The sequence below is a fragment of the Steroidobacter sp. genome (assembly GCF_036406195.1).
Classification (GTDB): domain Bacteria; phylum Pseudomonadota; class Gammaproteobacteria; order Steroidobacterales; family Steroidobacteraceae; genus Steroidobacter.
The window spans coordinates 1-57671 of the sequence record NZ_DASWVW010000052.1; the positions used below are offsets into that span (position 1 = coordinate 1).

Annotated in this window: 47 protein-coding genes (1 of these 47 running past the window's edge); 24 read left to right on the forward strand and 23 right to left on the reverse strand. The window is 63.0% G+C overall.

The features are described from left to right. Together VGE08_RS19850 and VGE08_RS19855 are read left to right on the forward strand one after the other, a co-directional pair. Positions 1-688: DUF4351 domain-containing protein (locus VGE08_RS19850; RefSeq protein ID WP_331069657.1), on the forward strand; the 688-nt coding region annotated here is incomplete at its 5' end. Positions 689-902: 214 nt separating this feature from the next. After that, positions 903-5285, forward strand: coding sequence for a DEAD/DEAH box helicase (locus VGE08_RS19855; RefSeq protein ID WP_331069658.1), 4383 nt, complete (start codon positions 903-905; stop codon positions 5283-5285). Positions 5286-5300: 15 nt separating this feature from the next. On the opposite strand, the gene VGE08_RS19860 is transcribed toward VGE08_RS19855, so the two are convergent. Then, the gene (locus VGE08_RS19860; RefSeq protein ID WP_331069659.1) at positions 5301-6098 is read right to left on the reverse strand and encodes a GIN domain-containing protein; all 798 of its coding nucleotides are present in this window, start codon (positions 6096-6098) and stop codon (positions 5301-5303) included. 356 nt (positions 6099-6454) lie between these two features. Between VGE08_RS19860 and VGE08_RS19865 the strand changes: the two genes are divergently transcribed. The 4 genes from VGE08_RS19865 (at position 6455) to VGE08_RS19880 (ending at position 12394) form a co-directional block, all read left to right on the forward strand. Next, on the forward strand, positions 6455-7711 hold the full coding sequence (locus tag VGE08_RS19865; protein WP_331069660.1) for a diguanylate cyclase: 1257 nt from the start codon (positions 6455-6457) through the stop codon (positions 7709-7711). A 190-nt stretch (positions 7712-7901) separates the two neighbouring features. Beyond that, positions 7902-8927, forward strand: a complete 1026-nt coding sequence (fbp, locus tag VGE08_RS19870) for a class 1 fructose-bisphosphatase (RefSeq protein ID WP_331069661.1) — start codon at positions 7902-7904, stop codon at positions 8925-8927. 172 nt (positions 8928-9099) lie between these two features. Next, a complete protein-coding gene (locus VGE08_RS19875) occupies positions 9100-10947 on the forward strand; it encodes a hypothetical protein (protein WP_331069662.1) in 1848 nt (615 codons plus the stop codon). A 184-nt stretch (positions 10948-11131) separates the two neighbouring features. Next, positions 11132-12394: a GGDEF domain-containing protein gene (locus VGE08_RS19880; RefSeq protein WP_331069663.1), complete on the forward strand. Its 1263-nt coding sequence runs from the start codon at positions 11132-11134 to the stop codon at positions 12392-12394. A gap of 25 nt (positions 12395-12419) precedes the next feature. Here VGE08_RS19880 and VGE08_RS19885 read toward each other — a convergent pair whose 3' ends face one another. After that, on the reverse strand, positions 12420-13571 hold the full coding sequence (locus VGE08_RS19885) for a response regulator (protein WP_331069664.1): 1152 nt from the start codon (positions 13569-13571) through the stop codon (positions 12420-12422). 180 nt (positions 13572-13751) lie between these two features. Then, positions 13752-14633 (reverse strand): LysR family transcriptional regulator, encoded by an 882-nt coding sequence (locus tag VGE08_RS19890; protein ID WP_331069665.1) that lies wholly within the window; start codon positions 14631-14633, stop codon positions 13752-13754. A 557-nt stretch (positions 14634-15190) separates the two neighbouring features. Here VGE08_RS19890 and ilvB point away from each other — a divergent pair. Further along, positions 15191-16951 (forward strand): biosynthetic-type acetolactate synthase large subunit, encoded by a 1761-nt coding sequence (gene ilvB / locus VGE08_RS19895; protein ID WP_331069666.1) that lies wholly within the window; start codon positions 15191-15193, stop codon positions 16949-16951. Then, a complete protein-coding gene (locus tag VGE08_RS19900; RefSeq protein ID WP_331069667.1) occupies positions 16951-17088 on the forward strand; it encodes a hypothetical protein in 138 nt (45 codons plus the stop codon). Before ilvB ends, VGE08_RS19900 begins: the two co-directional genes overlap by 1 nt. 3 nt (positions 17089-17091) lie before the next feature. Here VGE08_RS19900 and VGE08_RS19905 read toward each other — a convergent pair whose 3' ends face one another. Both VGE08_RS19905 and VGE08_RS19910 read right to left on the reverse strand, forming a co-directional pair. Then, positions 17092-17751 (reverse strand): MarC family NAAT transporter, encoded by a 660-nt coding sequence (locus VGE08_RS19905; RefSeq protein ID WP_331069668.1) that lies wholly within the window; start codon positions 17749-17751, stop codon positions 17092-17094. A gap of 50 nt (positions 17752-17801) precedes the next feature. Beyond that, positions 17802-18521, reverse strand: coding sequence for a TetR/AcrR family transcriptional regulator (locus VGE08_RS19910; protein WP_331069669.1), 720 nt, complete (start codon positions 18519-18521; stop codon positions 17802-17804). A gap of 221 nt (positions 18522-18742) precedes the next feature. Between VGE08_RS19910 and VGE08_RS19915 the strand changes: the two genes are divergently transcribed. From VGE08_RS19915 to VGE08_RS19925, 3 genes are all read left to right on the forward strand, one after another. Continuing rightward, on the forward strand, positions 18743-21058 hold the full coding sequence (locus VGE08_RS19915; protein WP_331069670.1) for a TonB-dependent receptor: 2316 nt from the start codon (positions 18743-18745) through the stop codon (positions 21056-21058). A 22-nt stretch (positions 21059-21080) separates the two neighbouring features. Beyond that, complete coding sequence (locus VGE08_RS19920) at positions 21081-21821, forward strand: 3-hydroxybutyrate dehydrogenase (RefSeq protein ID WP_349258752.1); 741 nt, start codon at positions 21081-21083, stop codon at positions 21819-21821. Between the two features lie 184 nt (positions 21822-22005). Continuing rightward, on the forward strand, positions 22006-23238 hold the full coding sequence (locus VGE08_RS19925; protein ID WP_331069672.1) for an MFS transporter: 1233 nt from the start codon (positions 22006-22008) through the stop codon (positions 23236-23238). An 81-nt stretch (positions 23239-23319) separates the two neighbouring features. Here the strand turns inward: VGE08_RS19925 and VGE08_RS19930 are convergent, their stop codons facing one another. The 10 genes from VGE08_RS19930 to VGE08_RS19975 are packed head-to-tail and all read right to left on the reverse strand — an operon-like array spanning position 23320 to position 39409. Next, positions 23320-25131: a sensor histidine kinase gene (locus VGE08_RS19930; protein ID WP_331069673.1), complete on the reverse strand. Its 1812-nt coding sequence runs from the start codon at positions 25129-25131 to the stop codon at positions 23320-23322. A 50-nt stretch (positions 25132-25181) separates the two neighbouring features. Further along, a complete protein-coding gene (locus VGE08_RS19935) occupies positions 25182-25364 on the reverse strand; it encodes a hypothetical protein (protein ID WP_331069674.1) in 183 nt (60 codons plus the stop codon). Positions 25365-25394: 30 nt separating this feature from the next. Then, positions 25395-26231, reverse strand: a complete 837-nt coding sequence (locus tag VGE08_RS19940) for a DUF4159 domain-containing protein (RefSeq protein WP_331069675.1) — start codon at positions 26229-26231, stop codon at positions 25395-25397. Between the two features lie 25 nt (positions 26232-26256). Further along, positions 26257-29973, reverse strand: a complete 3717-nt coding sequence (locus tag VGE08_RS19945) for a hypothetical protein (RefSeq protein ID WP_331069676.1) — start codon at positions 29971-29973, stop codon at positions 26257-26259. After that, entirely contained in the window at positions 29970-32048 is a 2079-nt protein-coding gene (locus tag VGE08_RS19950) for a BatA and WFA domain-containing protein (protein WP_331069677.1), read from the reverse strand. The genes VGE08_RS19945 and VGE08_RS19950 overlap by 4 nt, the downstream gene beginning before the upstream one ends. A 3-nt stretch (positions 32049-32051) precedes the next feature. Further along, the gene (locus VGE08_RS19955) at positions 32052-32951 is read right to left on the reverse strand and encodes a DUF58 domain-containing protein (protein WP_331069678.1); all 900 of its coding nucleotides are present in this window, start codon (positions 32949-32951) and stop codon (positions 32052-32054) included. Then, the gene (locus VGE08_RS19960; protein ID WP_331069679.1) at positions 32948-33952 is read right to left on the reverse strand and encodes an AAA family ATPase; all 1005 of its coding nucleotides are present in this window, start codon (positions 33950-33952) and stop codon (positions 32948-32950) included. Before VGE08_RS19960 ends, VGE08_RS19955 begins: the two co-directional genes overlap by 4 nt. Continuing rightward, complete coding sequence (locus VGE08_RS19965) at positions 33952-36207, reverse strand: tetratricopeptide repeat protein (protein WP_331069680.1); 2256 nt, start codon at positions 36205-36207, stop codon at positions 33952-33954. The genes VGE08_RS19960 and VGE08_RS19965 overlap by 1 nt, the downstream gene beginning before the upstream one ends. Further along, positions 36204-37136, reverse strand: coding sequence for a hypothetical protein (locus tag VGE08_RS19970; RefSeq protein ID WP_331069681.1), 933 nt, complete (start codon positions 37134-37136; stop codon positions 36204-36206). Before VGE08_RS19970 ends, VGE08_RS19965 begins: the two co-directional genes overlap by 4 nt. Further along, positions 37133-39409: a glutamine amidotransferase gene (locus VGE08_RS19975; protein ID WP_331069682.1), complete on the reverse strand. Its 2277-nt coding sequence runs from the start codon at positions 39407-39409 to the stop codon at positions 37133-37135. The genes VGE08_RS19970 and VGE08_RS19975 overlap by 4 nt, the downstream gene beginning before the upstream one ends. Before the next feature lie 153 nt (positions 39410-39562). Between VGE08_RS19975 and VGE08_RS19980 the strand changes: the two genes are divergently transcribed. From VGE08_RS19980 to VGE08_RS20005, 6 genes are all read left to right on the forward strand, one after another. After that, a complete protein-coding gene (locus tag VGE08_RS19980) occupies positions 39563-39976 on the forward strand; it encodes a ferritin-like domain-containing protein (protein ID WP_331069683.1) in 414 nt (137 codons plus the stop codon). Continuing rightward, a complete protein-coding gene (locus tag VGE08_RS19985; protein WP_331069684.1) occupies positions 39973-40800 on the forward strand; it encodes a family 1 encapsulin nanocompartment shell protein in 828 nt (275 codons plus the stop codon). Before VGE08_RS19980 ends, VGE08_RS19985 begins: the two co-directional genes overlap by 4 nt. Before the next feature lie 225 nt (positions 40801-41025). Further along, entirely contained in the window at positions 41026-41760 is a 735-nt protein-coding gene (locus VGE08_RS19990) for a LysR family transcriptional regulator (protein WP_331069685.1), read from the forward strand. After that, positions 41690-41914: a LysR substrate-binding domain-containing protein gene (locus tag VGE08_RS19995; RefSeq protein ID WP_331069686.1), complete on the forward strand. Its 225-nt coding sequence runs from the start codon at positions 41690-41692 to the stop codon at positions 41912-41914. The genes VGE08_RS19990 and VGE08_RS19995 overlap by 71 nt, the downstream gene beginning before the upstream one ends. Before the next feature lie 262 nt (positions 41915-42176). After that, positions 42177-42530: a hypothetical protein gene (locus VGE08_RS20000; protein WP_331069687.1), complete on the forward strand. Its 354-nt coding sequence runs from the start codon at positions 42177-42179 to the stop codon at positions 42528-42530. A 218-nt stretch (positions 42531-42748) separates the two neighbouring features. Next, positions 42749-43222: a DUF5658 family protein gene (locus tag VGE08_RS20005; protein ID WP_331069688.1), complete on the forward strand. Its 474-nt coding sequence runs from the start codon at positions 42749-42751 to the stop codon at positions 43220-43222. A 13-nt stretch (positions 43223-43235) separates the two neighbouring features. Here VGE08_RS20005 and VGE08_RS20010 read toward each other — a convergent pair whose 3' ends face one another. Further along, a complete protein-coding gene (locus VGE08_RS20010; protein ID WP_331069689.1) occupies positions 43236-43652 on the reverse strand; it encodes a hypothetical protein in 417 nt (138 codons plus the stop codon). Between the two features lie 512 nt (positions 43653-44164). On the opposite strand from VGE08_RS20010, the gene VGE08_RS20015 reads away from it, so the two are divergent. Next, positions 44165-44863, forward strand: a complete 699-nt coding sequence (locus VGE08_RS20015; RefSeq protein WP_331069690.1) for an alpha/beta hydrolase — start codon at positions 44165-44167, stop codon at positions 44861-44863. Further along, complete coding sequence (locus VGE08_RS20020) at positions 44860-45774, forward strand: DMT family transporter (RefSeq protein WP_331069691.1); 915 nt, start codon at positions 44860-44862, stop codon at positions 45772-45774. Before VGE08_RS20015 ends, VGE08_RS20020 begins: the two co-directional genes overlap by 4 nt. A 10-nt stretch (positions 45775-45784) precedes the next feature. On the opposite strand, the gene VGE08_RS20025 is transcribed toward VGE08_RS20020, so the two are convergent. Beyond that, on the reverse strand, positions 45785-46177 hold the full coding sequence (locus VGE08_RS20025; RefSeq protein ID WP_331069692.1) for a UrcA family protein: 393 nt from the start codon (positions 46175-46177) through the stop codon (positions 45785-45787). Between the two features lie 344 nt (positions 46178-46521). On the opposite strand from VGE08_RS20025, the gene VGE08_RS20030 reads away from it, so the two are divergent. Continuing rightward, positions 46522-47586 carry a sensor histidine kinase gene (locus VGE08_RS20030; RefSeq protein ID WP_331069693.1) on the forward strand — a complete coding sequence of 355 codons (1065 nt, stop codon included), beginning with the start codon at positions 46522-46524 and terminating at the stop codon, positions 47584-47586. A 44-nt stretch (positions 47587-47630) separates the two neighbouring features. Beyond that, the gene (locus VGE08_RS20035) at positions 47631-48461 is read left to right on the forward strand and encodes a LytTR family DNA-binding domain-containing protein (protein WP_331069694.1); all 831 of its coding nucleotides are present in this window, start codon (positions 47631-47633) and stop codon (positions 48459-48461) included. Here the strand turns inward: VGE08_RS20035 and VGE08_RS20040 are convergent. Beyond that, a complete protein-coding gene (locus tag VGE08_RS20040) occupies positions 48406-49347 on the reverse strand; it encodes a DMT family transporter (RefSeq protein ID WP_331069695.1) in 942 nt (313 codons plus the stop codon). The two genes, VGE08_RS20035 and VGE08_RS20040, sit on opposite strands and share 56 nt — an antisense overlap. 108 nt (positions 49348-49455) lie before the next feature. Then, a complete protein-coding gene (gene proS / locus VGE08_RS20045; RefSeq protein WP_331069696.1) occupies positions 49456-51027 on the reverse strand; it encodes a proline--tRNA ligase in 1572 nt (523 codons plus the stop codon). Between the two features lie 238 nt (positions 51028-51265). Here proS and VGE08_RS20050 point away from each other — a divergent pair, with 238 nt between their 5' ends. After that, entirely contained in the window at positions 51266-51523 is a 258-nt protein-coding gene (locus VGE08_RS20050) for a helix-turn-helix transcriptional regulator (protein ID WP_331069697.1), read from the forward strand. 1 nt (position 51524) lies between these two features. Here the strand turns inward: VGE08_RS20050 and VGE08_RS20055 are convergent, their stop codons facing one another. From VGE08_RS20055 to tagH, 3 genes are read right to left on the reverse strand one after another with little or no spacing between them, the layout of a single operon-like run. After that, complete coding sequence (locus VGE08_RS20055) at positions 51525-53147, reverse strand: serine/threonine-protein kinase (protein WP_331069698.1); 1623 nt, start codon at positions 53145-53147, stop codon at positions 51525-51527. Between the two features lie 21 nt (positions 53148-53168). Further along, positions 53169-53894, reverse strand: coding sequence for a PP2C family protein-serine/threonine phosphatase (locus tag VGE08_RS20060; RefSeq protein ID WP_331069699.1), 726 nt, complete (start codon positions 53892-53894; stop codon positions 53169-53171). Between the two features lie 3 nt (positions 53895-53897). Then, the gene (gene tagH, locus VGE08_RS20065; protein ID WP_331069700.1) at positions 53898-55283 is read right to left on the reverse strand and encodes a type VI secretion system-associated FHA domain protein TagH; all 1386 of its coding nucleotides are present in this window, start codon (positions 55281-55283) and stop codon (positions 53898-53900) included. Between the two features lie 133 nt (positions 55284-55416). On the opposite strand from tagH, the gene VGE08_RS20070 reads away from it, so the two are divergent. Continuing rightward, positions 55417-56046 carry an SRPBCC domain-containing protein gene (locus VGE08_RS20070; protein WP_331069701.1) on the forward strand — a complete coding sequence of 210 codons (630 nt, stop codon included), beginning with the start codon at positions 55417-55419 and terminating at the stop codon, positions 56044-56046. Positions 56047-56207: 161 nt separating this feature from the next. Further along, positions 56208-56990 carry a hypothetical protein gene (locus VGE08_RS20075; RefSeq protein ID WP_331069702.1) on the forward strand — a complete coding sequence of 261 codons (783 nt, stop codon included), beginning with the start codon at positions 56208-56210 and terminating at the stop codon, positions 56988-56990. A gap of 12 nt (positions 56991-57002) precedes the next feature. Here VGE08_RS20075 and VGE08_RS20080 read toward each other — a convergent pair whose 3' ends face one another. Continuing rightward, positions 57003-57671: the 3' portion of an ABC transporter permease gene (locus VGE08_RS20080; RefSeq protein ID WP_331069703.1), read on the reverse strand. 1821 nt of this gene lie beyond the right edge of the window; the window shows 669 of its 2490 coding nt (coding positions 1822-2490); its start codon lies beyond the right edge, outside the window — the gene reads right to left on this strand; its stop codon occupies positions 57003-57005.

Consider the following 57671-nt stretch of genomic DNA (forward strand, 5'->3'; position numbering starts at 1 on the left):
GGTGCGCATCCTCACGTATGTGGGATTGCTGTATCAGGACCTGATCCACACGAAACAGATCGAGCGTGGACGGCTGCCTCCGGTGCTGCCGATTGTGTTGTACAACGGCGAGTCCCGCTGGGGCGCGGCGCAGGAACTGGCGGCACTGGTCGAGCCCGGACCGGCAGGGTTGGAGATCTACCAACCGCAGGCGCGCTATCTGCTCATTGACGAAGGATGCTATCGGGCCAGCGATCTGCCGCTGTGCAACCTCGTGGCAGCGCTGTTCCGGTTGGAGAACAGCCGCAGTCGCGAGGAGATCGATACTGTTCTGGGGGCGCTGGTGGAGTGGTTGCGGAGCCCGGAGCAGAGAAGCCTCAGCCGTGCATTCGCCCTGTGGATCGGCAGGATTATACTCCCCAAGCTGTCCGCCGAACCGGTGACGGGCATAGATGACTTACAGGAGATGCGCACAATGCTGGCGGACCGGATCCAAGAATGGGGCGAGGAGTTCAAGCGGGAAGGTATGCAAGAAGGCATGCAGGCCGGCGAAGCGCAGCTGCTGTTACGGCAGTTGCGCAGGCGATTTGGCGAACTGCCCGATTGGGTTCAACCCCGGCTGCGGCAGGCGCCCTCCGAACAGCTGGAGTGCTGGGGTGAGCGGCTGCTGGAAGTCGATACGCTCGACGCGCTGTTCGAGGGGGAGTAAAGACAAAAGGGGCACATTTATTTATAGCCAGCACGCCAGCACGTACGACCTACGTCGAGATTCCGCGAATCTGTCACTTCACTTAAACAAGACGGCTACTGGCAGGGATGGGCGGCAGCATACGACCCATCCCCCAGTCCAGCGCTTGAACCAGTCCGGCTCTTGAAGTCGTGCCGTAGCTCACAACGTCTGGGGTATGCTCGATGCCGCTCCCATGACGCACACACCCTATTTCCATCCGGCGGTCGACGCCTGGTTCGGCCAGACGTTCGCCGCCCCCACGCCGGCGCAGGCGGATGCGTGGCCGGCCATTCAGTCGGGAAAACATGTACTGATCGCCGCCCCCACAGGCTCGGGTAAGACCCTGGCGGCTTTTCTGGCCGCCATCGACGAGCTGGTCCGCGAAGGGGAGCAGTTCGGCCTGCCTGACGAGACGCGCATTGTCTATGTGTCGCCGCTGAAGGCGCTGTCGAACGACATCAATCGCAATCTCGAGGCGCCGCTCGCCGGCATCCGCGACAAGCTGCTCGAATTGGGCATGCGCGATGTGGACATTCGCACCTGGGTTCGGACCGGCGACACGCCGCAGTCTGAGCGCAATCAGATGCGGAAGAAGCCGCCGCACGTCGTCGTAACGACGCCGGAGTCGCTCTACATCCTGTTGGGCTCGGAATCGGGTCGCGAGATGCTGAGCACCACGCGCACTGTCATCGTCGATGAAATTCACGCCGTCGCGGGTAGCAAGCGCGGCTCGCATCTGTCCCTGTCACTGGAGCGGCTGGAAGCGCTGGTCGGCCGCAGACTCACTCGTGTCGGCCTGTCCGCCACTCAACAGCCGATCGAGGAAGTCGCTCGCTTTCTCGTTGGCAGGCGGTACCAGTTGCCGAGCGGCGCGGCCGACTGCGCCATCATTGACAGCGGCCACATCCGCCAGCGCGACCTGGCGATCGAAATGCCCGAAGCGCCGCTCGAAGCGGTGATGTCCAACGAAACCTGGGGGCAGGTCTACGACCGGCTGGTGCAGCTCATCAACGAGCATCGCACCACGCTCATCTTCGTGAACACGCGGCGCACGGCCGAAAGAATCTGCCGCCAGCTGAGCGAGCGGCTGGATAAGGATGCGCCCAAGGGCGCGCCACCATCAGTGACGGCGCATCACGGCAGTCTCGCGAAAGAATTGCGCTTCGACGCCGAGCAACGTCTCAAGCACGGCCAGCTCAAGGCACTCGTAGCCACTTCGTCGCTGGAGCTGGGCATCGACATCGGTGACGTGGACCTGGTGTGCCAGATCGGCTCGCCGCGATCGATCAATGCATTTCTGCAGCGAGTGGGACGCTCGGGCCATGCGGTGGGCGCCACACCCAAGGGACGTTTGTTTCCTCAGTCCCGGGATGATCTGGTCGAATGCGCGGCTCTGCTCGACAGCGTGCGCCGTGGCGAGCTGGATCGACTGAGAATTCCAGTCGCGCCGATCGATGTGTTGTCCCAGCAGATCGTCGCCGAAGCGGCGGCTCGGGATTGCACGGAACAGGAATTGTTCGAGCTGGTGCGCTATGCGCATCCGTTCCAGTCCGTGACGCGCGAGTCGTTCGACGAAATCGTGCACATGCTCGCCAAAGGTTTCACGACCCGACGTGGCCGGCATGGCGCGCTGCTGTATCACGATGCGGTCAATCACATCATCAAAGGCCGCAAAGGCGCGCGCCTCACGGCGATCACGTCGGGGGGTGCGATTCCGGACACGGCCGATTATCAGGTGATGCTGGAGCCCGAGGGCTATCTGATCGGCACGCTCAACGAAGACTTCGCCGTCGAAAGCATGGCCGGCGACATCTTCCAGCTCGGCAACTCGTCCTATCGCATTCTGCGCGTCGAACGCAGCACGGTTCGGGTGGAAGACGCCAAAGGCGAACCACCGTCGATTCCATTCTGGTTTGGCGAGGCGCCGGGCCGCGCCGACGAGCTGTCCGTTTCGGTTTCGCGGCTGCGCGAGGAAATCGCGAAGCGCTTCGATGAGCACTCGCACAGCGGCGATATCACTGCCTCCAGTGCCTATCGATGGCTGACGGAAGAGTTGGGCATCGGTGCCATCGCGGCAGCCCAGATCGTTGCCTATCTGGCGGCGGCCCAAGCCGCGCTCGGTTCGCTGCCCACCCAGCAGAAGGTCATTTTCGAACGTTTCTTCGACGAATCCGGCGGCATGCAGCTGGTGATTCATTCGCCATTTGGCAGCCGCATCAATCGCGCGTGGGGCCTGGCGTTGCGCAAGCGCTTCTGCCGCACCTTCAACTTCGAGCTGCAGGCGGCGGCCACCGAGGACACCATCATTCTGTCGCTCACCGGCTCGCACAGTTTCGAGCTGCTGGACGTAGCGAAGTACCTGCATCCCAACACGGCCAAGGACATTCTCATCCAGGCCATGCTGGCGGCGCCGATGTTCAACACTCGCTGGCGTTGGGGTGCATCTATTGCGCTAGCGCTGCCGCGCTGCCGCGGCGGCAAGAAAGTGCCGCCCCAGATTGCTCGCATGAATGCCGAGGACTTGCTCGCTTCGGTGTTCCCAGATCAAGTCGCGTGCGGCGAGAACATCGTCGGCGACATCGTCGTGCCCGATCATCCCCTGGTACAACAGACTGTGCGCGATTGTCTGGAAGAGGCCATGGACTTCAGCGGCTTCGAGCGTCTGCTGCTGGGCCTGATCGAAGACCGGATTCAGGTGGAGGCGCGCGATCTCACCGAGCCGTCGCCGCTGGCGTTGGAAGTGTTGAGCGCACGGCCCTACGCCTATCTCGACGACGCACCGCTGGAAGAGCGTCGCACGCAGGCAGTGATGAGCCGCCGCTGGATGGACCCGCAATCCGCCTCCGACATCGGCAAGCTGGACCCGGCGGCCATCGTTCGCGTTCGTGATGAAGCGTGGCCCGACGCGGGAACGGCGGATCAGCTGCACGATGCCTTGCTGTGGCTCACCTTCATGACGAGCGAAGAAGTCGAACGTCAGCCGTTGTGGCCAGGACTGTGCCAGGAGCTGATCACTCAGCGACGCTTGACCCGGCTCGACGTGGGCGCCACCGGGATTTTTGTCACCGCCGAGCGCGTGCCTTATTTCCAGGCGATATTCCCAGACGTGACATTGGACGCGTCAATCACAGTCCCCGCGGCCTATGCAGGCAAGCGCGAGCCCGATGAGGCGGCCCGCGAAATCGTGCGTGGCCGCTTGGAAGGACTGGGGCCCGAAACGGCATCGAGCCTCGCGGCCTCCTTTGGTGCAAGCGTCGAAATCGTGGATGGTGCGTTGCTCGCACTGGAAGCCGAAGGCACAGCCATGCGCGGTACCTTCGATCCCGAGCTCGATGGCACGCAGTGGTGCGATCGGCGCTTGCTCGCTCGCATCCATCGCTACACGGTCAAGAAGCTGCGCGCCGAGATCGAGCCGGTCCAGGCCCGCGATTTTCTGCGCTTCCTGTTCGATTGGCAGCGCGTTACTCCGAGCGCCCGCATGCAGGGCCCGGATGCAGTGCCGGCCATCCTCGCGCAGCTGGAGGGTTTCGATGCGCCCGCTGGCGCATGGGAAACAGAAATACTGCCGACACGCATTGCCGAATACGACCCTGCCTGGCTCGACGAGCAATGTCTGGCGGGCCGCATCATTTGGACTCGCCTCGCCACCCGCAATGGTGATTCGGAACGCGGCGCTGCCCCGGTGCGCTCGACGCCCATTGCTCTGCTGGCACGACGCAATGTGAAACATTGGTCGCAGTTCTCCAGCGGCACCGAGCGCTCGCAGCTCACCGACAAAGCTCGGCAGGTGGCGGAATACATCGATGACAACGGCGCGTCGTTCTACGACGAGATCGTCGACCATGTTGGCCTGCTGCCTGTGCAGGTCGAAGAAGCATTGGGCGAGTTGGTGGCACTTGGCCTGGTGAATTCGGACAGCTTCGGGGGCTTGCGCGCATTGCTGATGCCCGCGGATCGTCGCCGCCCGAGCGGACGCGACCGCCGTCGCCGGCAACGCCTTGCCGTCTTCGCCATGCAGGACGCTGGCCGATGGGCGCTGGTCAGAAGAAAAGAAATCAAGTCCGAAGACAGCAAGCTGGTGCCCGCGCGTAACAACGAAGCAATCGAGCACATCTGTCGCACGCTGCTGAAGCGTTGGGGCGTCGTGTTCTGGAAACTGCTGGAACGCGAAGCGGATTGGTTGCCGCCCTGGCGCGACCTGGTGATGTGTTTGCGTCGTTTGGAAGCGCGCGGAGAAATTCGCGGCGGTCGATTCGTTACTGGTTTCTCCGGCGAGCAGTTCGCCTTGCCCGAGGCGATCGGTCAGCTGCGAGAAGTCCGGCGCCGAGAGGACAGCATGCAGCTGGTGTCGCTCTCCGCAGCCGATCCGCTGAACCTCGTCGGCATCCTCACACCGGGCGGCCGCTTGCCTGCGCTGACTGGCAACCGAGTGTTGTATCGAGACGGCGTACCGGTAGCGTTGTACGCCGGGAGTGAAGTGAAGTTCATCGAGCAGTTGGCTCCAGCTGAGCAATGGCAGGTTCGCGGCGCGTTGTTGCGCAGGCAGGTGCCGGCGCCGCTCGCCGATCTGGCGTAGGCCGCCAGATGACTCTCAAATAATGACGGTCTGACCGTACTTGCGGCTCACCGACTCCGTCTTCGGGTCCTCACGCTCCAGTTGCAACGAATCCGGATCGACGGGTTCCGGCTTTTCGGGCTCGGCATTCGAGTCTCCACGGGACTTGTGCTGAGCAATCGTGCCGAGCCCGTTCATGCGGGCGTTCACCTTGCTCGGCGAGCCTGTGTAGAAGATCGCCCCGACGCCGTTCATCGTCGCATCGAGCGACCCGCGTGCGTTGACGATCACGCTGCCTACGCCGTCCACCGTCACGGTCGCATCGACAGCCGCGAGCCTGGCGAGATCGGCGTGGCCGGCGCCTGTCATTCGTACCGTGAGCTCATCGAGCTCGCCATCGCCGTTGATGTTTGCCGCGCCGGCCGCTCTGATCCTCGTATGTCCGCCGCGTAAGCCGGCCAATCTCACATCGTTACCGCCCTCCAGCTCCAGCGACTCGAGCCGCGGCAAGGTGATCTGAACGGTGAGACGCGACTTGTTGTCCCGGATCACCCAATCCCGTGAACGCCCTTTGATATACAGCGTGTTGTCGCGCACCTCGGTCTGCATGCGGCGGACTGCCTTCTCGTGTCCGTTGACCTGAACCGAGGCCGGCTCGCCCACCGTGATTTCCAGCTTGGCTGCACCATCCATCTGGATGGAGTCGAACGAAGCGACTTCGCGTCGCTCGCTTACCAGCGGCCCTTTGTCGCCCCAGCCGGTGGCGCGGTCTCCGCAGCCGCTCAAGAGCATTGCGCCAGCAGCTAGAGCGGCAAGCGTCGAATAAGGGTTCATGGCGACCTCGGATGAGTCGGCTTCATTTCACATAGTACGGGTGCGGCCATGCTGAGCCGACGGCGCGCGCAACGGAAGAGAGTGCCGGCGAATCGCGGCCCGGCGCCGGTGAGCCCTCGATCACAAATCGTTACCGGGCCCTCCGAACGTGCGTGCAAAGCTCGACTGGGTCTGCACTGGCGCCTTCGGAGCCGTGCCAGAGTCCGCGCTGCGCCCGCCTGGGGGATACAAATTTGTGATGTACGTCACAAATTTACGATTCCGACTTAAGAATTCGCCAATTTGCGACACCCTCTGTGAGGGCAGCGTGACTTTGATCCGTGCCCTTAGGTCGTCTGCAGGGTTAACCTCCTTCTGTGCAGACGAAGCCCCAGTCCCCGACTCAGCGCCGACCCAATCCCCTCCGCGACCGCCTCGCCAGGCTGTTGCCGCCGCTGACTTTTGCCGAACCGCTGGAAAGCCAGTATCGCAACTGGCACACCGACCATGCGCGCGAGCGGCTGAAGTACACGATGCTGCCGGCCATGGGCTTGTTGCTGATCGCATCGCTGGCGGGCGGGCCCTTCCACTCTCTGCGCCAATCGCTGTTCGCGCCCGACCAGATGGCGACGGTGGACATACTCCGCTTCGCCGTGCTGCTGCCGACGTGCACGGCCATGCTGCTGGTCACTTACACCAGGCTCTATTCGAGTTGGATCAGATTCGCCGCGCCCGCCGTGTCGCTGCTGCAGAGCTTGTGCATCGTCGCGTTCGACCTGCTGATGCACCGGCAGGGCTACTCGTTGAGCTCGGTGGTGCCCATGCTGGTGCTGTCGGCGTACATGCTGTTCGGCATGATGCAGACGCAAGCCACCATCACGGCGACGACCATCGTGGTGGCATACGGGCTCACCGGCTGGGTCGCGGGCTTGAACAGCGGGCAGCGTCTCTTCGATGTGATCATGGCCTGCTGTGCGCTGCTGCTCGGCTTCTTCTTTCATTACAGCTTCTCGCGCACGCAGCGGTTGAACTGGTTCAGGAACATGATGCTGACCGACTCGGTGCATCGTGACGCGCTGACCAACATCGGCAACCGGCGCATGTTCGACGTGCACATCGAGCGTTTGTGGAATCAAGCGATTCGCACGCGCGCTTCGGTGGCGTTGCTGCTGGTCGATCTGGATCAGTTCAAGTCGTTCAACGATCACGCCGGTCATCAGGCCGGCGATCACTGCCTGGCGCGCGTGGCGGGCGTCATCGAGCAGTCGGCGCGCCGTCCCTTGGATATCGCCGCTCGCTATGGCGGCGAAGAATTCGTGGTGCTGTTGTTCGATGTGAAACGCGATCGCGTCGAAGAGCTGTGCCGGGAAATGCACGCCAATCTCGAAGCTCTGCGTATTCCGCATCCGGCCTCGTCGGTCGGACCGTATGTCACGGTCAGCATCGGCGCCGCTTGCGTCGAACCGCAGGCAGGCCGTCACCACGACGGCTTGATTCAGCTCGCCGACGAAGCGCTGTACGCCGCGAAGGAAGGCGGCCGCAATTGCACGGTGGTGATGGATCGCGAGTACGCGACGCTCAGCACAGGCGCTTTCCGCGTGCCGCGCAAACGCGCTCGTACCGAAGCGGCCTGATCCCTCGACACACGCTTGCTAAATCATCGATGAGCTGCGTCGACGCGGGTTAGTCGAACAGGACAGCGTTATCAACCAACGACAACCATTGGAGCGCTGCGCGCGGGTGATACATTTCTCGCTCGCGCCGAACTCGCAGGGGTCGGCGATCGTTATCCAAGTTAGTAGCAAGGGGAGTCTCACAGCCGCAATGTCCGCCATCGACACGCCCGCCGTCATGCCCGCTCGTCCCAGCGAAATCGTCACGCTCCAGTCGCACATCCTGCAGCAGCAGACGCGCTATCCGGAATCCAGCGGCCAGTTCTCGTGGATACTTTCGGCGCTGGCGATCTCCGCCAAGATGATTGCGTCGCATGTCCGGCGCGCACGGCTGGACGATGTGCTCGGCACGGTCGGCAATCAGAACGTGCAGGGCGAACAGCAGCAGAAGCTGGATGTGATCGCCAACGACATCCTGTTGCGCACGCTCGGCGGCCGGGAAGGCGTGGCCATCGTCGCTTCGGAAGAAAACGAAGAGCCGGTGATCCTGCGCACCGACGACTCGGCGGAACGCAAATACTGCGTGTTGTTCGATCCGCTGGATGGCTCGTCGAACCTGGACGTGTGCGGTTCGGTCGGCACCATCTTCAGCATCCTGCGCAAGGAGCGTCGCTCGTCGCAGCCGCAGGCTTCCTTGCTCCAGCCCGGCGCCGAACAGGTCGCGGCCGGTTATGTTTTGTACGGTTCGTCGACCGTGTTCGTGCTGACCATCGGCTTGGGCGTGGATATGTTCGTGCTCGATCCCGCGTATGGCGCCTTCATGCGCGTGGCGCAGGGAGTGACCATTCCGAAAGCCCACAAGTGCTACTCGGTCAACGAAGGCAATCGCCTGAGCTTTCCCGAGGGTTATCAGAAGTATCTGAGCTGGGCGCAGGAGCACGGTTATTCCAGCCGGTATGCTGGCGCCATGGTGGCCGATGTCCACCGCATTCTGCTGCAGGGCGGCGTATTCATGTATCCGCCGACTCGCAAGGCGCCCAAGGGCAAGCTGCGTCTGATGTATGAAGCCAATCCGATGGCCATGATCGTGGAGCAGGCCGGCGGCAAGGCGCTGTGCGCGCCCGGCGAGCGCATTCTCGACATCAAGCCGACTGACATTCACCAGCGCGTACCGGTGATTATCGGCAGCAGCGAAGAGGTCGATCACGTCGCCGAGCATTTGTCACCGAGTCCGTGACCCGAGCCGATGACTTGGACCGGGTCTGGCTGAATCGCCGCCAAACCGCCACGAAATCTTTCCGGGGGCCATCCGCGGACCCCGTAAATGACTGTGGAAGTCCGCGCGTTGCAGCAACCTGCGGCGCGTGAGTGTATTCTTCCATCCCAGTAGTCAGCTCTCTGGGAAGCTTGTGCTCACGGCCGATAAAGTCCTTGTCACGGTAGGAACGCCCTGCTCGATCTCCGCGGTAGGCAGCACGGAAACCTATCTAGCGCGTGTCGCTGGCGCGACGGAGTTCATCGGCCTGGCGGCGTTCGACGCCGGCCTGGTGGACATCGACCCGCAAGCCGACGGCTCGTTGAAGTTTCGCTGGACCGGCGGTGAAAGCACCACGCCGGCCGAAATCGAACGGCTGCATGGCGCCAAGCTGCGCGCTTCGCTCGGCATCCGTCACATCGACGAGCTCACCGCGCTCGGCAACTCGGTGGTTACCGATGTCGCCGCTTCCCTGCCGCACGACTTCGATCGCGGTGGTTTGCGCCGGCTCGGCGGACTCACCTATCGCGATGTGCGCGATTCGGCGCTCAAGGACATGTATGGCTTGTTCGACGACGATCCGCGCCTGGGTCCGTCGCTGCAGGCCCAGTTGTTTGCCTACAGCGGCTTGGGCGCGCTGGCGGCGCTGCCGGTGTCGTTGTCGGAGCTGATCGTCAACCCATACGAGTTTCGCGTGGCGGGGGCAACTGCCTTCCCAGGCCTCGACGCATACGGTCAGCTGCGCCCGGCCGGCAGTGTCACGCCGGAGAACGACAAGCTGCGCGACAAGTTCGCGATGCGGCTGGCCAACTCGTTGTCGTCGCATGGTCCGGCGTTGCTGTCGACCATGCTGGCGCCATCGTATTCGCTCAGCAAGTCGTTGAAACATCCAGAGCTGCTGGATTCGTTGCGTTCGGCCAGCGGCTACATGCGTGTGCCGCAAGCGCCGCTGAACGCGGTCGGCGCCTGCGCCTCGAGCTCCATCGTGTTTTGCGAGTTCGCGCCGCAGATGTTGCTGGACTACCCCGGCTATCAGCGGCCGCAATTGACGCTGTGGACGGCGGCGGACGCGGCCACCCGTCCGAACTGGCAGATTCTCGATGCGTTTGGCCCGGGCGCATTGATGACCCGCGCCAAGCTGGAAACACTTAACGCCAGCCGGGCTCCAACCGAGCAGCGCTCGGTGGCCGACAGCCTGGCGCCATTCGACATCGACGCCAATGGCACGGTCGTGGGCGAGGGCGGCTCGGGCCTGCTGGTCACGACACTGGATTTCGCTCTGCGTAACTTCCTCGACATCACCTCCATCATCGTCGGCTGGGGTCAAAGCGGCGAGGCGGGCGGCAAGGCGCATTTCGCCGGTGTGGGTTTCGGTGGCGAGAACGCATTGATCCATGCGCTCGAGCTGGCTTATCGCGGCCACGGTTACCGCGCCTCCGAGTTCCAGTATCTGGTCGCGCACGCGACCGGTACGCGCACCAATTCGAAGACGGATCTCACTACCGCGGCCAGCGCTCGTGCGACGGCGGCGGAACGCCAGGGCATCAAAGGCACCTTACCGACCATGGCAGTGGGCACACCGAAGGCGGTCGGCGATGGCCACACCATGGGCGAGACCGGTTTGAAGGCCGTGTCACAGGCACTGCAATTCCTGCTGGGCCATCAGGCGGTCGGCGTGCCGACGTTGCGCCAGCTGGATCCGGACCTCGGCGCGGTGGCCGAGTCGTTCAAGCTGCAATCGGCGCCGGTGACCGGCAATACCGACGGTGGCGCCTTGTGCGCGACTCAGGGCTTCGGCGGTTACAACGGCGCGCTCGCGTTGCGCGCAGCCCACGCTGAAGCGTTCGCCCGTTATTCGCCGGACAAAAAGGTGCTCTCCGCATACCTCGAACGCTGGCCGGAGTTGCGTCGTGAACGCGAGCAGCGCGAGCGCCATTGGCGCCTGCGTCGTCGTAGCGCCATCGAGCTGGCGCAGATGCATTGCTGGAAGGGGCTGGATTAGCCTTCATCCCGCCCGTTCGGCAGGGCCGGCACACCGGCCCTGAACAAGTCAACGAGCTTGCCGCCGCTGAACCCGCCCTAGCTCGGGGCTTCCACCATCCACGCCGCTCGCGTGCGCGATACTCCCGTTCCGCGTATTGGGACGTGTTTCGTCTTGCCGTCCCGGACTGTATGCAACAATACCAATGGACGAGGACAACGATGGTGGGAGTGTTCTAAAAGAGCCGATGTTCCGCGACTTCCGTAAAATCTCGCCACGCATGTTCTGGCTGGTGACGCTCGCGTCACTGGTCGTGCTGCTTGTCGTTGTCGCGGTTCCACAGTTGCTGTCGAAGAACGCGCGAATGCAGGTTCTACGCTCGCACGTGGCCGAGATCGCGCAGATCGCGGCGAGCGTCGTGGACGGCGACCTGCACCGGCAGCTGCTCGACCCCGCCAACTACACACCCGAGCTGTACGAGCGCACAGTCGCGCCGCTGGTGCGCTTCCACTCGGCGGCCCCGGAGATCTTTTACGTCTACACCATGATGGAGCGTGGCGGTAAAAGCGTCTTCGTGGTCGACACCGCAGCGTCCAGCGATCTGAAAACCTCGCGCAAGCTGCGGCCGTCGGCATACATGGAGCCGTTCGAGACCATCGACGTCGACCCCGACCCCGATTATCTGCAGCGGATCGCGGCCGGCGAGACCTATGTCTACCCGAAGTTTCAGCGCGATGTTTACGGCACCTTCCTTTCCGGCCATACCCCCATCTACGACAGCCAGGGACGCTACAGCGGTTTCGTCGGCGTCGATTTCGACATCAAGTACTACCTGGATCAGGAATCCAGCTTTCACGCGATCTTCTACGGCTCGATGGTCGGTGCGGTGCTGATCGCGCTGCTGATCGGATATCTGGTGGCGCGCTATCACTATCACGTCCAGGACCGCATCGAAGAGCAGTACCGCATTTCCATCCGGGACGAGCTGACACAACTGCTCAATCGCCGCGGCGCGCTGAGATTCTCGCGCGAGGCGCTGGAGGCACGGGCCTCGTCCTATGCGGTGATCCTGGTCGATATCGATGACTTGAAAGGCATCAACGACATCTACGGGCATGCGGCTGGCGATGAGTTCATCGTCAAGGTCGCGGATACGATTCGCCACAGCGTGCGCGAGAAAGATATTTGTGCGCGCATGGGCGGCGATGAGTTCCTGATCTTCGCCACCGGCTGCGACCTGGACGCGGCGACCGAGATCGCACGACGCATTCTCGGCAAGGTGTTCGCGCAGGATGACCACGCCGGGCGCTCGCATTTCGGCGTGTCGATCGGGATTTGCGTCGCGCCGGGCGCGGAGGCGAATTTCGAAATGCTTTACCGCCAGGCGGACGAGGCGCTCTACAAGGCCAAATCCGCCGGCAGGAATCGCTTCGTGATTTTCGACCCGGTCATCGCGGCCACCGGCTGACGCCGCAAACAAAGAAATATCGCGTTCAGGAGTCGCGCTGCGTCCGGGCTTGCAGCATCAACCGGTGCAGCACATCGCCCAGCTCTTCCACGGTGTTGGGCTTCAGCAGCAGATCGCGCACGCCGCTCTTCATCACCGATTCCCGGTCCTTGGGGTGCACGTAACCTGACGTCATCACCACCGGCACCTCCGGCCGCAAACGCAGCACATGCTCCGCGAACTCGATGCCGGACATGCCTGGCATCGACAAATCCGTGACCACCGCTTCATACGCCGTCGGATCGGAACGAAACGCGGCCAAGGCTTCGTGAGCATCGGTGAAGCCGGCCACTCGATAGCCCAGACGCTGCAGCACGCGGGTTATGAGATATACGAGCGATTCCTCGTCATCCACATAGAGAACGCTTTGCCCTTCGCCCCGCGGCACGTGCGACGGCGACGCGAGCTTGGGTGTGGACACCTCCTGGAACAGCACGACGTCTTTTTGGGCTTCTTCATTGCCGCTGAACGCCAGGATCTGATTGATGATGCCGGCCGCGCGGTTGCTGGCCCGCTGCACTTCGTTCAGCGACAGTTGCGCCGGATGATCGGGCGGCAGGTCTTCGGAGGCGAGTCGCGCGTTGCCGCAGATCGCCAGCAGAATGTTGTTGAAGTCGTGCGCGATGCCGCCGGCCATGGCGGCCAGGGCGCGACTCTTTTCGAGCAGCTCGCGATCGCGCTCGGCTTGCAGCCGGGCGGTCACGTCGCTGGCGAAGGCGATCACGCCCTCATCGGCGGTGCCGCGATCCACCAGCGCCAGATGCCAGTGACACTGCATCCGGCTGTCGTCCTTGCGCCGCATTTCGAGCACCACGCCATAGGGAAATTCGACGCCGGACAGCAGCTGCGGGCAAACCTGGTCCATGAGGGGCTTGCTGACGGGCGTGGCGACCAGCTCATGGATGTGCCGCCCGATGGCCTCGGCCTCGGTGTAGCCGAAGGTGGCGGTGGCAGCCGGGTTCCAGGCACGCACGGTGCAATGCGTATCCCAGACGATGCAGGCCAGCGGCGCGCGATCGAGGTACAACTGCAATCGCTTGTTGATTGCCCGCAGCTGCACGACGCCCGCGTCCGCAGATGAATCACCACGAATCGCAGGCCAGCGCCATTTGCGCCACCACTGCGTGAAGCCAAACATAACGCCCCGCTGAAGATGATTTACACAATCGCGTCTGCGCCGGACGCAGTCTGCCCGGCGAGCAACCTATCACAGCGGGGCGGCCGCGCGCCTTGAGCGAGTTTCCCGCCTGATGCTTAGGAGAATGGAGTAAGCGGCAAACTTTGTGACGTACAGAGCGGTTACCGAACAGTAGCTCGTTCAGATATTCCAGCGTTCCCGGCACAAGGCCAGGAAACGGGCGCCGGCTTGCGACAGTGGCTGATGACGAAGGTGATAGACGCCCACCTGCCGTTCGATGCTGGAAAACGGCAGTCCCTCGATGTGCTCCAGCTCCGGTGGCAATTCGGTCACCAGATTGGAGACGTAGGTCACGGCCTTGCCCTCGGCCACCAGAGCCAGGCGCAACTCCATGTGACTGACCTCCCAGACCGATGCGAAGGCATTACGTAACCGGTCGCCACTGGGCCGGCGCGGGGCCTCGTCGAGATACGAAGTCACCAACGGCAACGTGCGGAGGGTGGCTTGCGGATCGCGCTTCAGCGCCTCCCGGCTTGGATGGTCCCGCGCGATCATCAGGCGCCGCGTCTCGGAAAAGCACGAATACACCGTGAAGTAGTCCGGCATGGTGTGCTGCAAGGGACCAAAGCCGACTTCCCAGCGCCCATCCGATACGCCGTGCACGATCTCGCGGCTCGGCGCGACGGTGACTTTGAAGCGGGTCAGCGGATTGCGTTCCGAGAATTCACGCAGCAGAGCAATACCGAAACGCGCATTGGTGGCGGGCGAGAGCGCCAGCGACAATGTCGACAGCGCGCCAGTCTTGATCTGCGCGATATCGGCCAGTGTTTCGCGCTCTTCGTTCAGCACCGTCTCCGCGTAGCGCAGCAATCGGATGCCAGCCTCGGTCAACTGCGGAGGATTGCCTCGACGTAACAGCACCGCGCCCAGGCGATGCTCGAGATTGGCAATGGCCTGGCTGACCGCCGACTGCGACAGGTTCAATCGTTCGGCCGCGCGACTGAAGCCGCCCGCTTCGACGACGGCGTGAAAACAACGGACTTCATTGCGCTCGATTTGCATGTGGTCGATTTTCGCGCAGCGGTCCCGGCAACTGCAAATGGACGGTCTGGGAGGGTGGAATCATAAGAGTAGCTTGGTCAGCGAGGCGCGCACAGCCGATGATGAACGCAGCGCTGCGGGACCTCGATGTCTGAAAACACGCATATCTTGCAACTGCCGATCTCGCGATTCGCTACTGGATCGAGCCGCGCAGGCGTTCATCGAACAAACTCGTGAGCAATGACCCGCACCGGCGGCCGGGTCACTCGCCGTACCGGGCATTATGTTGGTCCGCATCGAGTGCGCGCGTGTGATCGCACTTGTCAGGTTATGCACGAGGTGGCTATAGTGCAGACACTTGACTCGAGTGACTAACCCGCACGTGCCCCATACCTCCTCCCCCATCGCCGTGATCATCAACCTGATCAACGTCGTAGTACCGGTCGTAGCTATCAGTTACGCGCCGTAGGGGAATTATTAATATACGAATCCACGACCCCCGTCGGTGCAAAGCCGGCGGGGGTTTTTCGTTTTCAGCGCCGGCGCACCGATGGCTTCCCCAACCAGGAGCCCTCTGCATGATTGCGACACAACCGGCCACGGCACCGAAACTGAGCGGAGCCGATCTCACTATCCACCTGCTGGAGCGGCAGGGCGTGAACATCGTCGCGGGTATTCCCGGCGGCACGCTGTTGCCGCTGTACGAGGCGCTGGGTCGCTCGACCAGCATTCGACACATCCTGGCCAGGCACGAGCAGGCGGCGGGCTTCATCGCGCAAGGCCTGTCGCGAATCACCGGCAAAGCGAGCGTCTGTTTAGCAACGTCCGGCCCCGGCGTCACCAACGTGGTCACGGCGCTGGCCGACGCCAAGCTCGACTCGATTCCCTTGGTGTGCATCTCCGGACAGGTACCGACTGCCCTGATCGGCACCGACGCCTTTCAGGAAGTGGCGACCATCGACATGGCTCGGCCCCTCACCAAGGCATGCTTCTTCGTGCGCAATGCGAATGAGCTGTGGCATGTGATTCCCGAAGCGTTTCGTATCGCGGAGAGCGGCCGGCCGGGACCAGTGTTGATCGACGTGCCGAAGGACGTTCAGCTGCAGCTCGCGGATAGCGAGTCTGCCTGTGCGGGGTCGTTACAAGAATCCGCAGCGCTATCGGTGACTCATGCGAGGCCGCACGGTCAATCGATTTCCATGCTCGATGCGCGCCGGCACTTCGATCGCGCCGCTCAAATGATCCACGCGGCGCAGCGTCCCGTGCTGTATGTGGGCGGCGGCATCGTGAAGGCGCGGGCGCATGCGGCGATTCGAAAACTGGCGGAGCGGGCGGGGCTGCCAGTCACATCGACACTGATGGCGCTTGGCTGCTTGCCCGTGGGGCATGCCCTCGACATCGGCATGCTTGGCATGCACGGCGCGCGCTACACCAATTTGATCATTGATGAATGCGACCTGCTGATCGCCATAGGCGCACGCTTCGACGATCGCGCAACGGGCGATCCCAGGAAATTCGCACCGCACGCGCGGATCATTCACATCGACATCGATCCCCGCGAGTTCGGCAAGATCAAGGCCGCTGACGTGTCCATTTGCGCGGATGCCGGCCTGGCGACGCAAGAGTTGCTGGAGCGCGTGCCGCCGACTCAGCGCACCTTATGGCTGTCGCGAGTGAATCAACTCAAGCATGGCCATCCTCTGCTGACACCCGGCATTCAGCATCTGTGCTCGCCGTATGGAATCGTGCAGGCCGTGGGGGCGATCGCGCCGGCCGATGTCATCGTCAGCACCGATGTGGGCCAGCACCAGATGTGGGTGGCGCAACGGTTTCCGTTCAAGCGGCCGGATCGCTGGTTGACGTCCGGTGGCCTGGGCACCATGGGTTTCGGCCTGCCGGCAGCGATCGGCGCAGCGCTGGCCGCGCCCGACGCGACCACGGTGTGCTTTACCGGCGACGGCAGCTTGCTGATGAACGTGCAGGAACTGGCCACGCTGGCCGAGCTGGATTTGAATGTGAAGATCGTGCTGCTCGACAATGCCGCGCTTGGCCTGGTGCGCCAGCAGCAGGAACTGTTCTATCAGCAGCGCTTCGTGGCGTCGCTGTACTCCCGGCCGAGCCGCTTCGTCGCTATCGCACAGGCCTTCGGCGTCCCGGCATTCGATCTTGGCGAGGCTCGCGATCAGCAAGATGCCTTGTCACGCGCTTTTGCCGACCGGGGCCCCGCGCTGATCCGTGTGCCCATCGCAGCCTCGGAGCAGGTGCTGCCGATGGTGGCGCCCGGAGCAGGGAACATCGATGCGCTCGATCATGCAACACAATGCGTAGAGGAGTCGTGATGACTGAGGCAAACGGGCTGGCGCCGCCCATTACCCCGGCCGAGTTCGAGAAAGTGGAACTGCGCGCCGGCACGATCCTGGAAGTGGGAGGCGCGCAAGCCGGCCTGGAGACTGCTCTGAGGCGCGGCTCGCACTGAGAATCAGGCGACGGTCCGCACCAGCCTGGTCACGTCCAGGATGCCGTTGATGATGAACTGCACGCCGATGCAGATCAGCAGGAAGCCCATGATGCGAGCCATCGCATTCATGCCGGCGACGCCCAGCACCTTCGACAGCCGCGTCGCGGCCCGCAGCGTGATATAGGAAATCACACCGACCACGGCGATGCCGAGCGAGATCAGGATGTGGCTCACCACGATGTGCTCGCTCTGCTGCGCCGAGGCCGACAAGCCGACCACCACGGCGATGGAACCCGGACCGCTCAGGCCTGGCATGGCCAGTGGAGTGAACGACACATCCTCCTTGGCGGCTGCCTCAATCTGCTCCTGCCGGGAAATTGCGACCGTATCCGGAAACAGCATCCGGAAGCCCAGATAACTCACGATCATGCCGCCGGCGATGCGCAGTCCGGGAATGGAAATGCCGAAGAAGTTCATGATCAAGCCACCCGCCACCAGGAACGAGGTGAGGATGAAGAACATGTAGATGCAGGCACGCCGGATCTGCTCGGTGCGCTCGTGCTCGTCGAGGTTGGCGGTGATGGTGACCACCATGCCGACCGCCGAGAGCGGATTGACGATGGGTAGCAGCGCCGCGATGGTGCTCAAAACGTAAGTCAGTCCTTCGGCAATCCAATTCATGCAGCGGCCCGTTGCTCAGGAGCGACGTTTTTACCCCAATCCAGGCCGCCTCAGGTGGGCTTTTTGCGTTTTGCCGGCGCCGCCTTGAGCGATGGCGCGCACAGTCGCTCGAAGCCGCTGGCGATGAACGGCGCCATGCGCTTGCCGATGGCTTCGAAGTCGCTCGACTTGCACAGCCCCTCGGACAAGCGGTCGATGCGCCCGGTCTGCGACAGCGACAACGTCAGCGCTCCGGACAGGAAGTGGTAGCTCCAGTACAGCTCCTGCTCGCTCACGCCGGGCAGCGCCTTGCGAAGCGCGTCGATGAGACGGTGAATGACGTTATCGAAAGTACGGCCCATGGTCTCGCCGCCCCAGGCCGGCGTGTTGTTCACCTGCGCGATCAGGGCGAAGTAGTTGTGCCAGCGCTGATCGCCGGTCGCCGCGCGGCGCAGGATGGGCTGCAGGAACGCATCGATCACGCCCTCGACGGTGATGTCCTCGCCGGCCGCCTGCACATAGGCATCGATGGATTCGATGCGCTCCCGGTTGATGATCTCGGCGCGCCGCTCGAACACCGCGTCGAACAGGCCGCGCTTGGTGTTGAAGTAGTAATGCAATAAGGCGGTGTCGACCTTGGCTTCCTGCGCCACCTCGCGCACGGTCACGCCCCAGAAGCCATGGCGCGAAAAATGATCCTCGGCGGCATCGAGGATGCGTTCCCGCATGTCGGGCGCGGCGTCGGTCTTGAGCGGTCGGCCCCGCCGGACCTTGCGACGTTTGGTGCTCATATTGCTCGGGCTAGGTAGAAACCGCGGCAGCATACCTGTTCGACGCGCGTTTGCTCCATGCCGCCACCCCCCGGACAGTATTCATCAACTGCTGAATAATTGACAGCGGCCGCGCCCGGAGGCAATCTGCCGATAATCATCACCTGATGAATAAATTCGACCCAGCCTCGAATCAGGTGATCGTCAGCGCTTCAGGGGCGGGTCAGTCAGGGGGAACGAGCATGAGTACCAATGCTTCTTGCGGCGCATTGCGCCTGTCGATCGCGACCATCCTCGCCATGCAGCTGCCCGCGCCAGCCGGCGCCCAGGACCAGGCGGGCGGCGATCCATCGGTCACCGGCATCGAAAACGTGGTGGTCACCGCACGCCGTCGTGAAGAAAGCCTGCAAGATGTGCCCGTGGCGATCACGGCGCTGACGGCGGATCAGCTGCAGACCCAGAACGTCCGCACGCTCGAAGACATGACCGCGTTCGCGCCCAACATCAAAGTGAATGCCGGCCGAGCGACCAGCAGCACCATCAATGCCTATATCCGCGGCGTCGGGCAGAACGACCCGCTGTGGGGCTTCGAACCCGGCGTCGGCATCTATATCGATGACGTTTACATCGCCCGGCCGCAAGGCGCCTTGCTCGACGTCTACGACGTGGAGCGAATCGAAGTGCTACGCGGCCCGCAAGGCACGTTGTACGGCAAGAACACCATCGCGGGCGCCATCAAGTACGTGACGCGCGATATCGCCACTGACGAGCCGGCGCTGAATGTTTCCGCCACCGGCGGCAGTTACAACCAGCGCGAGATCAAGATCGGCGGCTCCATGCCGGTGGTCGATGAACACGTATTCCTCGGTGCCGCGGTCGCCTATCTACGGCGCGACGGGTACGGCGAGATAGTCGATGACGGCCGCGCACGCTCGTACAACAGAGTCGGCCAGGATGTTTCCGACAAGGACGTGCTCGCGGCGCGCGCCAACGCCACGTTCTTGTGGGGCGAAGATTCCAAGTTACGCATCCTTGCCGATACCGTGCAGGACAATTCCAACGCCACGGGCGGCCAGCGCTTGAACGATCTCACGGTGCCGGCCGGCCCGGCCGCCGGGATCTATCCGCGGCTGAGAGACCGTTACGATCAGCGCACCGACATGCCGGTGGATCGCGACCGCTTCATCAACAAGGGCATCGCGGCCACTTACACCCAGTCGCTGACGGACTCGCTCGATCTGAAAATCGTCGGCGCGTATCGCGAAGGCGAGGGGCGCCAGTTCATCGACTTCGACGAGCTGAATGCCAACCTGTTCCAGGTGCCGGCGCAGTACAGCGACCACCAGAGCAGCGGCGAAGTGCAGCTCACCTATAGCAGCGATCTGGTGAACGGCGTGGCGGGTGTGTACTACTTCACCGGCACCGCGAAAGGTGCGTTCGACGCATCGCTGGGCACGCTGGGTTTGACCTCGCTCACCAAGGGCAGCGTCGATACCGACAGCATCGCGGTGTATTTCGATACGACCTGGTCGCTCACCGACCGCTTGAACCTGAACGTCGGCGCACGCTGGAACGAAGACGACAAGGAGGCGAGCGTGTTCGTGGCTCAGTATCTCGGCGTGCTCGCGCCGAACCAGACGTTGTTCGATCAGAACAACTTGCCGCCGGGCTTCACCCTGTTCACGGTGCAAAGCAACTACACCAACGACCGCAGCTTCTCCGATGTTTCACCACGCCTCGGCTTGGACTTTCGCGTGCATGACGACCTGATGCTGTATTTCAGCTACGCCCAGGGCTTCAAGAGCGGCGGCTTCGACATGCGCGGTAATCAGCTGACCAATCCCAATACGGTCAATGGTTACGACGCGGAGACCGCGGACAATTTCGAAGTGGGTATGAAGTCGACGTGGCTCGACGACACGCTGCAGCTGAATCTCACGGCGTTCTACACGCCGTACGAGGATATTCAGATCACCACGCAGGAGTTTGTCGTGGTCAATGGCAATCCCACCAATGCCACGGCCGTGCTCAACGCCGGCAAGCAGGTGAACCAGGGTGTGGAGCTGGAAACGATGTGGCGGCCGCTCGCCGGGCTGACAGTCGTGGCGAATGTCGGCTATCTGGATGCCGAGTTCAAAGAGTTCTTTACCGGCTGTCCGACGCCGGCACCGGGCTGCCGCATCGATTTGAGCGGCTTCAACGAGCCCATCAATTCCCCCGACTGGACCACGTTCCTGGGCGCGACCTACCAGTGGTCAGTCGGTGCGGGCGACATGAGCGTGCATGCTGGTTATCAGTACCGGAGCGCCACCAAAGTCGCCAACACCACGGCCAGCATCACCGATCAACGGGCCTATGACATTCTGGACCTGGGCGTGGCTTACACGACGGCCAATGAAGCCTGGCGATTCGCCGTGGAAGGCAAGAACATCCTCGACGAGGAATATCGCGTGGCCGGATATGACTTTGGCACCGCGGGTCCGACGGGTGGGTTCAGCCAGATTGGCTTCTATGGGCCGCCGCGGACTGTGTCGGTGACCGCGACTTATCGGTATTGATTGCGTGACTGGCACACATCGCATGCTGATCACTGGCGCCGCGAGCGGCATCGGCCTCGCGCTGACCCGTCATTTCGCGGCGGCCGGCCATCGCGTGATCGCCTGCGATCTGCAGCGCGAGCCGCTGGATGCCTTGCAGAAGGAAATTCCGCAGTTGCGCGTGCTGGCGTTCGATCTGTCCGAGGCCAGGCAGATCGAAGACGCCTTCGGCACTCTGGGCGATGACCTACCCGACGTTTTGATCAATAACGCCGGTCTGCAACACGTCGCGCCGCTGGAGCAATTTCCGCCGGAAAAGTGGCAGTTGTTGATTGCCGTCATGCTGACCGGCGCCGCGTTGCTGACGCGCGCGGCGCTGCCCTCGATGAGGCGTAACAACTATGGCCGCATCGTGAATATCGGCTCGATCCACGCGTTGATTGCATCTCCGTACAAGAGCGCATACGTGGCCGCGAAGCATGGGCTGGTGGGCTTCAGCAAAACCATCGCGCTCGAGACACATGACGCCGACATCACTATCAACACGGTGTGCCCCGGCTACGTGAAGACGCCACTGGTCGAGACGCAGATCGCCGCGCTCGCCCGCACTCACCGGATGACCGAGCAGCAGGTGGTCGAGGAGATCATGCTCAAGCCCATGCCCAAGGGGCAGTTCATCACTGCCGAGGAACTGATCGGCAGTGTCGAATTCCTGCTGAGTCCGGCCGCCCGCAATATCACTGGCCAGTGCCTCGTCCTAGACGGCGGCTGGACCGCGCAGTAACGCGCCCGGGCCCGCGCAGACTCCTCGTCCAAACGCTTCGGCGCGCGCCATGCCTGCGCAAGCGCTCTGGATGCGTGTGCCTGAATCCTGGCCCGCGACCGCAGTCAGCGCTCTCTAGCTCCTTCAAAAAACTTTCTGCGGCCGCGTTGTAAGATACGTACCAACCTCCAGCCCTGCGCAGCCGATGTCCCGCCGCTACAAGATCACCCTGCTGATCTCCCTTTACATCGCACAGGGCCTGCCCTTCGGCTTCTTCTCCGTAGCGCTGCCCGTCCTGCTGCGCGAAGCCGGCTATTCGCTCAAGGAGATCAGTGCGCTCAGCCTGGTCGCGCTCCCCTGGGTGCTGAAGTTTCTATGGGCTCCCTACCTGGATCACACCGGCACACCGCGCCGCTGGCTGCTCGGCTTTCAGTTCTTCTCCATCATCGCGACCCTGCTGCTGATCTTCGCCGATCCAAGCCGTGGCTTGATCGTGATGATCGCGGCCGCATTCGGATTCAGCATGATCGCCGCCTCTCAGGACGTGATCACCGATGGGCTCGCCGTCCGCATGCTCGATACGCGCGAGCGAGGTCTCGCCAACGCAATTCAAGTCGGCGCATATCGCTTCGGCATGATCCTCGGCGGCGGCCTGCTACTAGCCGTCTTCGCGCGCACCAATTGGCAGGTGACCTTCATTTGCATGGCCGGCCTGCTGACGCTCACCGTGTTGCCCACGCTGGCGCTCGATGAGCCCGCGGCAGCGGAGCAGTCGACGTACACGGCCCGACAGTTGGCCATCGGTTGGCTGCAGCGTTTGTTACAGCCCGGCATCCTGCGCTTCACGCTGATTATTTTTCTGTATCGCTTCGGCGATCAGATGGTGGCGACGTTGCTCGGGCCCTTTCTCATCGACCAGGGCATGAACAAGGAAGGCATTGCGCTGCTGAAAGGCACGGTCGGCTCCGGCACCGCTCTGCTCGGCGCGTTGATCGGAGGATGGTTCGCCTTCACCGCGGGACGACGAACGGCGGTCTTGGCCAGCGGCATCGCGCAAGCGGCATCGTTCACACCCTACATCGTGGCCGCGATGGGAATAGGCGGCGTGCCGCTGCTATGGGTCGCCACCATCCTGGAGGGAGTCATCGGCACGATGGCCACGGTCGCGCTGTTCACATTGATGATGGACGCATCCGATCCCGAGCACGCCGGCACTGACTACACCTTGTTTGCGAGCGTGGTCGTGTTGATAGGACCGCTCGGCAACTTCTCGGGCGCGGCGCTCGCCGATGCCCTCGGCTATGCGCCTGCTTTCACCGCCGGGTCGATTCTGGCTTTGCTGGGCACGTTGCTGGTGATCCGCCTGCTGGATCAGAAGCCCATGCCGGCCAGGATCGCGCTGGTTTGGAAGATTGGGAAAGAAGTGACTGGTGACTAATGAATAGTGAATGGTCAGAAGGAGGCGGCGTGCACGCACTTCTGACCATTCATTGGTCACCATTCATTGGTCACTTCTCTCTTAACCGGGCAGCTCGATGGTGAACGTCGCGCCCTGCCCGGGCTTGCTCTGCGCGAACACTCGTCCCCCCAGGCGCTCGATGGCCTTGCGGACCAACGCGAGCCCGATGCCGGTGCCGGGATATTGATCGTCCCGGTGCAGCCGCTGGAACAACTTGAAGATGTGATCGTGATATTGCATGTCGAAGCCGATGCCATTGTCGGTCACGGCCAGCACTACGCCGTTGTCCTTGCGGCGGCAGACGACTGCGATGCGCGGATTACTGGTATCGCGCGTGTACTTCAGCGCGTTCTCTACAAGATTGCGCAAGGCCAGGGCCAGGCCACTGGCGTCGACCCGCAATGTCATCGGCTCTACCACCACCGTCAGCACGATGCCGCGACGTTGCACTTCGTCCTGGTACGGACTCAACACCTGATCCACCAGCGAAGGCAGACTCACGACGCTGGCCTGAGTGCCACGACGATCGATATGCGAATAGGAAAGCAGGTCATCGATCAGCGTCGCCATCTTCAGCGAGCCGTTACGAATGCGCGCCAGATGGTCGCGGGCGCGCTCGGTGAGCTGTCCTTGCATCTCCTCCTCGAACAGATGGGCAAAGCCATTGATGGCGCGCAACGGCGCTTTCAGATCATGGGCAACGGCATAGGAGAAGCCTTCGAGCTCGTCATACGCCCGCTTGAGCTCGGTGGTGCGCTCACCCACGCGCTGCTCCAGCGCCGTCGTCAACTCGCGATAGCGTGCTTCGCTGTGGCGTAGCTCGGCATTCGCGTCCTGCAACTGCTGGTTGGCCAGCATCAGCTGATCGGTGAGCTGTTGCGACTCGTTCTGAAGCCATGCCTCGCGCGCGCCCAGGATGACGGCGAACAGGATGAATATGGTCGCCGACAGCCAGACCACGCGGGGTGTAACCGTCGCGGTGCTGCTCACGGCGACGATCACCATGATGAGGATCAACAACGCGGGCATGACCGCTTCCAACCAGCGCTCGCGCGCTTTCCGCTTGTGCGTAATGTCACCCTGATCGTGCTGGCTCAGCCACGCCTGTTCGTGAGCCGCGGCCGAGACCAGGCCGAACATGAGCAGCCAGCTGACATTGACCAGGTCGTCCGGCAGGTAACTCTCGGTCAGCAGCGCGTGCGCATAAGTGAAGTTCGAGGCCGCATAGACGCAGGTCGCGCACACCAGCAGCAACATGGGTGTCCAGGACGCGCCCCAACGGAACGTCCACAACGCACCGAGGGTGGTCAAAAACGTGCCGGCGACCAGCAGGGTGTGCGTCACGCCCACCCAAAGAAACGTGGGTGTGACGTTGGGGCTCTGCAGGGCCGGCTCGAGCATGCCCAGCACCACCGTAACCGCCAGGCAGCACGTCACCAGGCCGAGGTTGCCGGCATGCTTGAGGGTAAACGGCTCCCGATTGCGGGCCTCGGGCAACAGCAGCACCCCGGCCACCACCAGCACCGCAAAGCCTGTGTAGAAGATCTGGTTGAGGCTGGGAAATGGCTGTGCCACCTCGAGAATCAGGTGCACATAATTCCAATGCAGCTGTCCGAGCAGCCAGCTGCAGCAGGCCAGTGCGATCGTCATCCAGGCCCGGCGGCGCTCGGGTTCGATCCGGCGTGCGGCGCGGAAACAGCAGAATGTGGCCGCCGCGGCGGCGAGGGTCCAGGCGATATCGTTGATCCACAGCTGCAGGTCGTTGCTGGCGAGATAGATCGCAATGCCGTAAAGCGCCAGCCCGGCAAGCCAGGCCCAGGCTACGGTCCACCGCGGCCGGGATACCTCCAGCTCCGTGTTGATTTTTTCCACTCCAGCAACCATCGCCGTAGTATGCCTGCAGCGTGGGCTCTTCCGCCGCCTCAAGTCAGCTTGTTGCGTTCCTCACCGCAGCGCTTGCAGCGCTCGGTGCTCACCAGCCGCCCCTGTTTCACATCGAAGCGGCGCCCGGACAGCAGCTGCCACTTGTGAAAACCGGAAGTGCACAGCGTCTTGCCGTCGGCGCGCTTCTGCTTGGCTTTTTTCAGATTGATGACGTTGGACATGGGACGGGATCGGATCGAGGGGGCCAGGAATCAGTGCGTCATCGCATACACCACGACGTTCACGCCGATCATGTAGGAGCGCGTGGAAAAGGTCTCGAAGTACCAGTCGCCATAGGCTTCGCGCTCCCAGCCGTCGCCGACATCGGTGTTGTGGGTAGCCAGGACCATGATACGGCCGTCGTCGTCCAGCCACGCGCGCATCTGCGGCTCGTCGAGCGAGCCGGCCGGGAACTTGTGGGCGCCCGGCGATTCGGCGGTGCTGCCGCCGGGACTGGCGAAGGGCAGCGCGGGAATCTGTGGCATCTCGTTCAAGTCGAACACGGTGTGAAAGATGGGATGCTCGGGCGTGAGCACGCGCCATTCCCGGTTCGGCAGCACGGTGCGCATCACGTTGGCGAACTGCTGCCACTCGGCATCGCCCCAGAAATCATCGACCCAGACGAAGCCGCCGCGCGCCAGATAGTGCCTGAGGGCGGCGCGCTCCTCTTCCGAGATCACCATGTAGCCCGGGTCGGACATGTAAAGCATGGGAAAGTCGCCGAGATCGGCCGCGGTCAGCAGGCGGCTCGATGCCTGGGGCGCGACATTGATACGAGTCAGCTGCCGCAAGCGATGGCTGAAGTTGTCGTCACCTTCAGGGAAATCCGTTTCCCAGCGCGCCCAGACGCGGCCGTCATAGGCGTAGTAGGCCTCGCCCATGCCACCCTCGCTGTCATAGATGGCCCGGACCATATTGAGACGCGACAGGTCGGGAGGCGTGGACGAACGGCCGCCGTCACCGGTGATGAGGTTCGTGCCGGCGAGCGCGGCCAACGCCGCGAAGGCGGCCCAGGTGGCGAGCAACGAAACTGGAAGCCGCTTGCTCATGATCCGCGCCTGCGACTCTCGAGTTTCAGCGATTCCCCAAGCGACGGTAATACTCGGCCACGGCCTCGCGATAGCGTGGCGACTCCGGCGACGGCAACGTTGCATGGGCCGGTGTTCCACCTCGCGCGCGAGCCGCGGCGTTCAAGGCAGTGAGCTCGATCTGATCGATGACCTTCATCATGGCCTCACCCTGCTCGGCCATCGGATCGCCATTCAAGCGACGCAGCTGATTGGCGTGGCGCCGCAGGGCATCGATCTCGGCCTGCGTCAGCTCGCCGCCGCTCATGCGATTGGTGATCTCGCGAATGCGCTGACTGATCTCGCTGGTCTGCCGGGCCAACGAGCCGCGACCATCCTGGAGAGTATTGAGACCCTGACGCGGAGTGATGGGATTCCAGGCGGACAGCCCGTTCTGCGCGCCAGCAGTGCCGCCGCGCGAGCTTTGCCTTTGCGAATCGCCACCCTGGCGCGAGCCCGGCGCGCCTTCGCTGCCCTCCGCCTGCATGCCTTCGCTGTTATCGCCACCCTGTTGGCCTCGCTCGTTGGCCTGGGCGGTGCGGGCTTCGCCTGGCGGACCATTGCGATGCTGACCATTGGGATCGGCCTGACTGCCACCTTGTTCGCCGCTGCGGCCGTCCTCGGACTGCTGGCCGGGACTTTGCGCCGATGGGTCAGTGCCGTTGGCCTGCTGAGCATTGCGCATAGCGCGACGCAGTTCGGCAACCTGAGCTAACAAGTCGTCGGTCGTTGCAGTGTCACGCTTCTGAGTGCGTTCCGCGGCTGCTTGAGTCGCGGTCTCGCGCAAATCGTGCTGTAGCGTCTCAAGCGCATCGGTAATCAAACCTTCGCGAGGAGCAGCCTCCCGAGCACGTCCGTAGTAAATCTCCGCCGCGCTTCGATTGAGCCGGTACATCACATCGGAGCCTTCGATGTCACGCACGATCTCGCTCAACCGCTGCGTAGCTTTCGGCGTGCTGCGGCGATGCTCATGCACGGCGCCGCGCATATCGCCTTGCAGCTCGGACAGCTCGGATGCCATCCGCTGTTTCGCTTCGACCAGATCCCTGATCTCGCGCTGGCCAAGATTGGCGCGCCCGCCGAAACGGAAGCTCGACTCATTGCCTTGGCCACTTTGCGCCAACGCCTTGTACAACTCTTGCTCGATACGTTGCTGATCCTTGAGTATCTCGCCAGTGCGTTCGGCGAACTGTTCGAGCGCCTCGTTTAGCCGCGATGCATTCGGCTTGTCGATCTGCCGCAGCGCCTGGCGCAGGTTCTTGCTCGCCTGCTGCGCGGACTGCGAGCCCTTGGAGGACTGTGAGTCCTTGGCAGAGCTGTCGCCGCGCTCCTGGTTCGCGGCACGCATGTTTTCCAGCGCCTGGTTGACCGACTGCAACGCTTGCTCCAGCTCCGAGCGCTGTTGATCGGTATTGCTGCCGCGCTGGCCGCTATTGCCGCTGGAGCTGGACCCGCCTTGTCCCTGCCGGGATGAATTGTTGGCCTGCTGCTGTTGCGAACCCTGCTGCTGGCGATTCAACTCGCTGAGCCGGCGCCGCAGGTCTTCGGCTTCGCGCCGCAACTGCTCCTGCTGCCAACGCTGCTCCTGAAGGGCCTGGGCATTGCGCTGCTGCTGCGCGAGTTTTTCCTGGCGCTCGGCCAACTCCTTCAACTTGCGGATGGCCTCGTTCATCTCCTGCTGGGTGTTCTGCTGCGACAGTTGCGATTCGCTTTCGTACTGGCTCTTCTCGACATCCATTTCGAGCTCGAACATCTCGGTGAAATTGCGCGCGGCCTGCGAGCCTTCGCCGCCGCCTTCCTGCTGCATCGACACCTGCACTTCGCGAAACGCCGATTCGGCGCGCAGCAGCTGTTGCAGCGCCTGCTGCTCCGGCGTGACGGCTTCTTTCAAACGGAACGCGGATAGATGACCGGCCGCCGGCGCCATCAAGCCGGACGCGCGTTCGAGACTCTCGACGAAGGTCTTCACACGCTCGTCGGCTTCAACATCCATGCGAGCCCGGGTTCTTTGTGCCAGCGTGCGCGCCTGTTGCGAAAGAGTTGTCTGGAATTCCGCGAGCATTCGCGCGCTGTCTTGCAGTTGCTCCCGCGAGCGGGCGTTGCGCTCGTCGTTGCGTTGCAGGTTCCATGTTGCCAGCAGGATCTCGCGCTGCCGCTCGGAGATCGCGCCTTGCTCGTCGGCCAAACCGCCGCCGCCGCTTCCCGCCCCGCCGTTCTGGCCCTGCTTGAAGGTGCGCTCGAACGGCTGGACCTGCACCATGAACAGGTCGGTCTGCACGGTCTGCTTGCGATCTTTCGCCACCGCGTAATAGGAAACGAGATCGCCCGGCGACAGGCGTTGTTCCTGGGTGGCCGTGGCGCCGAGGTCTTCCATGCTCAGCAACGATTCGCTCTCGGCGCGGCGAGCGCCACCGCCCACCGGCATCTTCTTCCATTCGCCGCCGTTCACCGAGTACAGCAACGATACATCGCGCAGCTTGAAGTCATCCTCGGCCTGGATGCGCACCGGCACTTCTTCGATGCTGGTGGCGCGCCAGTCGCGGCCAGGCTTGCGAATTTCGATGGTCGGTTTCTCGTCGGGAACGATCTCGATGGTGTATTCGTCGCTGAGCGCCACGAACTCATCGGCGACGCGCGCACCGATCTGATACGAACCGGGTTCCTGCACGGCGATGGTACCGACGCTGGCCTTGCCCTCGTTACGCAACTCCCGGCTGTTGCCGTCCACGATCAGCGCCGGTGCTTCGAGCGGCGCATCTGCAAATACTTCGACCTTGACATCGGTGCCGGCGACCGCGCGAATGTCGCGCGATTCTTCATCCGTCAGCGAATCCAGCCCAGTCCACTCCGGATAGGAGTAGGTCAAGCGCACACGCTCGATGCGCGGCAAGTCAACGACGCCAATCTTGTGCTCGCCGCTGCGCACGCCATCCGCTTGAACGTAGTACGTCAGCGGCCCACGCACGGCGTAAAGTTTGAAATCGAACTGCCCCTCTTCGGCCGAACGCATGGGCGCGGCTTCCCATTGCTGCTGATCGGCGAAGCGCACGAACACTTGCGTCTGTTTGGGATTGAATCCATCGACAGTTGCCCGGATGGCAACATCACTATTGCGGCGGACAGTGGCGTCGCCGGGCAGGACGGTAACTCGCTTCACCGTAATGGCTTCACGCGGCAACTCCGCGCCCAGCAGCAAGTGACGACTGCCGAAACCCCAATAAGACGGGCCTGCACCGAGCAGGAGTGCCAGTCCGATTACAGAAATAACGGCAACGGCGGCGACAGCAAGGAGGCGGCGCTGCGAAACCACCGCAGCGGGTGGCGTCTTTTCGGCGATATTGGCGGCATCGGCGGCGAGCAGCTCGATGAGCGGCGAGCTGTGTCCCTCTGCTTCACGGCGCTTGCTGTCCAGATAGGTCTGGATGCGTCCGCGCTCATCGGGCAATCGCTGTTCGAATACGTGTGAACCATCATCGCGCGACAGTTTTCGCAGCGGCAGCCACAACAGCAGCACCGTAACCGCAGCCAACAATGCCACCAACGCAACGCGCGCGCCGATCGCTACCGACGGTGCGAAATCTTCCCGATTGAACAGCCAGACGGCACCGCACGTGACCACCAAGGTAACCGCAGCGGCAGCAGCCGCAGCCTGCAAATAGATATGAGAGCGCAACCGGCGCCGCAACGCCGCCAGGTAGCTCTCCAATCGTTCACGTGAGGTCATTTCGGCACCTCGCGACGAATGGCCAGATGGCGATTCGCCAACAGCACTTCGGCCAGCAGCAGCGCGGCTGCCAGCCACAGCAACCAGGGGCCGAGCGATTTCGGCATGGCCTCGGGAGTCGAAGCCGCGGCCGCGGCGGGCGCCGACTCCTGTGGACGCAACGCCTGCCAGCGCGCGACGAAATCCGGAGGCAACGTGGCGAGATCCGATTCACGCGCGTCCACGTTCACCGCCAGCCAGCGCGCGCCTTCGCTGCCGCGAATTTCGTAGAACCCGGCCTGCTCGGGAATCAGGCGGTCCGTCGTACTCTGCGCCAGACCCAGCACCCGGCGGCCCTGCGGATCGAATATCTGCCCGCCACCGCCCGCGGTCAATCCGGTGGTCACTGTCGCGCCGACCAGCGCGCTCGACGTCGTCGCCTCGGCCTGCGTCAGGTAATTGGCCGCGGCGCCAATGAAGTGCACGAACAGCGGATGAATGGCTAGATCGTTCCAGCGGCGGTCCACTGGCATGGTCAAGATCAGCATACGTCCCGCACCCAGCGAGCGCTCGATCAGCAACGGCGTGCCGTCGTCCAGGGCAATCAAGGTCTTGTCGTCGGCCGCGCTCCGGACGGAGCGTTGTCGGAAGAATCGCACGCGATTCCAATCCGCAGCCTCTCGCAGCACCGGATGCGTACTCACCACTTCGCCCACTTTCCCCGTGCGGTTGCGCGCTTCGCCGACATTCAGCTCGTCGAGCAGCGGGTTGTCATTGCTGACCGTTTCGCCGAGCGTGGCCAACACGGCGCCGCCTGCGGCGACATAGGAATGAATGCGTCGCGCGGCGGCGCCCGACAGGGCGCTCGGATCGGCGATGACGATCAGGGAATATTTACCGAGCCGGCCGGAATCCATGGAATTGGCGGCGCGTTGCTCGATAGTGAGGCGAGGCGCGGACAATGCGCCGATGGCCGCCGCGAAGTACGCCGAATCATCGGCGTTGGCGTCACGCGAGATCAGCAGTGCGGTGGGATCAGCTTGCTCGATCACCGCGTAGTAGCGATCGTCTTGCGGCAACTCATCGGCAGGCTCCAGCACCACCTCGATGCGATGCGCGCCGGCATTGAGGTTCACGTCGCTGAATGTGACGGTAGTAAACGACGTACCGCTTCTGGTCGTGGACTGCACTGTCGGCTGCAAGATCAAGCCTGCGCCAGGAGCATTGCCGCCTTCGCCGGCAACAATCTCGGGCTGAACGGTGGCAGCCGCTAGCGTGACGTTCTTCCTGGCGACTTCCTTGTCATCCACGCGAAGAATCACATCGCGCTGTTGCGGCCGTGGGATGGAGCTGCCGATGGTTGCTTGCAGCGAGCGCGTATCCCGAGGCGCTCGCGATGCATCGGTGATGTAGATGTTGCCGGCGGCCCCATCGCTCACATCGTGCATTTCCAATTGGGTCTGGGCGGGCAGCTGCAGATCGGCAAAGCGCAGCGGCGCTGCGCTACGCTGCATGTCAGAGATCAGATGCAGCACCACCTTGGGTCGCGGCGAGCCGAGCCAAGAGTTGGCGGTACTCATTGCGTAGCCATAATCAAGCCGCTCGAGACCGGGCTTCAGCGCTTGCAGTGATGCGCGCACGGCTCCGGCGTTACTCGCTGGCGTACTCTCGCTCACGACAGAGATGCGCCGGCCCGAGCCCGCCAGCAACATCACGCGATCCGACGAAGGCACTTGCCCGATGACCCGCTCTGCTTCCTGCAGCGCCCGCTGCCAGCGAGTGCCATGCTGCATCGACAGCGATGTATCCACCACAATGGCGTGCAGCTGAGCGTTCGCATCCGGCTGCGGCATGATGCGCGCCGCCAGCTGCGGACCGGCGAACGCAAGCACCAGCGCTATCAGCAACAGGATTCGAGTGGCGAGCAGCAGCCAATAACGCAGAGTTCGCCGGGCCGTTCGTTGGGTTTCGCTGGCTTCCAGCAGCATCAGCGACGCGAACGGATGTTGAGTCGGGTTCGCTCGCGCCACGCGATGCAGCCACAGGGGTACGCCAATGGCTAACAAACCGAACAGGAATGCAGGCGCGAGGAACATGGTCTACGTCCTGCCTTCCCTCAACAGCAAGTAACGGCGCAAGGCGTTGTCCAGCGGCTCGTCCGTGGTGATCAGCAACTGATGTGCGCCGACGTTCGCAGCCGCACGCCGCAAGGACTGCAAGTGCGACTCGAGGCGCCGCTGGTATTCGCCGGCCAGAAATTCCGGCGACACGTTGAGAGACTGCTGGGTCTCGATGTCCTTGAGTAGCACCGACTCTCGCCAGTCCGGGCGCATCTCCTGCGGATCGAGCAGCTGGAACAGGATGATGTCGTGGCCTTTATAGGCCAACGGCTGCACCGCTCTGCTCATGGCCGCGGGATCGCAATACAAATCGGAGATCACTGCCACCAGCCCGCGCCGCGACAGGTGCTCGCCAAAGCGTTGGAAACAAGCCTCGAGGTCCGTGCCATTGCCCGGCGTCACCGCATCGATGGCATGAATCATCGCCAGCAAGCTACCGGCCCGACTGGTCGCCGGCCGATAGTTGCGCACCTGTTCGTCGAACACGACGAGTCCGACGGGATCGTGCTGTCGGGCCGCCAGATATGCGAGTGCGGCCGCGAGAAATTTCGCGTACTGCAGTTTGGTGATGGAGCGAGAGCCGTAGCCCATCGACGCACTGGCATCCAGCAATATCATCAAGCGCGTATTGGTCTCGCCTTCGTAGCGGCGGATATAAGTTCGCTCGGTGCGAGCAAACACGTTCCAGTCGACGAAGCGGGGATCGTCGCCTTCGACATAGGCGCGGTATTCCTTGAACTCCTGACTGAATCCGTAGTGCGGCGAGCGATGCAGGCCGGTGAGAAAGCCTTCCACGGCGGTGCGCGCGATCAGCTCCAGGTTCGCGAGGCCGGCCAGAGTTTCCGGCGGTAGCAGACGACTGGAGGCAGTGGCGCTCACAACTCGATCACCTCGCGTAGCACGTCATCGACACCCTTGCCATCGGACTCGGCCTGGTAGTTGGTCAGGACGCGATGCCTGAGCACCGGCAAAGCCAGCGAGCGCAGATCGTCGTTGGTCACGTGATAACGCCCCTCCATCAGAGCCCGCGCTTTGGCGGCGAGGCACAGGAACTGCGTCGCGCGAACGCTCGCTCCGTAACGAACATAGCGGCGCACAGACTCTGGCGCGCTCACCTCACGAGGCCGCGTGGCGCGCACCATTTCGACAGCCTTGCGGCGCACTTCAGTGGATAGCGGCACCTGCCGCACCAGCCATTGGAATTTCACGATCTCTTCGGCATTGGTGCACGCCTGCAGCTCCGGCCCGGCCAGGCGCGAGCTGTTGCGATCGACGACTTCCATTTCATGATCGAGACTCAAATAGTCGAGCAGTACGTTGAACAGGAACCGGTCGAGCTGCGCTTCGGGCAGCGGATAGGTGCCTTCCAACTCGATCGGGTTCTGCGTGGCCAGTACGAAGAACGGCTCGCCGAGCGAATGCGTCGTGCCACGCACGGTCACGGAATGTTCCTGCATGGCTTCGAGCAGCGCCGCCTGGGTCTTGGGCGGGGTGCGGTTCACTTCGTCGGCCAGCAAAACATTGGCGAACAGCGGGCCGGGCACGAAGGTCCAGCGCCGATGGCCGGTGGTGATGTCTTCTTCGATGATGTCGGTGCCGGTCACGTCGGTGGGCATCAAGTCCGGCGTGAACTGAATGCGCTTGAACGACAGGCCGAGCGCGGAGGCCAAGGTCTTGACTAACAGCGTTTTGGCGGTGCCGGGCATACCGGTGATCAGGCAATGACCGCCGACCAGCAGGGTCAACAACAAATAATCGATGACTTCCTCCTGTCCGACGATGACACGGCGCACCTGCCCGCGGATCGCGTCGATGCGATTGCGGAAGGTGTCCACCAGCGCGGCGGTTTCCTGCTCGGTCGGGGCAAAAGGGCTGCTCATCAAGTACGCTCCTCGATCATTTGCAGCAACAGGGCCTGCGCGGGTTTGTAGTGGGGCGCGGTGGCAAGCGCGTCGAGCAAGTGACGACGACTGCCGGCCTTATCGCCCAACTCACGCAGGGCACGTGCCATGCCGTAGTGGGCCGGCGCCTGATCCAGCGTGTTGAGCGCAAGCAGTGCCTGGAATTCGCGCACGGCATCCTCGGCACGTCCGACCGTCAGCAGTCGCTCGCCCAGCTTTGAATGCAGTTCCGGATTGAGAGGATCGGCATAGTTCAACGCGACCATCACCTCGGTGGCCTGCTCGGTGCGGCCCGCTTCATCCAGCCAACGTGCCAGCTCTTTCAGCGCGCCCGGGTCCCAACCGCCTGCGCGCCGATATTCTTCGAGCGCGATGATTGCCTCGGCCCGACGATTCAGTTTGTCGAGCGCACGGGCCAGCAGCAGATGCGCACTGTCTCCGCCTACATTTTCCGGATACAGCGCGACGGCGCGGCGAGCAGGCTCGATTACATCCGCCCAACGTTCCTTCTGCAGAGCCTGGCGCGCGGCCTGCTGCTGCGACTGCCATTCATCGAGGTTGGCGAGCAGGTTGGCGAAGCGGGCACGCACGAACGTATCGAATTCCTTGTCGAAAGCTTCCGGCGCGATCTTGAACGTGGCTTGAATGGCCTGGGCAGTGGTGCGCTTGCCATCGAACTGCCGCAACAACGTACCGAGTTGTTCGAAACCCCAGCGCTGCTCGATGAACAGACACACCAGTCCCGATTGCATGTACGAGACTTGCACCTGGCCGGGATAGCTCGGGCGGATGAAACCCGAATCCAGCTCGGCGACGGGCAGGAACTGTTTCTTGTCGAGCGCGACCATGACCTCGGCAGGCACCGCGATGCCGGGCGTAGGACCGGTGCGCCACTCTTCGAACACCGAGATGCCTTCGCTCAGCCAACGCGGCACATGATGATCGGTCATTTCCAGCGTGAACACGTGCGCCATCTCGTGCCACAACGTGCTGCCCCAATGAAAATCGCCGTGCGCTCGGCCGGATGGACTATCCATCGCGACCACGTAACCGAACGTGACACCGAGCAGGCCGATGCCAGGCAACGCGGCCACGCGCACGCCGAAGTCATCGTGGTCCGGATACATCTCGACGGTCACCGGCTCGCGTAGCTTGAACCCATAGCGCTGAGTGAAGCTCTTGATGCTGCGGCCGGTCAGATCGAGCACGTAAGGCCGCAGCACATCGGCTTCTTTCTTGTGCAGCCGCAATTGGACCTGATACGTATCCGGCTCGATCACCACAGGATCTTCGCTCACCGAAAATTCGTCGATACGATCCAGCAGGCGCAACGAGTTCACCGTGGTCGGGCTGTAGGGATCGCCCGAGTACGCGGTCTGCAAGTGAGTGCGAGCTTCGTTCACCATGCCAAAGCGCAACAGGTTCGAGCCCAGTTCCGCGTGCGCCGACCACAGATCGGGCTGCACTTCGACGGCTCGACGCAGCAGCGTCGTGGCTTCGCGATAGCGCCGGCGCATGATCTCGAAGTGAGCGAGTTGCTCGTACACGGCGCCATAGCGCGGGTTGTAGTCGAGGATGCGCTTGACCCACGGATCTGGGCTGCCGCCGCGAGACATTTCCAAAGACGCACGCAATGCGAACACTTCCAGCGGCGGCAGTCGTTCTCTGGTGATCAGGCGCATGGCGCGATCCAACGCCTGCTCCGCGTCCTCCAGCTTGCCTTCCTCGATGTCCATCGATGCGGTGAGCAGATGCCCCTCGATCAGGTCTCCGTCCTGTTCGAGCGCATCCGCGACCAACGGCCGCGCCTGGCCTTCGAAGCGTTCAGCGAACACGCTGGCCAGGCCCAACTTGGCGTGCACGTCGTTGGGGAAGACTTTCAGCGCTTCTCTGAACAGCTCGGCGGCATCGGAATATTGGTGGGTCTGAAGAAACAAGCGGCCCCACCTGACGCGAGGCTGCACGGCCCGCTCATTGGTCTGCACGGCATTGCGGAACACTTCGTTGGCCCGCTTGATGTCACCTAGCGCCCACGCCGCTTCAGCTTCCACGATGGGCGTCGGCGATTCGAGCAACTTGGTGTAGCAGGCGCGCGCCTGCTCGGTGCGACCACGATAACGCTGCTCGTCACAAGGACGCAGCTCGGCCGCGCGCCGCGGATCGTAGTCGACGGATTGTGCGCCAGCCGTGGCGCTCAATATCAGCAATAACAGCCCGGCGGCGCGCTTGCTCATGGTGTCGCCACCCCGCCCGATTTGGAATCGATCTCTTTTTGCAGCAGCGCCAGGCGTACCAGCACTTCTTCGAGCTGATCGTAGTACTGGTTCTCCGGTAGCGCGGCCCTCTGGTCTCGCACGCGGTTCAGGTCCTGCTCGATGAGGCCGCGTTGTGACAGCAGTGCCGCGACCTCTGGATTGTCGGGCATCAGTGCGGCGTTGCCGAGCCGGGCCAAGGTGAAACGACCGGCGGCGTCGCCTTGCATGCGCGCGTGCTCGGTCGCCATCGCTGTCTCCGCTTTGAATGCGGCTTCGACCTGATTGGTCGCGAATGCATACGCCTCGGCAGCGGTGACGATTTGATCCTTGTTGGTATCCGCCGCGTCGGACGCGACTGCTTGCGCCCAATACTGAGCAAAGCGTGTAGCCGTGCGTTCGCCGCCGCTCTTGGTGGCGGTGATCACGACGCGGCGTGGCTTCTGCCAACGCTCGATGACGGCGCCGCTGGCGCTGGTGGCGTTGATGATCAACTGATCGCGCGCCGGCAATGAATCGAACAGCTGCGCCAGCTCGGTATCGGTTAGATCCGGGCCGGGCAGGTTGAAACGATAGGTCTCGCCGTCATAGCTGCCATGACCTATCAAGACCACGACCGCGGCGTCCTCGTGTTTCATGCGCTCGCTCAGCGCCTTGATCTCGCGGCGAATGTTCGTCGCCTTGGCCTCATCGCCGCTCAGAGAGATAACGTTCTGTTTGCTCCCAGCTGCTTGCTCGGCGGCAGTCGCCACGGTCGCGGCATGCTCGCGAAACTTCTGCTCATAGGCAGGCTCGCCTCCCAAGCCCGCAACCACAACGGTATAGGTCGCGGCGGACGCGGGCAGCGCGCCGAGCAAGCACGATGCGATCGACGCAGCGAGCACATGGCGATGGCAAGACGTGCTGCTCACAACCGCCCCCAGCGCAATCGCAACAGCCATTCGCCCAGCTTCAGCGCCAGCAGCACCAGGAACACGATGGGCAGGTTCCACAAGTCCAAGGTCTGTCGCTCGACGATGCCGGCCTTGGAATAGGGAATGGCGCCAGCCAGGCCGTCGAGATCGCTGAGCGGCCAGTAGCGCCCGCCGGTGACGTTCGCGATCCGCTCCAGCAGATCACGATGCTGATAGGTCGCGAAATGCTCGGCCACGCCATCGTTGCGCAGTACGTGCGTCACGGCGGATCCGACCTCTTTGTTCCCTGCGCGTGCACTCATCTCAATGCGATACAGGCCGGCGGAGGCAGCGTCGATGGTCGCGGTGTAGCGGCCATCGCCTTGCCCGGAAGGTTGCATGGTCTGGCTGAACGCGGCATCGCGTTCGGGCGCCACCTGTAGTTCGACCGTAGCATCGTTGATGGGTTCGAAACGCTCGTCGCGCACTTCGGCTTCCAGCTTTACCGTGCGCTCGTCCTCATACACCGTACGCTCGCCGTTCACGGTGACTCGCGACGGCGCGGTGGCGGCGATCGCGTGCAGGAGCTGGCGCCAGAAAATTTCATGGCTCTGATCCTCGGATGGCATGCGCATCTGCCATCGCATGGTGCTGGCGGTGGCCAGTACATAAGTCGCGCCGCGGCCATAGTGTTGCCAGACCAGCAATGGAGAACGCCCCTGCGCGCCGTTTGCTTCCAGCAACACGACGGCACCGGGCTTCAGCCGGCCCAGCGCCTGGTAGTCGGCCAGTGGCGGTAGATTTTTCCAACGCTCTAGATTGCGCCGCGGATCGGTATCGAGGCGGGGTATGGGCGACTCGGCGCCATAAATTGTGAGCTGAGCCTGGCCGGGGCGCTGCACGAACTGCGCCGGCTGCCGGCCGATGAGCTGGACCGGCAGCGTCTGCGCCAGTGCGGCGTTCTGCCAGCCGCCAGCGGACAAGCCATAGCGGCCCGCCAGCATCAGCACGCTGCCGCCACGCTTGTCGACGAAATCCTTGAGCAGCCGGTGTTGTTCAGCTCGCAGCGACGCGGCTTCGTAGCTGCCGATAATGACTGCGTCGTAACCGAACAGCTCGGCGGCATCGGCAGGGAAGCCGTCGACCAGCTCGTCCGGACCGATCACGCCCTGGCGATAATGTTTGTTCGGCGTGGTGCGCACGATGCTGGCCACACGCAGTGCGCGGTCGCGGTCGATCGCGCGACGCATGAATTTATATTCCCAACGCGGCTCGCCCTCGACGTACAGAATGCTGCGTCGGGTGGCGGGGACATTCACTACGCGGGTACGCGAGTTGTTGATGACGTTACGCTCGCCTTCGATCGGATCGAGCACGAAGCGCAACTCGTGCGTGCCCGCCTGGCCCGCCGGCACGTCCAGGGACAATTGCGTGGTTGTCGCGTCGTTACGCAGCTTTACGTCGCGAGCTGCAACCAGATTGTCACGATCGTAGACGCGCAGCCGCGCTTGCGATGCACCGTTGTGGCGAATACCGATCTGGGCCTCGATGCTGGCACCTGCGGGCGCCGATGCAGGGACTTCGACGCGCTCCAGCTCCAAGTCATTGAGCACTTGTTCGGGGCCAACGCCGACAGTGTGAACGGGCACGCCGTATGAGGCGATTTCTGCGAGGCGCTCTTCACTCAGCGTGTCGCCATTCTCCGCGCCGTCGCTGAACAGGATGACGCCGGCTAGCGGCGCACTGCCGGCGCTCTGCAATACCTGGGTGAGCGCATTGCCGATGCGCGTCTGCCGCCCGGGCGGCGGCATGGCTTCGATCGAATCGAGCGGTGTGGTCGAGTGCGCGAAGCCGAACAAGCGCACCGCAAAGGTTTTTTCCAGGCGCCGCAAGGAGTCGCCCTGCAGGGCGGCAGCGACTTCCTGAAGCCGCGACTGGCCGGCATCGCCGTACGCCATGCTGGCCGAGGCGTCGATGGCGATGGCGAGCTCGTTCTCCCGATCGCGCACGCGCTCGACATTCAGGACCGGACGCCACAACAGGCAGGCCAGCAGCGCGATCAGCGCCGTCTGCAACACACCGACCGGCAGCAGCAATCGCCAGCCGAGCGCCCGGCGGCGCCACAGCGACCAGGCGACCAACGCCGCACCGGCCAGAATCAAAGTTACGAGCACCCCTATCGGCCACGCGCTCGCGAATGCGAACGAGCCGGTTCGATACGCCCACAGGGGATGAGTGAACAGCCGCTCGAACACTGGGCAGTAATAGAGGATGCGATGGCCGGAAGGCAAGCCACAATCCTGCTGAAATGCGTGACAAACGATCAACAGTGGTCGCGGGGCGGCTGGCGCTGAACGCAAGTTGCGGCCCGTTCAGCTGGGACGGAACCGCGGCCGCCCTCATGCGTACTGGTTTGACGGATAACAACGGCGGTCACCAGCACCATGGCTAGCGAAACCTTGCACGAGAGCGCGAAGGCGCTGCGTCCCGAGACCATCGACCGGCATCGTGCCGTGTCCTCGCTGATGGAAGAGCTCGAAGCGGTCGACTGGTACGACCAGCGCATCGATGCCGCCAGCGACGAGGAGCTGAGACAGATCCTGGCGCACAACCGCGACGAGGAAAAGGAACACGCCGCCATGGTGCTCGAGTGGCTGCGGCGCCGTGACCCCAAGCTGGACGAGCATTTACGAACCTACCTGTTCACCACACGAGCGGTGCTGGAGATCGAGGACGAGGCGGAATCGGGCGGCGGCGGGGACAAAGCGGCCGTCGAGGACGGTTGCCTGGGCATCGGCAGCCTGCGCGGCCAGCAGCAGAGTCCGATTCGTGGCATGGGAGCAGGAAATCAATCATGAACCAACTATTACGCGATCACGCTCCCATCGCCGCGGAAGCCTGGAAAGAAATCGACGCCGAGGCCAAGCGAACTTTGACCACCCTGCTGGCGGCGCGGCGGCTGGTGGACTTCAAAGGTCCGCTGGGCTGGGACTGTGCGTCGGTTGCGACCGGCCGGACCCGCACGCTGTCGCCTTCGTTGCAGGAAGGCGTGGCGTCCAAGCTGCGGCTGTCGCTGCCCTTGATCGAGATCCGCATTCCCTTCGAGGTGGATCGCGAGGAGTTGGACGCGATCAGCCGCGGGGATAGCAATCCAGACCTCGATTCGGTCCGCAATGCGGCTCGCGCCGCCGCGATCGCCGAGGATCGCGCCATCTTTCAGGGCTATGGCGCAGGCGGCATCGACGGCATCTTTCCGGCCGCCGCCGAGCAGGGCCTGACCATTCCCTCGGACTATGGCGCGTATCCCGACGTGGTCGCCGAAGCAACGCATCGATTGCGCAGCGAAGGCGTTGGCGGTCCCTACGGTATCGCGCTCGGCCCTCGCTGCTACACGGGAGTGACTCGCAGCACGCTGCGGGGCTATCCAGTCATCAATCATGTGCGCGAGCTGGTGGATGGGCCCATCGTCTGGGCGCCCGCGGTGGATGGCGCGGTGGTGATGAGCTTGCGAGGCGGCGACTTCGAGTTGATCGTCGGTCAGGATTTCTCGGTGGGCTATCTGGATCACACCAGCGCGTCGGTGCTGCTGTATTTGCAGCAGAGCTTCACGTTCCGAGTGCTGTCGCCGGAAGCGGCCGTTCCATTGACCTATGCGCCGGCGGACGTAACGCCGGGCAAGTAATTGCCGGGCAGTGACAAATTATTAACAAACAGTGACTTAACTGTTTTATCGCACTGTATTCGCGCGCCCTCGTCAGCGCTTGCCTGCGGGTGGGGCGGCGGATGGTCGCGCCGGCGTGAAATCCGCCAGGGTCGTGCTCGGCACGGGACTTGCTGTAACACCGGCGTGACATGCTCTCTTGGCCCGCTCATCGCTCCAGTGTTGCCGCCGCGCCGGCCCTCGACCATGCGTCTGCCCTCCTTGAAGTTCCTGAAGACATTCCAAGTCGCTGCCACGCGCCTGAGTTTCAAGGCGGCGGCCGAGGAGCTTTGCATCACGCCCTCGGCGGTGAGCCACCAGATCAAGGGACTGGAGGAACAACTCGGCGTCGCGCTGTTCGACCGCGGCCCAAGTTCCCTGACGCTGACAGAAGCGGGCGAGAGCTACTTGCAGCACATGGAGACGGTGTTCGCCCGGCTGGAGACCGTCACCGAGCAGTTGCGCGTTCGTTATGGCCGCGAGGTGGTGCGTCTGAACATCCCGCCGTTCTTCGCCACCGAGATGTTGTTGCCGAGGCTGCCTTCATTCATGGCGAAGCGTCCGGACACGGACGTGCACATCAATACTGTCTCGCCGTCGTTGCAGTCGCACCCGGCAGAAGCGGACTTGTCCATCGTCGTGGACACCGCGCCAGAAGAGGCGCACGACCACGATTGTCACAAGCTGTTCTCGCAGACTTTCGTGCCGGCCTGCTCGCCGGCACTGCTGCTACGTATGCCCATCGTTACGGTGCAGGACTTGAACAAACATACTTTGATCATTCACGAAGCGCGCCGCGATGGCTGGCAGCGCTGGGCGCAGTCGCTGGGCCATCGACCTGCGCCCCAAGAGCATCGTGCGCTTCGATTCGATGAACACCGCCGCGGAAGCGGCCGAGCATGGCGTGGGCGTCGCGCTGGTTTCATCGCGCCTGGGCAATGAACGTTTCGCGCAGGGCTCGTTGGTGAAGTTGTTCGATCGCGAGCTGGAAACCGGTGAAAGCTATTATCTGATACTACGCAGGGAAGACGCGGAGCGGCCCAACATCAAAGCGCTCACGCAATGGTTGATCGAGGAATTCAGCGTCGCGGCGTGATTGACATCTCATTGTGACATAGCTCGGCGCACATTCTCGCGCGCGATCGAGCAAACAATCTTTCAGGGGGCATGGCGCTCCTCCGTCAACCACGGAGGAGCTCTCGTTCGTTTCTGTTTTGTTTCTGCATGAGCGAGTTTGTTGCCAGCATGAATTCTTCTCGTTTGTCGGCGCGGCGTGCGTCGCCTAGATTGATCGCCATTCCACAATGAAATGTTCCCAGGGGATGTTTTTGGTCTTCAACCTTTTGGGAGTCAGCTCGATGAACAAGCTCAGCACCACTCGCATCGCCAGGTCTGTATCGCTCGCCGTTGCCTCACTCGCGCTCAGTGCGCCGTTCGCCAGCCATGCGGGCAGCTACGATGCCGCCATGGATTCCTGCATCAGCGCCTTCGTCGCCTCCAGCCTGCCGAAAGAACAGCCGGTGAAGGTACGCAAGGAAGAGGTAGCCAGCAGCCCGATCAGCATTCACTCGCGTGCCTACAAGATCATGGTCAGCGCCAAGGGCGTGCACAGCGGCAAGTATCTGGCGCGTGGCACCTGCATCGTCGATCGCAGCGGCCAGGTGGTTGCGCTGAACGGCAAGCCGCTGCCGCAAAAGATCGCCGCGCGCTGATTCGTCTGTCACTCCGGGAGGCGAACGCGACTGACATCCCCCTGCAGTTCAGCGTTTGCACGGATGCTCCTCCCGGAGTGGTTCTAATTTGGAAAGTTTTCCGACTCGTTCCACTCTGGCGCGAGTTTCTTTCTCGACTGATTACGGTAACTTAGTCCCATCGCACTGCACAGTTCGCGCACACTGCCCAAGCTGTATCGAGTCGAGGCCCTTCTTCCATGCACGCAAAGGAACGCGTCACTCCTGAACGCCGTAGCGGCGTTGAGCGCCGGCATCACACTCTTGCCGCGTACTGGCGTGGCGCACTGAATCCGCGTCGCCGCGCCGGCCGGCGTACAAGCGACCACAATTACGCGATTGTCGATTGGCATTCGCCGCGCGTGCTGGCGCTGGTGATGTTGATTCTTGGCTTGTCCATGCTCGATGGCGTGCTGACGCTGCTGCTGATTGGGCAGGGCGCCAACGAAGTAAATCCGTTCATGGCACTGTTCGTGCCGCACAACCTCGGCTGGTTTGCGTTCATCAAGCTCAGCCTCACCAGTCTCGGGGCGGCCGTGCTGGTGGCCTGCGCGCGTATGAAGCTATTCAGGTTGTTTCCAGGCGAGTTGCTGTTGTACCTGGTGGTGGCCTGCTATGTGGTGCTGGTGGGTTACGAGCTGACATTGCTCGAGAACCCACCCCTGCCTCATTGAGCGAAACGTTCGCTCAGGGATTGCCAGTACGCGCAGCGGCTGGCACTCGATAACCGCCCACGTACAGGCGGAAAGCAAAGTACGTCCAGGCCGACAAGGTGCCGCTCACCACCGCGGTGACGAAATGTTCGGGATCGAACAGCTGCGCGGCCACCACGACGCCACCGAGCATGGTCAAAGTCGTCTGACCGAGGCGCAACTCCCAACGATCCACGTAACGCATGTAGGCCGGCGCGCCCGGGGCAAGACGAGTGCGACGCGGATCGAAGCCGAACAGCTGTGACAGCACTGTGTAACTGCCGACACCGACGACGCTCCAGAGCATCACGTGCCCCATGGCCACGGGCTGGCCCGACAAGGCGGCAAAAACAGTCGCGGCCACGAAGAACAAGGCAACAGCGATGAGAGCGTGCAGCTTGCGCGAGTGCATGACGTGATACCGCAGGAGATGGCCAGCCGGATGTTGATAGAGCGGCGCCACTTTGCCATTTCCTTGACTTTGATCAAAGCGCCACCCCAGCAATTTGGACCGGGCATTCCCGGTGAGCACCTCCCAGTGGATTACCTACGAAAGCAGCCGCCGACAGCTATCTCATCAGCAGTCCACGAGGCACAATAGTAGAGTTTGGCTCGACGACCGGTCCGAACAACGAATGAGATTCTTCCGGCGCTCGCTGATCCCTGGGAAATGGCCGCCACGCTGCCACCGTCGTGTTCGTCGCGGTCAGTGCGTTCTATTTCCTGCGAGCGGAGCGTGCGCGCGTCGAGACCGAGACGCTCGGCCGGTGAGATCGCGACCGTGTCATCGTCCCGGGCTATGCCGACAGCGCCGCCGTGGAAGCGGCGCTAGGCGAGGCCCGCCAGTTGCGCAAGCCATTCGATGTAGCCGAGCTCGGGACCGCCGTCGCACAAGTATTACGAACCCGCTGAGTAGAATTTGTCATGCCTTACTCGACCGAAGAATCCGCCGACGCCGTCATCCTCACGCCGCGAGCCACGCCCTCGGCGGCTGTCATCTGGCTCCATGGACTGGGTGCCGACGGTTTCGATTTCGTGCCCATCGTCCAAGAGTTGCACTTGCCGGCTTCACTGCCGGTGCGCTTCATTTTCCCGCACGCTACACCGCGGCCGGTCACCATCAACAATGGTTTCGTGATGCGCGCCTGGTACGACATCAAGGGTTTCGGCCCCGAGCGCGCCGAGGATGATGCCGGCATTCGCGAATCCGAAGGCGTGGTGAAACAGATCATCGAGCAGCAGATCGCGCAGGGCATCCCGGCGAACAAGATCGTGATCGCCGGATTCTCGCAAGGGGGCGCCATCGCCTTGCACACGGGCGTTCGCTATCCGCAGCGGCTGGCGGGAGTCATGGCGCTGTCCACCTATCTGCCGCTGCGTGCGACGGTGGCGGCAGAGGCATCGCAAGCCAATCGGGACGTCCCCATCCTGATGTGTCACGGCGCATACGATCCGGTCGTCGCCCTGCAACTCGGCGAGGCGTCGCGCGACATCCTGCAAGGCCTGGGCTACCGCATCGAGTGGCACACCTATCCGATGGAACATTCGGTGTGCATGGAAGAGGTCGCCGACATCTCCAAGTGGCTGCAAGCGCGCCTGGGTCAGCCGTTAATAACAACGTGACCAACCTCTCCGCCGCTTATAGCCGCCTCCAGCGCAATACTCGAGGCGCGTTGTGGATGCTCCTGTCCGCCGCAACCTTCACCTTGATGACCATGCTCATCAAGTACCTGGGCGGGGATTACTCCGCAGCTTTGCAAACGTTCTATCGCAACGCCGCCGGCCTGGCGGTGATGCTGCCGCTGATCGCGCGCAATCCTGGACAAGCGTTTCGCACCACGCGCCCAGGGCTGTTGCTGTTCCGTGCCACGGCAGGGACGCTCGGCATGATCCTGGGTTTCTATGCCTATCAGAAAATGCCATTGGCGGATGCGAATGCGCTGTCGTTCACTCGCACCTTGTGGCTCGTGCCGCTGGCGATGTTCGTGCTGAAGGAGCCAGTCGGGCCGCGGCGGGTGGCCGCCACCGCGATCGGTTTTCTGGGTGCGCTGCTGATGTTGCAGCCTTCGAGTGTCGGCGGCGTGGGCTGGCCCGCAGCCGCGGCGTTGCTCGGAGCGTTCCTGGTCGCGCTGACCGTCACGGGCATGAAAGTGATGACGCGCGATCACACCACCATGGCGCTGATGTCCTGGTCGGCCGTACTGGGATTCCTGTTGAGCATTCCGGGCGCGATCCTCAACTGGCACACGCCCAGCCTGCCGGACCTGGCACTGCTGAGCTGCATGGGCATTCTCGGCCTGGTCACGCAGGTGTTTTACATCAAAGGCATGACGGAAGGCGACGCGGCGGTGATGGCACCGATCGACTACACACGCCTGGTATTTGCCATCTTGCTCGGCTTCGCGCTGTTCGGCGAAGTGCCTAACGGCGTGACCATGCTCGGCGCCAGCATCATCATCGGCTCGACGATATACATCACCTGGCGCGAAGCGCAGCTCGGCAAACCCAAGCCAGCCGCGCAACGCGCCGAGTAATCACGGCTCTTCAAGTGCTCGACTGCCCTTTGCCGCTGTGACGTGCGACGCGGATGCTACGATCGCCGCTCAACATCGCCGTGACCGCCGGATGATCGACACTACGGACGGCACGAGACAGCGCGTCCTGGAAGCACGACCTGTACAGCCGATGCATGCGCAGCTCGGAAGAGTCACGGTATTCGCTGCACACCGTGTCGGAAGCGCTCCGCAACCGGGAATACAGCTCACGCACATCGGAAGCGCGCGACAGATCGAGATCGGAGTAGTTGACCACCGTCTGCGGCACGCCGGCGTCCGTCGTTGTCTTGTCACCGGCATGGGCCGCGGCACCGAAAGCCAGGGCTGTGAAGGCACCGAGAGCGACGTAGCGCGAGACGCGGAAAGTGTTACGGGTGGACATGATCGAATCTCCTGTAGCTCTGTTTGCTCGAATCGTTCATCGCGCGCTTGTTCTTGAGATGCGACCGCTTCGAGAAGGGTTGCACCGGCGCGATTTTTTTCATCGACGCCGGATAGGATCGGGCGCCTGCGCAAATCATTCCTTCCGCTCATCGTCCCGGCAGAACGCTTCGACGCACTCGCAATCGCTGCTACATCAATGCGAGATCGGCAGTGGGTACGCGCGTCATCACGGCCACATCCGGCCGTCGCGCCCCGACCGACAATGAGCATGCCTTGCGACGGGCCGTGCCCGGCGCGCGACGAAAGGTTGGCTTGCGATGCGTCACTTGCTTACAGTGGCGCATGGACCTTGCACAACTGAAGCAAAACAGAAATCTGCTGTTCTGGTCCTTGCACGTGCTCGGCTGGAGCGGTTACGGCGTTTCCCAATACGTCGGCGCGCTGCTGTACGGCAAGCCGGTGGCCTACGTGCAGTACATCGCGGTCGCGGCGTTGTCGGGATGCGTCGTGAGCGCGCCGCTGCGCTATATATGTAGATGGCTATGGAAGCGGCCGCCGGCCACGATGATCGTGGGCGCCATCTTCGCCGCCTGGGGGACGGCGTGCGTGCTGCGTGTGATCATGAACTGGTTCTATCACACGTACGTGGATCTCGAATGGCCCATCGTTCACTGGACCGAATATTTCAGCGGCGCCCTGAGCTCCACCTATCTCATGGCTTGCTGGATCGGCCTGTACTTCGGGGTCAAGTATTACGAGTCGTTGCAGTCCCAACGCATCGCCACGCTGCAGGCCGCGTCGCTGGCGCAGGAAGCGCAGCTGAAGATGCTGCGTTACCAGCTCAATCCGCACTTCCTGTTCAACACGCTGAACGCCATCTCGACCCTGATCCTGGACAACCGTAACAGCACCGCGAACGACGCCGTGACCGGACTGTCCGAGTTCCTACGCTACACGCTCGACCAGGACCCGATGAAGAAGGTGACGGTGTCGCAGGAGATCGATGCGCTGAACCTGTATCTGAACATCGAGAAGATGCGCTTCGGCGAGCGGCTGCGGCTCACCTACGCCATCGAGGAGGGCGCCGCCAACATGCTGATGCCCAGCCTGCTGTTGCAACCTTTGATCGAGAACGCCATCAAATACGCGGTGTCGCCGCGCGAGCAAGGCGGAGAAATCCGCATCGGTGCGCACGTCACGGGGGGTATGCTGCAACTGGAAGTGGCGGATGACGGTCCGGGAATGATCGACACGACCCGTTTGACCAATGGCCGGGGCGTCGGTATTCGCAATACTCGCGAGCGCCTGCAGGTGCTGTACGGAGACCGCGGCACCGTGTCGGTGAACAATACCGATCCCGGCCTGAGGGTCGCGCTGACGTTTCCGGCCGAGCGAGCAGCAAGCTGAGTGCAGGCACCCGCGTGTGCAGCACACAAGACCAGGCCGCTGTCATGAATGAAACGAATCCACCCATTCGCACCATCATCGTCGACGATGAAGAACTGGCCCGGCGCGGCATCGAGCTGCGCCTGGCGCATCACGCCGACATCACTGTCGTGCAACAGTGCGCCAATGGCCGCGAGGCCATCGCGGCCATCGCGGAGCACGAGCCCGACCTGATGTTTCTCGACATCCAGATGCCCGGCCTGTCCGGCTTCGAGGTGCTGGCCCGCCTGCCGCAGGAATCCTTGCCGCTGGTGGTTTTCGTCACCGCGTACGACCGCTATGCGCTGGATGCCTTCGAGGCGCAGGCCATCGACTACCTGCTGAAGCCCATCAACGATCTGCGTTTCAATCGGGCGCTGGAGCGGGTGCGCGGCTACTGTCAGCAGAAGAATGCGCTGAGTCAGCGGGAACAACTGATCAAGCTGCTGGCGAACACGCAGGGCACCGGCAGCGTCGACGAACAGACCTTGCGCGAATATCTGCATGCCGAGCGACAACCGCAGTATCCGCAGATCCTGCCCATTCGCGACGATGTCGGTACCGTGCGCGTGAATGTGAACAGCATCGATTGGATCGATGCTGCCGGCGACTACATGTGCGTGCACGCGGACGGCCGCACGTATGTATTGCGAGAGACGATGAAATCGCTGGAGGCCGTGCTGGACCCGAAGCTGTTCCAGCGCGTGCATCGTTCGACCATCGTCAATGTGTCACGCGTGCGCCGCCTGCGGCCTCACACCAACGGCGAATACTTCCTGACCCTGGACGACGGCCAGGAGATCAAGTTGAGCCGCTCCTACCGGGATCGGGTCGATCAACTGCTGCAGCGTCGCTGACCGGGGCCATGCCACGCGAGGCCGGCGGTACCAGCCAGGGATGCAGGAACACCGCCGCCAGCACGATCGCCACGCCCAGATAGAAACCGGGGCTGAGCTCACGCTGCTCGCCCAGCAGCACGATGGCCAATACGATGGCGTAGATCGGCTCCATGTTCAGCGCAATCGTGGCCGAGAAAGCGCTCACGTGCCGTAGTGCCGCCAGCGACAAGGCAAACGGCAACAGCGTGCAACCCATGGCCAGCACGACCAGCAACGTTGCGTCGCGAGTCGAAGGCAGGACGAACACGGTATCCGCCGCGAACACGGCCGATATCACCGTCATCAACACCAGGCCCGCGCCAATCTCCAGCCCGGTGACCGACAGCGTGTCGGTGTACCCGATGAAACGCTTGTTGAGACTGGCAAACACCGCGACCAGCAGTGCGCCCAGCGCGCCGACGACCACGCCGATGCGCATGTCCGGCGGCGTGCCACCGACCACCAGCGCAACGCCGGGAATCGCGGCAAGACCGAACAGCAGCTCGCGTACGTCGAAACGCCGGCCTACCAGGAACGGCTCGATGAACGCCAGGAACACCGGCGACAGTGCCAGGCAGGTCGCCGCAACCGACGCGTTCGCCAGGCGAATGGAGCCATAGAACGCCAGCCAATGGATGGCAACGATCAGGCCGATGCCGGCGTAGATCGCGATCATCCGCGGCGGCAACGCACGCACTCCACGCCAGAATCGAGGTACCAGCAGGAGCGCGCCGGTGACCAGCAACATGCGCCACCACACCAGCGCCAGAGTGCCCAGGGAGATCAGCTTGCCGAGGATGGCAGTGAAGCCCCACAAGACGACGCAGAAATGAATTTGCCAGGTGGCGCGTGACGCCGCGGACATGGATTGCCTTGCGACAGCAGCAGCCGCTGCGGTCGAGCAGCGGCTGCCATGGAAACAATGATCGCGGCTCGCTTCAGCGAACCGCGGGAAGCAATCAGCGTAGCGCGCTCAGTACGCCTTGGCCCACACCACTCGCTGTGGACTGGGTTTGCCAGTGAACGGGCAGGTGCCGGGCTCGCTCTTTTCCAGCGGAACACAACGGACCGTCACGCCAAGATCTGCCTTGATTCGCTCCTCCACTTGCCCATCGCCACAGAAGTGCGTCATCGCGAAACCGCCATGGATCGGGGTCGGTGCGTTTTCCGCCACGCGGGGCGCGGTGAAGTATTCGTAGAACTCTTCCTTGGTATCGATACGCTGCGTAAATTTCTCCCGGTATGCCAGGGCTCGCTGGAACAAGCCGTCCTGAATCGACTGCAGCGTCGCGGCGATCGATGCGACGAACTCGCCGCGCGCAATGCTCTGCTTGTCCTTCGGCGCACGGTCGCGGCGGCCAACGAACAACGCGCCTTTCTCGATGTCGCGCGGGCCGACTTCGATGCGCACCGGCACGCCCTTCTTGATCCAGCTCCACACCTTATCGCCGCCGCGCTCGTCACGCTCATCGACGACCACGGCAACGGGGCGATCCGCAAACCGCTGTGCCCGCAGCTCGGCCGCGACGCCGCGGCAGTACTCGATCACTCTGGCGCGATCTTCTTCGGAGCGATAGATCGGCAGGATCACCACCTGCACCGCAGCCAGCTTCGGCGGCAGCACCAGGCCGTCATCGTCGGAATGCGTCATGAGCAAGCCGCCGATGAGCCGGGTGGACATGCCCCAGCTGGTGGTCCAGGCATACTGATGCTGGCCATTCTGATCCAGGAACTCGATGCCGCTGGCCTTGGCGAAGTTCTGGCCGAGGAAATGGCTGGTGCCGGCCTGCAACGCCTTGCGATCCTGCATCATGGCTTCGATGCAGAAGGTCTGCTCGGCGCCGGGGAAGCGTTCGTTGGCGGTCTTTTCGCCGCGAATGACCGGCACCGCCATCCATTGTTCGGCGAAGGTCGCGTAGACCTCCAGCATGCGCATGGTTTCTTCGACGGCTTCCTCCTTGGTGGCGTGGGCGGTGTGCCCTTCCTGCCAGAGGAATTCGGCGGTGCGAAGGAACATGCGCGTGCGCATCTCCCAGCGCACCACGTTGGCCCACTGATTGATCAGCAGCGGCAGGTCGCGATAGCTCTGCACCCAGCGCGAGAACGCATCGCCGATGATGGTCTCCGAGGTGGGCCGAACGATCAGCGGCTCTTCCAGCTCGCCGGTGGGACGCAGCTTGCCGTCCGGGCCGGTTTCCAGGCGGTGGTGCGTGACCACGGCGCATTCCTTGGCGAAGCCTTCCACGTGCGCCGCCTCCTTCTGCATGAAGGACAGCGGGATGAACAGCGGGAAGTAGGCGTTCTGATGGCCGGTGGCCTTGAACATGTCGTCCAGCACCCGCTGCATGTTCTCCCACAGCGCATAACCCCACGGCTTGATGACCATGCAGCCGCGCACGGCGGAGTTTTCGGCCAGGTCGGCGGCGCGAATAACCTGCTGATACCACTCAGCATAGTTCTCCTCCCGGGTGGGAGTGATGGCGGTCTTGGTGGCCTTGCCGGCTTGCCCGGCGGCGGGCGCGTTGGCGTTGGGTTTGCTGCTCATGGATCCGAATGCTGGGATGGCGAATGCTGGGAGCCGGCGCGGGGCCGGGAAAGGGCGCGATTACAGCAGATTTTCCGTGCCGGACGAAATTCCGGCCGGGCCGGCCGCCGCCGGCGCCTGATGCGTGCGTCAGCAGCCCGCAGGCCGGCAACCGCCAGCGCACGTGCAATCCAGCCGGCGCTGCCGGTATCCTGAGTTGGGATATTCGGGGTGCCGGAATATAGACACGGGCGTCCTCATGGAGCCCGCTGCCTTGAAGTCACTGCGTTCGCCCGCTCATGTCCGCCTGCTGGAGTTGCTGGTCGCCGCGCGCGAGAAGGCCGGCCTGACCCAGCAGCAGCTCGCCGATCGCCTGCGCAAGCCGCAGAGCTTCATCTCCAAATATGAAGGCGGCGAGCGGCGCATCGATGTCATCGAGTTCATCGCGATCGCCGAGGCCCTGCAGATGGATGCCAGTCGCGCGATCCGGGAAATACGCGCCAAATATCGCGCGTGACCTACCTTGCAGCGTCGACCACGGGAGCGTACTTGCGAAAATGAACGCTGCGCCCCTGCAGATTTTGCGCAATCTGCCGACGCAGCTCCACGTCATTTCCCGCGCTGCCTAGTGCAGCCTCTGCGGCGCGATTCAAAGCAGCAACCGCTTCGCGATTGCGCGGATGCATGTCGTAAGCCTCCGCGTACTTGGTCAGCGCGCTGTCGATGGCGTCGGTGAACCCGTCGCGCTGATAAAACGTCCATGCCTCGTTGCCTTCCTGCATGGCGGCCCGGAAGTCGCGCTGGACCTCGGCAGGCAGCTGACTGAAAGGAATGGCCGGGCTGGTTTCCACGTAGTTCTGATACCAGAGATAGCCTGCGGTGACCGCGAGAACCGCGCTCGCAGCCAGCGTAGCTTTCTGCAAGCGTGTGACGCCGCGAAATGCCTTGAGAAATTCGGCTGCATTCTGCGGCCGGTCCTTGCGTTCGAAGGACAGGCAGCTTTCGATGGCGCGCGCTTGTTTGCGCTTCAGCCCCTTGATCGACGCCGGCTTGAGACCCAGCTTGCGCGCGTTTGGAGCGCTGTGTCGTTGATAGGGATGAAAGCCTGTGACCAGCTCGTAGGCGATGAGGCCGAGCGCATACATGTCATCGGCCGGATGCGGGTCCACGCCCGCGACCATCTCGTCTGTCGCATAGGCTTCGGTGTAGGCGCCGAGCGAACCGGCATCGAATTCATCCCTGTTCTGCTCGGTGATCGAGCTGGGCACGGCGCGAGCGATGCCGAAGTCCAGGATCTTGGCCGTGCCATCCTCGGCAATGAACACGTTGCCGGGCTTGAGATCGGAATGAACGATGCCCTTGCGATGCGCGTAAGCGAGGCCTTCGGCGATGCCCAGCACGATCGGTATGGCAACTTCGGGACTGTTGCCGAGGCCGCGCTTCTCACGAACGATGGAGTCCAGCGAGCGCCCCTCGAGCAGCTCCATGGTCATGTAGACGGTGTCACCGTCGCGATCGAAATCGAACACGGTGACGACATTGGGATGAGCGAGGGTCTGCGCCTTGCGCGCCTCGCGCTGCAAGGCCATGAACGACTGCGGATGGTGCGCGAACTCGGCGTTCAACACCTTCAAGGCGACGCGAGGATTCGGATCGCGGGCTTCCAGCTTGCGGCGATCGACGGCGCCGAACACCAGGCCCATGCCGCCGCGGCCGAGCATCTTCTCCAACACGAAACGCTGTTTGATGACGGAGCCGGGCTCGAGCGGTCCCTGATGAGTCGCCTGCGGCTGCGTCGCATAGACCAGATAGTCGCGTTCGGTAGCTTTCAGCGTGGCTGCGAAAGCGGAGTCGAGACTCTGGACGGGCTGGCCCGCTTTGACCGTGCGCGCAACGGTGTTTGCAGTGTCCGGCTGGGTGCGCAGGACCGTTTTCGCGACGTCGGTCGGAGTGCGCAGAACGGTATTCGACAGCTCGGATTCGGGACTGGTACTCGTAACGTCGGGTTCCGGGCTCGGAACGGTACTCGCAACTTCCATTTCGCCGCGCACCAGCGTCCGGACTTCGGTGCCGGAACGATGCAAGGTGGGCTCCGCCGCGGCGGATCGTAGTTTGGTTCGTTCTTCTTCCGTGGGTTTCATGCTGCGCCAGATGTATGCCGATCAGGTCGCTTCGACCACGACGACCGTCACATTGTCACGCGCGCCCGCCTGTAACGTGGCGTCGATCAATTGCCGGGCGGCGGACTTCACGTCTGGAGCCGACAGTGCCGCCGCTATACGCGAATCGCTCAGCTCGCGCGTCAGGCCGTCGGAACATAGCAGATACCGATCGCCCAGCTGCACCCGATCGCGCCGCATATCCAACGTCAACGTGCCTTCGCCACCGACCGCCCGGGTGATGGCGTGATCGGCCTCTTCGCCGGCTTGCTGCAAGTTCAGCTCGGCGGCCCAGGTGTGGTCCGTCGTCAATTGAGTCAACTGTCCCTGGCGCCAGCGATAGATGCGGCTGTCGCCTGCCCAGAGTACCGCGCAGTCGGTCCCACGCACCGCCAAGATGGCCACGGTGCTGCCGCTGACGATGGGGTTGATCGGGCGTATCGAAGCTTCATACAAGCGGCGGTTCACCTCGCTCATGCGCTGCCGAAGCACGTTCACCAAGTCGTCGAGCGAACCTGCGGCGCTCAGCTGCTGCAAGCCTCCGCACACCATGCGGCTGGCGACATCGCCGTCGCGATAACCGCCCATGCCGTCCGCCACCGCCCAGACGCCAACGTCGTTGAGCTCGACGAACGCATCCTGGTTGGTGGGACGAAGCCGACCCACGTCAGTGATGCCGGCCGAGATGTACACGGGATGGATATCCTCTTCGACCAGCGTTTCATCCATGAACTACTGCCCCCGTGGGCGGCTGGATTTTCTCAGCCGCTCCAGTTGCTCTTCGTAGGCGTTGGCGAACGCTTCTGCGAACAAGGTTCGGAAGCCGGCCTCGGCGTCCTCGATCAACTCGCCGTACTTGTCGCGATACAGGTCCCAGTAGCGCAGCTTGCCCGGCACACCGATGATGGCGCCCTTCATCTGCCGGTCGAACTCCTCCTGCATGCGCTCCGGATCGAACTGCGACAGCATGGACTCGAATGCCAGGCGCATCGCGGCCTGGAATGCGGCCTGGTGATCGCGCACATCGCGAAAGGCCTCCTGGCAGGCATCCGCGGGCGAGAGATATGCGGGATTGTGCTTCACCAGCAGGTTGTGAAAAGCGTCGTCGACGTTGGCGGAGAACTTCAACGGATTGTTGTCCGCGACCTTGAACGAGGTACCGCGTATGCGCAAGTCATCTTTCATACGCTCGCGTGTACGCAATGCTTCCATCACGCCACCTAGCGCGATGCGCAGGATCTCTCCCAGCATGCGCGCGGTTTCCGTGCTCGGCTGAAGCCCTTCGATTCCGGCGGCGTCCAACAGCGCCTGCAGCTGAGTGTCACTCGCGGCTGGCGTCGAACTTTTTTCGACTCGCTGCCTGGGTGCCGGTGGGCTGACGACTGTCCTGGCAACCGGCGGAGGCGGGCGCCGGACCGGCTGAGGCCGCGGCACCTCGGCCGTGGATTTCACGATTCTCGGCCGCGCCGGCCGCGATTTCTTCGGATCCACCATCTCGGCGCCGCCGAACCATTCGGTGGCATGTTCCTCGGCCTCTTCCTCGTCGTCATCCTCGTCATCGAGGTCGTCACTCGAGCCCTGCACGACGGTGTTTTTCCGTTCGTCCTGGGCGCGCACCACGACCAGGTTGGCGGTGCTGTCCTCGGGAATTTGTTCGGGTATTTGCTCGGCGGGAGGCACGACAGCAGCGCGACGAGCCGGCGGCGCGAGCTTCGTACTACCGAGCTTCAATGCGGCGAGGGGATCTTTCGCCGCGTCCACGGCCGCGTCGTGCTGAATAGAAACATGGATCTGGTAGGCATCGATAAACAGCAGGTCGCCATCGTGCAATTGCTGCGGCTGCCCACGGATCAGTCGATTGTCGGGCGAATTCACGAAGACGCCGTTGGTGCTGGTGTCCTCGACGAAAAACCGGGCGTTGAGGTAGCGAATCAACGCATGGCGGCCCGACACATACGGATCGGCGAACACCCAGTCGTTATCGGGCAGACGGCCGATGGTGCCGCCAATGGCCTTGAAGACCTTGCGAGCGCCGGCGCCCATCTCCTGCGCCTGCGGGCCGGTGACTTCCAGGGTGAGAATCATGCGAATCCACTGCCAGTCGATGGATGCCCCCAAATGCCATGGGGACGGAATAATATTCAGGCGCCGCATCGCCACGGCCCTTCATGTATTCAACAGGTATACAACCAGTTCCGCATTACACCAGCCGAGCAAGCATCGCAGTATCGGCCAGAGGTCTGCAAGAATCATGAGCAAGCGTCCACAGTTCCCTGCCAAAACAGTGGCTTCCGCGCGCCCGGCCGAACGTGAACAGCGCCTGCCGCAGTGGCTCGCCGGTGCATTTCTGGTGCTTGCGGGCCTGTGGGCAGCACATGCGGCGAAAGCCGCCGAGCCGCAGGTCACCGAGGGCTTTGTCAACACAACGGCCGACGAGGTCTGGCGCATCTTCACGACCGCCGAAGGTTACAAGCGCACCGGCGTGGCGCAGGCCGAGATCGACCTGCGGATCGGCGGCACAATTCGCAGCCACTACGATCCCAAGGGCAAGCTCGACGACGACAAGACCATCGTGCAGGAGATCCTGGCCTACGAACCGGAGCGCATGCTGGCCGTCCGTATCAAGCAGGCACCGGCGGATTTTCCTTTTCGCGATGCGGTCGCCGACACCTGGACGGTGATCTATCTGACTCCGGCCGGGGACAACATGACCCAGGTGCGCATCATCGGGCTGGGCTACACCGATCAGCCGCAATCCCAGGCCATGCGCAACTATTTCGCCGAGGGCAATCGCTGGACCCTGGACCGCATCGCCAAGGGCTATTGGCCGAAATGCGCCAAGTGCGTGGCGGAAGAGGCAGAGAAGGCCGGGACCCAGTGACTTGCGTGGCAACGGCGCGCCTTCCGCGGCAGGATGAACCGAGCCACTGACTAAAGTGTGAATCCCGTCGCACTCTCGTGTGATTTTGCGGACGGCGGCGACATTTTCTCCGACCCGGTTTTGTTAACCTCCCCGCGCGTTATGGCAATCGGGCCCGCGGGATGGATCGCAAGTACATCGAGAACGAGCATGTCGTGGATCGCTACCTGTCCGGCGACCTGACGGTTCGCGAAGCACGCGACTTCGAGAAATTCTGCCTCGACAATCCCGTCTTCTTGCAGGGGCTGCCGATCCCGGTGCGCTTGAAGACACGCCTGTCGCGCCGTCCCGTGGACGGCAGCGAAACCGGCATGTTCGAGGCCATTCCCTCCAGCGCCACCCGAGCGGCGCTGGAGGCGGTCGAAGACGATGATTTCGATCCCGAGGAAGCTCGCGAGGAAATGCGCCGGAGCAACTTCGGCGCCGGCTTGAACCGCGTGGTGGCACTGTCGCTGTTGGTCGCTCTCGTGATCGCCACGGCGGCCGCGGTCATTTTCGGCCTGCAGGTCGGGTCCCTGACCGAACAGCTTCAGGGCACCAAGCAGGAGCTGACCGCCACGCAGATGCAAGCGCCCGGCAGCGTGCAGCGATACAAGTTGCAGATGGTGAAGGCCAGGCCCGAGCAGCCCACCTTCGCGCTGGGCTGGCTGACGCCGCCACAGCTCCTCGAGATCAGCATCGATGCCTCGGAAGGCAAGATCACGCAGTATCAGATCACCATCGACAAGAGCGACGGCGTGCGCGTGATGCAGATCAAACGCATCATGCGCGACTCCAACAAGGAAGTGCGTTTCAGCCTGAACTCATCAGCGTTCGGTCCAGGCGACTACCTGGTGAAGGTCGAAGGTTACAACTGGCGCGGCCAGACCCAGGAAGTCGGCTGGATGATGCTCGGCCTGAAGTAGCGCGGCGTTGTTTCAACCGCCGCGCAATGTTGCGATCGGCGGGTGATTGACCACGGAGCGCGTCGCCAGCGTGCCGCTGATACCGACCAACGTCGCGCCTGCCAGCAAGCCCACGGCCCATACGGTGATATCGAACGTGTAGTCGAGATTGAACAGGCGCGTTGCGAGGAAATATCCCGCCGCAGTGGCACCGATCGCTGCCAGCGTGCCGGACAGGATGCCCAGTGTCGTGAACTCCGCGGCAACACCCTGCAACACCACCCGACGGCTCGCTCCCAACGTTCTGAGCATTGCGCTCTCGTAGCGTCGTTCATCACGCGTCGCTTGAATCGCCGCGAGCAACACCGTGATGCCCGCCAGCAGAGTGAAGCCAAACACGTACTGCACGGCCAGCGACGCCTTGTCCATCACGCCGCGCACCTGGGTGAGAATCGCCTCCAGGTCGATCGCCGTGACCTCCGGGAACTGGCGCACGAAATCCAGTAGCAACGGGCGCTGCTCACGAGGGATATGCACACTGGTGATATAGGTGCCGGTGCTGTCATTCAGAGTACCGGGCGAGAACACCATGAAGAAGTTCGGACGGAACGAATCCCACTGCACTTCGCGGAAGCTGCTGACGCGAGCGGTGATGATCTCGCCGGCAACGTCATAAGTGAGCTCGTCGCCCAGCTTCAATCC

Coding starts and splice junctions, on each gene's coding strand:
- VGE08_RS19855 (WP_331069658.1), top strand. CDS start 903: ATGACGCACACACCCTATTTCCATCCGGCGGTCGACGCCTGGTTCGGC.
- VGE08_RS19860 (WP_331069659.1), bottom strand. CDS start 6,098: ATGAACCCTTATTCGACGCTTGCCGCTCTAGCTGCTGGCGCAATGCTC.
- fbp (WP_331069661.1), top strand. CDS start 7,902: ATGTCCGCCATCGACACGCCCGCCGTCATGCCCGCTCGTCCCAGCGAA.
- VGE08_RS19880 (WP_331069663.1), top strand. CDS start 11,132: ATGGACGAGGACAACGATGGTGGGAGTGTTCTAAAAGAGCCGATGTTC.
- VGE08_RS19885 (WP_331069664.1), bottom strand. CDS start 13,571: ATGTTTGGCTTCACGCAGTGGTGGCGCAAATGGCGCTGGCCTGCGATT.
- VGE08_RS19890 (WP_331069665.1), bottom strand. CDS start 14,633: ATGCAAATCGAGCGCAATGAAGTCCGTTGTTTTCACGCCGTCGTCGAA.
- ilvB (WP_331069666.1), top strand. CDS start 15,191: ATGATTGCGACACAACCGGCCACGGCACCGAAACTGAGCGGAGCCGAT.
- VGE08_RS19900 (WP_331069667.1), top strand. CDS start 16,951: ATGACTGAGGCAAACGGGCTGGCGCCGCCCATTACCCCGGCCGAGTTC.
- VGE08_RS19905 (WP_331069668.1), bottom strand. CDS start 17,751: ATGAATTGGATTGCCGAAGGACTGACTTACGTTTTGAGCACCATCGCG.
- VGE08_RS19910 (WP_331069669.1), bottom strand. CDS start 18,521: ATGAGCACCAAACGTCGCAAGGTCCGGCGGGGCCGACCGCTCAAGACC.
- VGE08_RS19915 (WP_331069670.1), top strand. CDS start 18,743: ATGAGTACCAATGCTTCTTGCGGCGCATTGCGCCTGTCGATCGCGACC.
- VGE08_RS19920 (WP_349258752.1), top strand. CDS start 21,081: ATGCTGATCACTGGCGCCGCGAGCGGCATCGGCCTCGCGCTGACCCGT.
- VGE08_RS19925 (WP_331069672.1), top strand. CDS start 22,006: ATGTCCCGCCGCTACAAGATCACCCTGCTGATCTCCCTTTACATCGCA.
- VGE08_RS19935 (WP_331069674.1), bottom strand. CDS start 25,364: ATGTCCAACGTCATCAATCTGAAAAAAGCCAAGCAGAAGCGCGCCGAC.
- VGE08_RS19940 (WP_331069675.1), bottom strand. CDS start 26,231: ATGAGCAAGCGGCTTCCAGTTTCGTTGCTCGCCACCTGGGCCGCCTTC.
- VGE08_RS19945 (WP_331069676.1), bottom strand. CDS start 29,973: ATGACCTCACGTGAACGATTGGAGAGCTACCTGGCGGCGTTGCGGCGC.
- VGE08_RS19950 (WP_331069677.1), bottom strand. CDS start 32,048: ATGTTCCTCGCGCCTGCATTCCTGTTCGGTTTGTTAGCCATTGGCGTA.
- VGE08_RS19960 (WP_331069679.1), bottom strand. CDS start 33,952: ATGAGCAGCCCTTTTGCCCCGACCGAGCAGGAAACCGCCGCGCTGGTG.
- VGE08_RS19965 (WP_331069680.1), bottom strand. CDS start 36,207: ATGAGCAAGCGCGCCGCCGGGCTGTTATTGCTGATATTGAGCGCCACG.
- VGE08_RS19980 (WP_331069683.1), top strand. CDS start 39,563: ATGGCTAGCGAAACCTTGCACGAGAGCGCGAAGGCGCTGCGTCCCGAG.
- VGE08_RS19985 (WP_331069684.1), top strand. CDS start 39,973: ATGAACCAACTATTACGCGATCACGCTCCCATCGCCGCGGAAGCCTGG.
- VGE08_RS19990 (WP_331069685.1), top strand. CDS start 41,026: ATGCGTCTGCCCTCCTTGAAGTTCCTGAAGACATTCCAAGTCGCTGCC.
- VGE08_RS19995 (WP_331069686.1), top strand. CDS start 41,690: ATGAACACCGCCGCGGAAGCGGCCGAGCATGGCGTGGGCGTCGCGCTG.
- VGE08_RS20000 (WP_331069687.1), top strand. CDS start 42,177: ATGAACAAGCTCAGCACCACTCGCATCGCCAGGTCTGTATCGCTCGCC.
- VGE08_RS20005 (WP_331069688.1), top strand. CDS start 42,749: ATGCACGCAAAGGAACGCGTCACTCCTGAACGCCGTAGCGGCGTTGAG.
- VGE08_RS20010 (WP_331069689.1), bottom strand. CDS start 43,652: ATGCACTCGCGCAAGCTGCACGCTCTCATCGCTGTTGCCTTGTTCTTC.
- VGE08_RS20015 (WP_331069690.1), top strand. CDS start 44,165: ATGCCTTACTCGACCGAAGAATCCGCCGACGCCGTCATCCTCACGCCG.
- VGE08_RS20025 (WP_331069692.1), bottom strand. CDS start 46,177: ATGTCCACCCGTAACACTTTCCGCGTCTCGCGCTACGTCGCTCTCGGT.
- VGE08_RS20030 (WP_331069693.1), top strand. CDS start 46,522: ATGGACCTTGCACAACTGAAGCAAAACAGAAATCTGCTGTTCTGGTCC.
- VGE08_RS20035 (WP_331069694.1), top strand. CDS start 47,631: ATGAATGAAACGAATCCACCCATTCGCACCATCATCGTCGACGATGAA.
- VGE08_RS20040 (WP_331069695.1), bottom strand. CDS start 49,347: ATGTCCGCGGCGTCACGCGCCACCTGGCAAATTCATTTCTGCGTCGTC.
- proS (WP_331069696.1), bottom strand. CDS start 51,027: ATGAGCAGCAAACCCAACGCCAACGCGCCCGCCGCCGGGCAAGCCGGC.
- VGE08_RS20050 (WP_331069697.1), top strand. CDS start 51,266: ATGGAGCCCGCTGCCTTGAAGTCACTGCGTTCGCCCGCTCATGTCCGC.
- VGE08_RS20055 (WP_331069698.1), bottom strand. CDS start 53,147: ATGAAACCCACGGAAGAAGAACGAACCAAACTACGATCCGCCGCGGCG.
- VGE08_RS20060 (WP_331069699.1), bottom strand. CDS start 53,894: ATGGATGAAACGCTGGTCGAAGAGGATATCCATCCCGTGTACATCTCG.
- VGE08_RS20070 (WP_331069701.1), top strand. CDS start 55,417: ATGAGCAAGCGTCCACAGTTCCCTGCCAAAACAGTGGCTTCCGCGCGC.
- VGE08_RS20075 (WP_331069702.1), top strand. CDS start 56,208: ATGGATCGCAAGTACATCGAGAACGAGCATGTCGTGGATCGCTACCTG.